General features: G+C 66.5%; 51 protein-coding genes and 1 tRNA gene (2 of these 52 cut by a window edge). 24 read left to right on the forward strand and 28 right to left on the reverse strand.

Translation table 11 applies throughout. The annotated features are described in order from the left end of the window. A protein-coding gene (locus MLE64_RS12885) for an L-serine ammonia-lyase, iron-sulfur-dependent, subunit alpha (protein WP_243318204.1) crosses the window boundary here: on the reverse strand, positions 1–1,121 show its 5' portion. The gene continues 133 nt to the left of window position 1, outside the view; the window shows 1,121 of its 1,254 coding nt (coding positions 1–1,121); its start codon is at positions 1,119–1,121; its stop codon lies beyond the left edge, outside the window. 266 nt (positions 1,122–1,387) lie between these two features. Here MLE64_RS12885 and MLE64_RS12890 point away from each other — a divergent pair, with 266 nt between their 5' ends. Then, positions 1,388–1,858, forward strand: a complete 471-nt coding sequence (locus MLE64_RS12890; protein WP_243318206.1) for a peroxiredoxin — start codon at positions 1,388–1,390, stop codon at positions 1,856–1,858. A 1-nt stretch (position 1,859) separates the two neighbouring features. Next, the gene (locus MLE64_RS12895; RefSeq protein WP_243318209.1) at positions 1,860–2,669 is read left to right on the forward strand and encodes a tetratricopeptide repeat protein; all 810 of its coding nucleotides are present in this window, start codon (positions 1,860–1,862) and stop codon (positions 2,667–2,669) included. A gap of 112 nt (positions 2,670–2,781) precedes the next feature. Here MLE64_RS12895 and MLE64_RS12900 read toward each other — a convergent pair whose 3' ends face one another. Next, positions 2,782–3,561 (reverse strand): enoyl-ACP reductase FabI, encoded by a 780-nt coding sequence (locus MLE64_RS12900; protein WP_243294240.1) that lies wholly within the window; start codon positions 3,559–3,561, stop codon positions 2,782–2,784. Between the two features lie 201 nt (positions 3,562–3,762). Here MLE64_RS12900 and MLE64_RS15975 point away from each other — a divergent pair, with 201 nt between their 5' ends. Both MLE64_RS15975 and rffA read left to right on the forward strand, forming a co-directional pair. Continuing rightward, the gene (locus tag MLE64_RS15975) at positions 3,763–4,833 is read left to right on the forward strand and encodes a tetratricopeptide repeat protein (RefSeq protein WP_243318211.1); all 1,071 of its coding nucleotides are present in this window, start codon (positions 3,763–3,765) and stop codon (positions 4,831–4,833) included. Positions 4,834–4,897: 64 nt separating this feature from the next. Then, positions 4,898–6,034 carry a dTDP-4-amino-4,6-dideoxygalactose transaminase gene (gene rffA, locus MLE64_RS12910; RefSeq protein ID WP_243318215.1) on the forward strand — a complete coding sequence of 379 codons (1,137 nt, stop codon included), beginning with the start codon at positions 4,898–4,900 and terminating at the stop codon, positions 6,032–6,034. Here rffA and MLE64_RS12915 read toward each other — a convergent pair. Next, a complete protein-coding gene (locus tag MLE64_RS12915; RefSeq protein ID WP_243318216.1) occupies positions 6,031–6,744 on the reverse strand; it encodes a class I SAM-dependent methyltransferase in 714 nt (237 codons plus the stop codon). The two genes, rffA and MLE64_RS12915, sit on opposite strands and share 4 nt — an antisense overlap. A 308-nt stretch (positions 6,745–7,052) precedes the next feature. Between MLE64_RS12915 and MLE64_RS12920 the strand changes: the two genes are divergently transcribed. Genes MLE64_RS12920 through MLE64_RS12955 form a run of 8 tightly spaced genes read left to right on the forward strand, consistent with a single transcriptional unit; the run spans position 7,053 to position 14,960 of the window. Then, positions 7,053–8,726 (forward strand): hypothetical protein, encoded by a 1,674-nt coding sequence (locus MLE64_RS12920; protein ID WP_243318218.1) that lies wholly within the window; start codon positions 7,053–7,055, stop codon positions 8,724–8,726. Between the two features lie 15 nt (positions 8,727–8,741). Then, positions 8,742–9,707 (forward strand): glycosyltransferase family 2 protein, encoded by a 966-nt coding sequence (locus MLE64_RS12925; protein ID WP_243318220.1) that lies wholly within the window; start codon positions 8,742–8,744, stop codon positions 9,705–9,707. Between the two features lie 9 nt (positions 9,708–9,716). Then, positions 9,717–11,255, forward strand: a complete 1,539-nt coding sequence (locus MLE64_RS12930) for an amino acid adenylation domain-containing protein (protein ID WP_243318222.1) — start codon at positions 9,717–9,719, stop codon at positions 11,253–11,255. Next, positions 11,252–12,088, forward strand: a complete 837-nt coding sequence (locus MLE64_RS12935) for a GNAT family N-acetyltransferase (RefSeq protein WP_243318223.1) — start codon at positions 11,252–11,254, stop codon at positions 12,086–12,088. Before MLE64_RS12930 ends, MLE64_RS12935 begins: the two co-directional genes overlap by 4 nt. Then, positions 12,085–12,315: an acyl carrier protein gene (locus MLE64_RS12940; protein ID WP_243318225.1), complete on the forward strand. Its 231-nt coding sequence runs from the start codon at positions 12,085–12,087 to the stop codon at positions 12,313–12,315. The genes MLE64_RS12935 and MLE64_RS12940 overlap by 4 nt, the downstream gene beginning before the upstream one ends. Next, positions 12,312–13,379, forward strand: a complete 1,068-nt coding sequence (locus MLE64_RS12945; RefSeq protein ID WP_243318227.1) for a 3-oxoacyl-ACP synthase III family protein — start codon at positions 12,312–12,314, stop codon at positions 13,377–13,379. Before MLE64_RS12940 ends, MLE64_RS12945 begins: the two co-directional genes overlap by 4 nt. Before the next feature lie 41 nt (positions 13,380–13,420). Further along, positions 13,421–14,164: an SDR family NAD(P)-dependent oxidoreductase gene (locus tag MLE64_RS12950; RefSeq protein WP_243318595.1), complete on the forward strand. Its 744-nt coding sequence runs from the start codon at positions 13,421–13,423 to the stop codon at positions 14,162–14,164. Further along, on the forward strand, positions 14,142–14,960 hold the full coding sequence (locus MLE64_RS12955) for an SDR family NAD(P)-dependent oxidoreductase (protein WP_243318229.1): 819 nt from the start codon (positions 14,142–14,144) through the stop codon (positions 14,958–14,960). The genes MLE64_RS12950 and MLE64_RS12955 overlap by 23 nt, the downstream gene beginning before the upstream one ends. Before the next feature lie 15 nt (positions 14,961–14,975). Here the strand turns inward: MLE64_RS12955 and MLE64_RS12960 are convergent, their stop codons facing one another. The 9 genes from MLE64_RS12960 to MLE64_RS13000 are packed head-to-tail and all read right to left on the reverse strand — an operon-like array spanning position 14,976 to position 21,034. Further along, on the reverse strand, positions 14,976–15,314 hold the full coding sequence (locus tag MLE64_RS12960) for an EamA family transporter (RefSeq protein WP_243318231.1): 339 nt from the start codon (positions 15,312–15,314) through the stop codon (positions 14,976–14,978). Then, positions 15,307–15,675, reverse strand: coding sequence for a DMT family transporter (locus MLE64_RS12965; RefSeq protein WP_243318234.1), 369 nt, complete (start codon positions 15,673–15,675; stop codon positions 15,307–15,309). The genes MLE64_RS12960 and MLE64_RS12965 overlap by 8 nt, the downstream gene beginning before the upstream one ends. Continuing rightward, positions 15,672–16,427 carry a GNAT family protein gene (locus MLE64_RS12970; RefSeq protein ID WP_243318236.1) on the reverse strand — a complete coding sequence of 252 codons (756 nt, stop codon included), beginning with the start codon at positions 16,425–16,427 and terminating at the stop codon, positions 15,672–15,674. The genes MLE64_RS12965 and MLE64_RS12970 overlap by 4 nt, the downstream gene beginning before the upstream one ends. A 30-nt stretch (positions 16,428–16,457) precedes the next feature. After that, a complete protein-coding gene (locus tag MLE64_RS12975; RefSeq protein ID WP_243318238.1) occupies positions 16,458–17,132 on the reverse strand; it encodes an SDR family oxidoreductase in 675 nt (224 codons plus the stop codon). 3 nt (positions 17,133–17,135) lie between these two features. Then, positions 17,136–18,215, reverse strand: coding sequence for a 3-oxoacyl-ACP synthase III family protein (locus MLE64_RS12980; RefSeq protein WP_243318240.1), 1,080 nt, complete (start codon positions 18,213–18,215; stop codon positions 17,136–17,138). 14 nt (positions 18,216–18,229) lie between these two features. Then, positions 18,230–18,961 (reverse strand): SDR family NAD(P)-dependent oxidoreductase, encoded by a 732-nt coding sequence (locus MLE64_RS12985; protein ID WP_279343096.1) that lies wholly within the window; start codon positions 18,959–18,961, stop codon positions 18,230–18,232. An 8-nt stretch (positions 18,962–18,969) separates the two neighbouring features. Next, positions 18,970–19,194, reverse strand: coding sequence for an acyl carrier protein (locus tag MLE64_RS12990; RefSeq protein ID WP_243318242.1), 225 nt, complete (start codon positions 19,192–19,194; stop codon positions 18,970–18,972). A gap of 56 nt (positions 19,195–19,250) precedes the next feature. Beyond that, positions 19,251–20,282 (reverse strand): NAD-dependent epimerase/dehydratase family protein, encoded by a 1,032-nt coding sequence (locus tag MLE64_RS12995; RefSeq protein ID WP_243318244.1) that lies wholly within the window; start codon positions 20,280–20,282, stop codon positions 19,251–19,253. Continuing rightward, positions 20,279–21,034, reverse strand: coding sequence for a sugar phosphate nucleotidyltransferase (locus MLE64_RS13000; protein WP_423748259.1), 756 nt, complete (start codon positions 21,032–21,034; stop codon positions 20,279–20,281). The genes MLE64_RS12995 and MLE64_RS13000 overlap by 4 nt, the downstream gene beginning before the upstream one ends. 319 nt (positions 21,035–21,353) lie before the next feature. On the opposite strand from MLE64_RS13000, the gene MLE64_RS15980 reads away from it, so the two are divergent. Then, the gene (locus tag MLE64_RS15980) at positions 21,354–21,869 is read left to right on the forward strand and encodes a prepilin-type N-terminal cleavage/methylation domain-containing protein (protein ID WP_341482285.1); all 516 of its coding nucleotides are present in this window, start codon (positions 21,354–21,356) and stop codon (positions 21,867–21,869) included. Between the two features lie 67 nt (positions 21,870–21,936). After that, on the forward strand, positions 21,937–23,886 hold the full coding sequence (locus MLE64_RS13010) for a hypothetical protein (RefSeq protein WP_243318248.1): 1,950 nt from the start codon (positions 21,937–21,939) through the stop codon (positions 23,884–23,886). Between the two features lie 71 nt (positions 23,887–23,957). On the opposite strand, the gene MLE64_RS13015 is transcribed toward MLE64_RS13010, so the two are convergent. The 5 genes from MLE64_RS13015 to pilB all read right to left on the reverse strand — a co-directional run bounded on the left by MLE64_RS13015 (position 23,958) and on the right by pilB (position 29,301). Beyond that, the gene (locus MLE64_RS13015; protein WP_243318250.1) at positions 23,958–24,407 is read right to left on the reverse strand and encodes a type IV pilin protein; all 450 of its coding nucleotides are present in this window, start codon (positions 24,405–24,407) and stop codon (positions 23,958–23,960) included. Positions 24,408–24,465: 58 nt separating this feature from the next. Continuing rightward, positions 24,466–25,668: a type II secretion system F family protein gene (locus tag MLE64_RS13020; protein WP_243318252.1), complete on the reverse strand. Its 1,203-nt coding sequence runs from the start codon at positions 25,666–25,668 to the stop codon at positions 24,466–24,468. Between the two features lie 92 nt (positions 25,669–25,760). Then, the gene (locus MLE64_RS13025; protein ID WP_279343097.1) at positions 25,761–26,951 is read right to left on the reverse strand and encodes a type IV pilus twitching motility protein PilT; all 1,191 of its coding nucleotides are present in this window, start codon (positions 26,949–26,951) and stop codon (positions 25,761–25,763) included. 56 nt (positions 26,952–27,007) lie between these two features. Next, positions 27,008–27,403: a GxxExxY protein gene (locus tag MLE64_RS13030; protein WP_341482286.1), complete on the reverse strand. Its 396-nt coding sequence runs from the start codon at positions 27,401–27,403 to the stop codon at positions 27,008–27,010. An 86-nt stretch (positions 27,404–27,489) separates the two neighbouring features. Next, positions 27,490–29,301 (reverse strand): type IV-A pilus assembly ATPase PilB, encoded by a 1,812-nt coding sequence (pilB, locus tag MLE64_RS13035; RefSeq protein WP_243318257.1) that lies wholly within the window; start codon positions 29,299–29,301, stop codon positions 27,490–27,492. A 100-nt stretch (positions 29,302–29,401) separates the two neighbouring features. Between pilB and MLE64_RS13040 the strand changes: the two genes are divergently transcribed. Both MLE64_RS13040 and MLE64_RS13045 read left to right on the forward strand, forming a co-directional pair. Beyond that, the gene (locus MLE64_RS13040) at positions 29,402–31,360 is read left to right on the forward strand and encodes a hypothetical protein (protein ID WP_243318259.1); all 1,959 of its coding nucleotides are present in this window, start codon (positions 29,402–29,404) and stop codon (positions 31,358–31,360) included. Positions 31,361–31,400: 40 nt separating this feature from the next. Further along, positions 31,401–32,558, forward strand: a complete 1,158-nt coding sequence (locus MLE64_RS13045) for a GGDEF domain-containing protein (RefSeq protein ID WP_243318261.1) — start codon at positions 31,401–31,403, stop codon at positions 32,556–32,558. A 117-nt stretch (positions 32,559–32,675) separates the two neighbouring features. On the opposite strand, the gene dnaJ is transcribed toward MLE64_RS13045, so the two are convergent. The 4 genes from dnaJ to hrcA all read right to left on the reverse strand — a co-directional run bounded on the left by dnaJ (position 32,676) and on the right by hrcA (position 37,589). After that, entirely contained in the window at positions 32,676–33,836 is a 1,161-nt protein-coding gene (gene dnaJ, locus MLE64_RS13050) for a molecular chaperone DnaJ (RefSeq protein ID WP_243318263.1), read from the reverse strand. A 38-nt stretch (positions 33,837–33,874) separates the two neighbouring features. Continuing rightward, complete coding sequence (dnaK, locus tag MLE64_RS13055; protein ID WP_243318265.1) at positions 33,875–35,737, reverse strand: molecular chaperone DnaK; 1,863 nt, start codon at positions 35,735–35,737, stop codon at positions 33,875–33,877. Between the two features lie 78 nt (positions 35,738–35,815). Further along, positions 35,816–36,505 (reverse strand): nucleotide exchange factor GrpE, encoded by a 690-nt coding sequence (locus tag MLE64_RS13060; protein ID WP_243318267.1) that lies wholly within the window; start codon positions 36,503–36,505, stop codon positions 35,816–35,818. A gap of 34 nt (positions 36,506–36,539) precedes the next feature. Beyond that, positions 36,540–37,589 (reverse strand): heat-inducible transcriptional repressor HrcA, encoded by a 1,050-nt coding sequence (hrcA, locus tag MLE64_RS13065; protein ID WP_243318270.1) that lies wholly within the window; start codon positions 37,587–37,589, stop codon positions 36,540–36,542. A 53-nt stretch (positions 37,590–37,642) separates the two neighbouring features. Between hrcA and MLE64_RS13070 the strand changes: the two genes are divergently transcribed. Next, a complete protein-coding gene (locus MLE64_RS13070) occupies positions 37,643–38,485 on the forward strand; it encodes a hypothetical protein (protein ID WP_243294253.1) in 843 nt (280 codons plus the stop codon). Positions 38,486–38,805: 320 nt separating this feature from the next. On the opposite strand, the gene prfA is transcribed toward MLE64_RS13070, so the two are convergent. The 6 genes from prfA to MLE64_RS13100 form a co-directional block, all read right to left on the reverse strand. Beyond that, positions 38,806–39,879, reverse strand: coding sequence for a peptide chain release factor 1 (prfA, locus tag MLE64_RS13075; RefSeq protein ID WP_243318272.1), 1,074 nt, complete (start codon positions 39,877–39,879; stop codon positions 38,806–38,808). A gap of 69 nt (positions 39,880–39,948) precedes the next feature. Next, the gene (gene rpmE / locus MLE64_RS13080) at positions 39,949–40,197 is read right to left on the reverse strand and encodes a 50S ribosomal protein L31 (RefSeq protein WP_243286513.1); all 249 of its coding nucleotides are present in this window, start codon (positions 40,195–40,197) and stop codon (positions 39,949–39,951) included. Between the two features lie 141 nt (positions 40,198–40,338). Continuing rightward, positions 40,339–41,100 (reverse strand): hypothetical protein, encoded by a 762-nt coding sequence (locus MLE64_RS13085; protein WP_243318275.1) that lies wholly within the window; start codon positions 41,098–41,100, stop codon positions 40,339–40,341. A 13-nt stretch (positions 41,101–41,113) separates the two neighbouring features. Continuing rightward, positions 41,114–41,440, reverse strand: a complete 327-nt coding sequence (locus MLE64_RS13090; protein ID WP_243294257.1) for a PadR family transcriptional regulator — start codon at positions 41,438–41,440, stop codon at positions 41,114–41,116. 379 nt (positions 41,441–41,819) lie between these two features. Beyond that, positions 41,820–41,896: transfer RNA gene (locus tag MLE64_RS13095), tRNA-Arg, on the reverse strand. 107 nt (positions 41,897–42,003) lie between these two features. After that, entirely contained in the window at positions 42,004–42,795 is a 792-nt protein-coding gene (locus MLE64_RS13100) for an N-acetylmuramoyl-L-alanine amidase family protein (protein WP_243318277.1), read from the reverse strand. Between MLE64_RS13100 and hisS the strand changes: the two genes are divergently transcribed. Further along, complete coding sequence (gene hisS, locus MLE64_RS13105) at positions 42,794–44,038, forward strand: histidine--tRNA ligase (protein WP_243318279.1); 1,245 nt, start codon at positions 42,794–42,796, stop codon at positions 44,036–44,038. The genes MLE64_RS13100 and hisS overlap by 2 nt on opposite strands. A gap of 34 nt (positions 44,039–44,072) precedes the next feature. On the opposite strand, the gene MLE64_RS13110 is transcribed toward hisS, so the two are convergent. After that, positions 44,073–45,842, reverse strand: coding sequence for a tetratricopeptide repeat protein (locus MLE64_RS13110; protein ID WP_243318281.1), 1,770 nt, complete (start codon positions 45,840–45,842; stop codon positions 44,073–44,075). Between the two features lie 239 nt (positions 45,843–46,081). Between MLE64_RS13110 and MLE64_RS13115 the strand changes: the two genes are divergently transcribed. The 6 genes from MLE64_RS13115 to MLE64_RS13140 form a co-directional block, all read left to right on the forward strand. Next, a complete protein-coding gene (locus MLE64_RS13115) occupies positions 46,082–50,398 on the forward strand; it encodes a BadF/BadG/BcrA/BcrD ATPase family protein (protein WP_243318283.1) in 4,317 nt (1,438 codons plus the stop codon). Between the two features lie 215 nt (positions 50,399–50,613). Further along, positions 50,614–51,918, forward strand: a complete 1,305-nt coding sequence (locus MLE64_RS13120; protein ID WP_243318284.1) for a DEAD/DEAH box helicase — start codon at positions 50,614–50,616, stop codon at positions 51,916–51,918. Between the two features lie 76 nt (positions 51,919–51,994). Continuing rightward, positions 51,995–52,486, forward strand: a complete 492-nt coding sequence (locus tag MLE64_RS13125) for a MarR family winged helix-turn-helix transcriptional regulator (protein WP_243318286.1) — start codon at positions 51,995–51,997, stop codon at positions 52,484–52,486. Between the two features lie 182 nt (positions 52,487–52,668). Continuing rightward, positions 52,669–53,862 (forward strand): MdtA/MuxA family multidrug efflux RND transporter periplasmic adaptor subunit, encoded by a 1,194-nt coding sequence (locus MLE64_RS13130; protein WP_243318288.1) that lies wholly within the window; start codon positions 52,669–52,671, stop codon positions 53,860–53,862. A gap of 4 nt (positions 53,863–53,866) precedes the next feature. Beyond that, on the forward strand, positions 53,867–56,977 hold the full coding sequence (locus tag MLE64_RS13135) for an MdtB/MuxB family multidrug efflux RND transporter permease subunit (protein ID WP_243318290.1): 3,111 nt from the start codon (positions 53,867–53,869) through the stop codon (positions 56,975–56,977). Next, a protein-coding gene (locus tag MLE64_RS13140; protein WP_243318291.1) for a multidrug efflux RND transporter permease subunit crosses the window boundary here: on the forward strand, positions 56,974–56,980 show its 5' end (the start). 3,095 nt of this gene lie beyond the right edge of the window; only the first 7 of its 3,102 coding nucleotides appear in the window; the start codon lies at positions 56,974–56,976; its stop codon lies off the right edge, out of view. The genes MLE64_RS13135 and MLE64_RS13140 overlap by 4 nt, the downstream gene beginning before the upstream one ends.

Genomic DNA, 56,980 nt, shown 5'->3' on the forward strand with positions numbered 1-56,980 from the left:
CCGAAGCCCGCCAGGGCCAGCTCCGCCGAACGGAACGCCGCCTCCACGCCCGTCATGGCCTTCATGGCGCAGCCGATCTTGGCCCCGTCGCAGATGAGCCCCGCCAGGTTGCCCACCATGTTGTGGATGGCCAGCTCCATCTGCGGAATCCCGCCGCCGCCCAGGTGCACCAGGCCCACGGCGATGCCGATGCCGGCCGCGTTGGAGGCCCCGCACACCGCGGAGAGCGTGCCCAGGCGATGCGTGGTGGCCGTGGTCAGCAGACAGGCCAGGGCCAGGGCTTCCTCGATGCGGGCCTCCTCGTAATTTTTGCGCCGGGCCCACAGCCCCAGCGCCACGGACACGGTGATGCCCTTGTTGCCGGACCCCGCCAGGGACATGACCGTGAGCGGCTCGCCGGACATGCGCCCCAGCACGCCGGAGCTCACCAGCCGCGGGATGCGGAGCCAGGGCTCGCCCTCCGGCCCGGGCACGAAGCCCGCCGGCAGGTGCCCGACGCTATGTTCGGCCATGGCCAGGTTCAGCGCCAGGCCCTCCCGCAGGCGCGCCCGGTCCACCTCGGTGATCGTTCCGGCGAGGGACACCAGCTCCACCAGAGACATGCCGCCGACCTGCTCGCGGACGCGGTCCCCCGCGTCCGAGCCCGCCTGGGCCGCGGCCAGGGGCGCCGCCACGCCATCCGTTTCCAGCCGCGCGAGGCGGGTGTGCTCCTGCTCCAGTACCGCTCGGCCCACGCCCCCTTCGCAGGCCACGGTGCAGTCGATGTAGAGGTCGGGCCGGGAGGCATCCACCTCCACGTGGAGGGCGCCGCGGTCCAGCAGCCGTCCGGCCTGCTCGAGCGCTTCGGGTGTGACGGTCTCAAAAATTTGCAGCGCCGGCGCGGGGTCCGGAAGCACGGCCCCCAGGGCAAGCGCCCAGAGCACCCCGGTGCGCCCACCGCTGTTGGGAATGCCCACGGCGTGGCAGTTCTTGTAGGTGCGCACATCGAGCACCAGCCGGGCCATGCGCGGCTCGCCGCGCCCCTGGCGGGCCGCCAGGCAGGCGGCGTAGGCCACCGCCGCGGGTTCCGTGCAGCCCAGGGCCGGCTTCCATTCGGCGGACAGGTACTCGGTCAGATCCATGGACAACCTCGCGGCCCCCATTCTGGCCGCAAGACCGCATGTCCCCGGTCACAGGCGGAGGAGGAACGGGTTCCGTGAGAAATGCTATTTCGCCACCGATTTCGCCGATTGCAGTGATTGCGCCTCGGATGCCTCCCATGGAACCCCTGCTGCGATGGAACAGGAATCCGCTTTTCATCAACGAAATCGGCGAAATCGGTGGCTAAAAAATTCTTTCAGGCGGCTTCCCCCACGCCGGGGACCCGACTCGTATTAGGCTACGGCCCATGACTTCGCTGATCGGACATCCCCTCCCCGCCTTCTCCCTCCAGGACGACCAGGGTGCCACGGTCACGGCCGCGGACCTCAAAGGCCGCTGGACCGTGCTCTACGCCTATCCCAAGGACAGCACCCCCGGCTGCACCACGGAGGCCTGCGATTTCCGCGACAGCTGGACCCGCGTGCAAGCCCTGGGCGCCCAGGTCTACGGCCTCAGCCGCGACAGCCTCAAGAGCCACCAGAACTTCATCACCAAGCAAAGCCTCCCCTTCCGCCTGCTCTCCGATCCCGAGTGCGCCCTCCTCAAGCCCCTCGGCGCCTTCGGCAAGAAGATGATGTACGGCAAGGAAGTGGAGGGCATCATCCGCAGCACCTTCCTCATCGACTCCAAGGGCGTCGTCCGTCACGCCTGGCCCAAGGTGAGCGTGAAGGGTCACGTGCAGGAGGTGATGGAAACGCTCGAGAAGCTGAAGGGCTGACATGAACTGGTCCTACCTCGGCATCGCGGCCCTCCTGCCGCTCACCCTCGCCCTCGCGGCGACGCTCCTGGCCGGAGCCATCCAAGCCCTTCGACTCCACCGCCAGGGCGGGAGCAGCCGGGTGGCGCTAGGCCGCTTCCTCCGGACGATGGCGCTGGTGTTCCCGCTGGCCTTTGTGGCCGCAACCCTGTGGGATGGCCGGGCCACCTGGCGCGGGCTCCTTGGAGCGGCCCTCGGCCGACCCGTGGACCAACGGGTGATGGGTCTCCTCCGCTCCCATGGCGAGGGGTTCCTTGCCAAGGACCCGGCCAAGGCAGCCACCTGGTTTCGGAAGGCGGCCAACGGCGGCGACGCGCGTGCCCAGTACCTGTTCGCCCGGGCCCTGGCCTCCGGTACGGGAGTTCCGAGGAATCCCGGCGAAGCCCTGACCTGGGCCGAGTCCGCCGCCCGGCAGGGCGATGATGATGCCATGGTGCTGGCGGGGGACCTCCTGCGACCGTCGGATCCCGTTGCTGCCGAGACCTGGTACCAGCAAGCCCTGGCAGCTCTCCGCCCCCGAATCGCCCGGCGTGATCCCGAGGCTTGCCTCGCCCAGGGGCTGATGATGGCCTACGGGAAGGGCACGCCCAAAGACCTTGTGGAGGGTGTGGCCTGGATGAAAGTGGCTGAGCGCCTGGGCCTGCGCGGCCTCAGGGTCATCGCCGTCCACCTGGCCGAAGCCCAGCTCCCACCCACCCAGCGCGCCGAAGCCACCCAGCGCGCCGAGGACCTAATGAAGTCCCTGCCAGCGGAAAAGCGGGGGCAGGATTAACAGGATGAGAAGAAGGATTAACAGGATTCAAATCGCATCGATTCCTTTTTAATCCTGTTAATCCAGCACTTAATCCTGTTAATCCTGTCCAAGCCTTTCGGTGTGCCGCCGCCTACCCCGCCATGATGCTGAAGCCGCCGTCCACGTAGAGCACTTGGCCGGTGATGCCGCGGCCCATGTCGCTGACGAGGAACACGCCGGCATCACCCACTTCCAGCTGGTCCGTGTCGCGCTGCAGCGGGGTGTGGGAACGGTGGGCCTTCAGCTTGGAGCCGATGCCCGGGATGGCCGAGGAGGCCAGGGTCTTGATGGGGCCGGCGGAGATGGCGTTCACGCGGATGCCCTGGGGGCCCAGGTCGGCGGCAAGATATCGCACCGTGGACTCCAGGGCGGCCTTGGCCACGCCCATCACGTTGTAGCCCGGCACCACCCGCTCGCCGCCCAGGTAGCTGAGGGTCACGATGGAGCCACCCTCAGCCATGAGGGGCTGGGCCGCATTGCAGACGGCCGCCAGGGAGTAGGCGCTGATGTCGTGGGCCACGCGGAAGTCCTCGCGGCTGGTCTCCACGAAGCGGCCTTCCAGGGCCTGCCGGGGCGCGTAGGCCACCGCGTGCACCAGGAAGTCGAGCTTGCCCCACTTCTTGCGAATCTCGTCGAAGGCCATGACGATCTGGCTGTCGCTGCCCACGTCCATGGGTAGCAGGAGGGGATTCTTCAGCTCCGCCGCCAGCTCGCGGACGTTCTCGCCCAGGCGCTCGTTCTGGTAGGTCAGGCAGAGCTGGGCGCCGGCCTCGGCCACCTTCTGGGTGATGCCCCAGGCGATGGACCGCTTATTCGCCACGCCGATGATCAGGCCCCGTTTCCCTTCCAACAATCCGCCCTTGGCGCTCATGCGATCTCCTCCAGAGCCATGTGCAAACAATCACTTAGCATAGCCGAACCCGCGCCGCCACGCTATACCCGGGGTCAGGATGGGACCGTTGCCCATGGCTGCCGGATTCTCATGGAAAACCTTCCAGATTCCCACCCCAATCCTGTTCATCCTGCCTTCAATCCTGTTAATCCTGTCTTCGCGTTCGCTTGAAGGATGCCCGTGCCCCTCCCCGTCCCCATCGCCCTTGTGTTCCTGGCCCAGCCCGCGGCGCCATCCTTCCGGGCCGACCTCGACGCCGGGCGCTACCTCAAGGTGCTCGCGGACGCGGAAGCCCGCCTGCGCCAGGACCCGAACGATGCCGCGGCCTGGGCGGCCAAGTCCCAGGCCCTCTCCAGCCTCCAGCGCTTCGCCGAGGCCCACTCGGCCGCAGATCGCGCCTTGGCCGCGAACCCCCGCCTGGCGGACGCCCTCCTGGCCCGGGGCCTGGCCCGGGCGGGCGAGGCCATCCGCCAGCGGGACCTCGGCAGCCTCCGCGGCGCCCTGGGCGCCATGGACGACCTGCGCGCCGCCACCGAAGCCGATCCCACCCTCGCCCCCGCCTGGATGAGCCTCGGTCTGGCCTATGAGATGTTGCCGGGCATCCTGGGCGGCTCCACCCGGAAGGCCCTGCGCTGCGCCGACCAGCTCCGCCGCGTGGCCCCGGCCCGGGGGGACCTTCTCCAGGCCCTGGTCCTGGTGGAAGAAGACAAGTGGTGGGAAGCCCAGCCGTACTTCGGTCGCGCCTTGGCCCAGGCGCCGCAGGATCCCGAAGTGGTGGGCCAGTGGCTCGATGCCCTGGACCGCCGCCCCGCCAAGAAGGCCCTGGGCGAAGCCGGGAAGAACGCCCGCCTGCTCGCCGAGGCCGCTCGTCTGCTGCCCGGCGTGCGCACCCGCGCCCGGGGCGTAGCCGCCACCAGCGACGCCTACCTGCACGGCGGCCGCCCCGACCTCGCCTGGCAAGTGGTCCAGGACCACCTCGCCCAGGTGGACGCCCCCAGCCTCCTCCGCCTGCAGCTCGGCAAAGTGGCCGCCGTCAGCGGTCTCCACCGCCCTGAAGGCCTGGCTGCCCTGGACCAGGTCCTCCGCGAGCCCCTCGAAGGCGGCGCCGCTGGCTACCCCGGCACCTGGTGGCGCAAAGGCCAGATCCTGCGTGACCTCGGAAGGAAAGACGAAGCCCGCAAGGCCGCCCAGGAGGCCCTGCGGCTGGATCCGAAGCATCGGGGGGCGAGGGAGCTGATGGACATACCCTAGCGAACTCGAGATCTTGTCCAGATAAATGTCTAGCGCTGAAAACACCTTGTTTGTGAGCCCTTCCATGAACCTCTCACCAATTCCATTCAATCGCCCACGCGCCATAGGCAGAGAAAGGACCTATCTCCATCAAGCCCTCGAAAGTGAGCGGTGGTGCGGAAATGGAGTCTTTACCCAGCGAGCTCAAGCCCTATTCGAATCCCGATTTGGATTCCGTAAAGTCCTCCTCACACCCTCCTGCACGGACGCTCTCGAGATGGCTGCCCTCCTTTCAGCTGTCGGCCCGGGCGACGAAGTCATCATCCCTTCCTACACCTTTGTCTCTACGGCCAACCCCTTCATTCTCCGTGGAGCAAAGGTGGTGTTCGCAGACAGCCTTCCCCGCCACCCGAACCTGGATCCAGACCAGCTGGAGGCCCTGGCAACCAGCCGTACCCGAGCGATCGTGGTTATGCACTACGGCGGAGTCGCCTGCGACATGGGTAGGATCCTCGGCTGGGCCCAACAGCGAGGCCTTCTCGTGATCGAGGATGCGGCCCATTGCATTGATGCGCGTTTCAGGGACAGCCCTCTCGGGAGCCTCGGGCACCTGGGCACCTTCTCCTTCCACGAGACTAAGAACATCGCTTGCGGAGAGGGGGGTGCCCTCGCGGTGAACGACGAGAAGCTCGCCCCCCGGGCCGAGGTCATCCGCGAGAAGGGCACGAACCGTGCCGCCTTCTTCCGGGGCGAGGTGGACAAGTACGGCTGGGTGGACGTCGGTTCCAGCTTCCTCCCCTCCGAGTTCGCGGCTGCCGTGCTGCTGGCCCAGCTCGAGGAGGTGGACGCCATCCAGGCCAGGCGGGTGGCCATCTGGGAGCGTTACGCGACTGGCCTGTCAGACCTCCCGCGCAGGGGCGATGTGATCCTGCCAGTCCTTCCACCCTACGCCAGCCAGAACGCTCACGTTTTCTACCTGGTCACCGACACCCTCGAGACCCGCTCGCGCCTGATGGCCCACCTCAAGGAACGGGGCATCGGCGCAGTTTTCCACTACCAGAGCCTGCACCAGAGCGCCTTCTACCGGGACCAGCACGATGGCCGCGCCCTTCCGAACTCGGACCGGTTCACGGACTGCCTGCTCCGCCTCCCGCTGTATGAGGGGCTCGCGCACGAGGAGGTCGACCGGGTGGTCGAGGCCGTCACCCAGTTCTTCGGCTAGGTCCGCCGCGCCACGAGGAAGAGTGATCCCCCTGCGGGAAAATCCATGCCAGCCCTGATGAAGGCCCGTTCAACCGTCAGCACCGCTGTCAGGACGCTCTGCTTCCACGGCGAGAGGTCGAACTCCGCGAGGGGATTGAAGGAGTCCTTCTTCCTTTGGATGCGCAGGCGGCTGAAAGCGAGGGCTGGGAGCAGCAGGGACACGAAGGAGCCCGCGCGGAGGGGCTTCAATCCGGCACGCCTCACCTTCTCGAGCAGGTCCTTCCGTCGGTACCGGCGGACGTGGAAGGACTTCTCGTCGATCACAGTCCAAAGCCACGGATGCTGGGGCACCGTGATGAGGACCACCCCCCCGGGCTTGCAGGCCTCCGCCACCGAGTCCAGCACGCGCTGGTCCTCTTCGATGTGTTCCAGCACATCGAAGAGACCGATGGCATCGAATTCCTCCCAGAAGGGAATCTTCCGGGCATCGATTTGGAGGAACGTCGCGCTCGGTAGCCGTCCGGCGGCGTAGGCCAGCCCCTCCACGAACAGCTCGGCTCCGCTCAGCTCGAGGTCCGGATGGACCTCGGCGATTCCCTTCAGAACGAATCCTGTGCCGCACCCGATTTCTAGGAACTTTCCCTCGGGTTCGACATACCGCTTGAATGCCCACTGAAGCAGCCGGTTTCTCGCCCGAAACCAGAAGTGCCCGACCTCCCGGCTGGCCAAGGCCTCGTAGAAAGTGGCGGAGTAGCCCTGCCCCTCCGAGGGGCGCGGACCACCGAGGAGAGGGATCCCGCCGGTCCATTCCGGCTCCCACCCGCAGGCCGGGCAGTGCCACCCATCTTCCTCGAAAAGCCGGGCACAGGACGGGCAACGTTTCACGCCAACCTCTGGAAGACGGTGGCGGAAGCCGAGATCGAGGCCTTCAGGTGGGAGGTATCTGCCATAATTCCGGAATGTTAACCGCAAACGCGCAGGATTCGACGGATCGACCGGCGGAGGAGGGGCCGGGCAGCCTTTTTCGCGAAGGCTCCTTGCTCAGGATACTGGGATGGGTGACCGTGGCTGGGCTGGTGCTCACCTCAATATATCTGGCGGTGAACCGGATCTTCCAGGTGGACGAGGCCCAGCAGGTCTTCCAGTCGGTGATCCTAGCCCGGGGCCAGTCTTCGAGCTTCTACACCTACGCGCCGCTCCACCACCTGGGACCCATGGCCTGGGTGGCGCATCACGCCGGCACGGCCAAAGACATGTTCACATGGGACCGGCTGATCTACCTGGTCGTGTTCTGGATCAACCTCCTGCTCCTCGCACGGATCTGCGCGGGCGGCTGGCGCAACCGGTCCTTCCTGCCATGGCTCCTGTTCGCGGCCACCCTGGAGCCAGTTTGGGACTACGGCTTCGAGATCCGGCACGACAACCTGCTCCTCACCGGGATTCTCCTCCTGTGGCTGCTGGTCCGGGGCGAAGCCCGGCGTTCCTGGGTCACTGCGGGCTTCACCGGCCTGCTTGCCATCGTCCTCCAGTTCATCGCCTTCAAGGCGTTCCTCTACTGGATTCCCTGCACGCTGGCCATCCTACTGTTCCCGCCTCCCGCCGTCCAGCCGTCGGGGCGATTGCGACTGGCGCTCGAATGGCTCGGGGGCGCGCTCCTCGGCCTCGTCCTGGTCCGTCTCGCCTACGCCCTCGGGGGCGGCTGGAGCGTGGCCCTGGAGGGATTCCGGGGAGGCGTATCCGTATCTGCCTCCGTGGAACGCTTCTCCCCCTTCCCCGCCCTGTTCCGGATGGTCAGTCAAACTCCCCTAGTGGTGGCTTTGGGAATGGCAGCCGCCGCGGCCGCCATCCACCGGTGGGTTGCAGAGGGACGGTCCTTCGTAGGCTGGGGGACAGCGTTCCCGGAGCTAGTTCTCCTGACCTGCCTGCTTGCCTCCTTCCTGGCCAACCCGACCCCCTTCCCATACAACCTGCTCTTCCTGGCCCCCTTCCTCCTGATCGCCGGGGCTGGGCTCGTCCGCCGGGTCCTTCCGGAGCGCCGACCGGCCGTCGTAGCCATGGCAGTCGCCACCGCGGCCTTCTGCCACTTCGTGCCCTTCCTGAGCCAGACGTACCGCCATTTCGGCCGAACCAACGACCGGCAGGAAGAGCTCATGACACTCGCAGAGCGGATGACAGACCCCGCCCGGGACAGGGTGTTCGACGGCACCGGTCTCGTTCCCACCCGGGCCACCGTCGGGTACCACTGGCTGGTGCACTCCCTCACCCTCAGGCATTTCCAGGATGGTAGCTGGCCCTCCGTGCGCGAGTTGCTCGAAAAAAATCCGGCCCCGATCGTCATCCCGAACTACCGGACAAACTGGCTTCCCGCAGCTGACCGCAGCTTCCTCACCAGCCACTACGTCGCCCTGGCGGATGACTTTCTCGTGTTGGGCTCCACCATGCCATCCGGGGGCGGAACCTACGTCTGCCTCCAGCCCGGCCGCTACGAGATCATGCTCGCCGGGCCACCGGAGGCCGGGAAGGTGGCTCCGATCGAGGTGGACGGACGCGCCGTGGCGCCTGAATCGGTCCTGAACCTGACCCGGGGCCCCCACGAGGTCAGGACCGAATCCCCTGCCCGGGCCATCATCGTGTGGCTCGGTCCCAGCCTCGACAAGGTTCCCCGGCTGGCTCCGGGCAGCCACCTCAACCTCTTCGTGAACTGGTACTGAATTCCCCAGGATCCCATGGCACCCCACCCTTCCCCGCGCATATCCATCGTGGCCCCGACCTATCGCTGCTCGACTTGCCTAGTGGAACTGCACCGGCGGATCGTCTCGGCCTTCGCAGGGATGCCGGGTTCGGATTTCGAGTTAATCCTGGTGAACGATGGAAGCCCGGAGGACGACTGGCAACGGATCGAGGAACTGGCGACCTCGGATTCCAGGATCAAGGGCATCAACCTCTCCAGGAACTTCGGTCAGCACCATGCCATCAGCGCAGGTGTCGACCATGCGGACGGAGACTGGGTGGTAGTCATGGACGCCGACCTCCAAGATCGGCCCGAGGAGATCCCAAGGTTGTACGAAAAGGCCATGGCCGGGGATTTCGACGTGGTCTTCGCCCAGCGGGTCTTCCGCCAAGATCCGGTAATGAAGGTTCTCCTTTCCCGGGCCTTCAACCTACTGATCAACACCCTCAGCAGCCTTCCCATCGATCCGACCATCGGCAACTTCTCCATCGCCTCGAGGCAGGTCATTACCGCCTACCGGAAACTCCGGGAATCCAGCCGATCCTATGGACTCGGCATCCTCTGGTGCGGGTTCCGGGTGGGATACCTCCCTGTGGAGCATGGCGCCCGGTTCGCCGGACGGTCCTCCTACAGCCTCGGTCGGTCCATCCACCTAGCGCTGGAATCCATCACCTCCCTATCCAACAAGCCCCTCCGGATGGCCATCAATGTGGGGTTTTCCATCTCCTTCACGGCCTTCCTGTACGGCCTGTACCTGATCCTCAGGTACCTGTTCCATGCTGTGCCAGTCCCTGGGTGGACAAGCACCGTCGTCTCCGTGTACTTCCTCTCGGGCATGATCCTCGCATTCATGGGGATCCTAGGGCTCTACCTGGGGAAGGTGTTCGATGAAGTCAAAGGTCGACCGCTCTATATCATTCGGAAAACGCTCAATTTCGACCAGGAACAGGATGGAGTCTGAGGAACTGGCATGCTGACGACCATCCTGGACTACCTGGATTCTGAGCGACCTGGCCGCGTCCAGGTCGGTCCCGCCATCCTAGACGGGGATCGGTCCTTCACGCTCAAGGAAGTGGAACGCGTCGGTCGAATCTTCGGAACCCACCTGCTCCGACTCACGGAGATCCGGCGCCGGCCCATAGCCGTCTTCCTTCCCAAATGCGCAGAGGTCGTATTCGCGGACCTCGGCATCCTCTCCACGGGAAACCTCTTCACGAACCTGGACGTGAAATCCCCCGCCCAGCGCATCCGGAACATCCTGGACAACCTCGATCCGGCGCTCGTCGTCACATCCCGGAACTTGGCTCCATGGCTGACAGAACTCGGCCTCGATAACTCCCGGCTGGTCCTCGTGGAAGACGTGCTCGACGGAACCACCTCCCCAGACGACGCGGTTCTCGACCAGCGACGGCGGGGGATCCTGGATACCGATCCCCTATGCATCATCAACACCTCCGGTTCCACCGGGACTCCCAAAGGCGTCGTCCTGCACCACCGGGGGCTCATCGACTTCATGGAATGGGCCTTCGAGACCCTGCCACTGGACGGAACCGAACGAATCGGGAGTCTTTCTCCCTTCCACTTCGACATCTACCTCTTGGAATTGGTCCTCTGCCTCGCCAGGGGCGCCACCCTTGTGATAATCCCGGAGGAGATAGCGGCCTTTCCGGCCAGCCTCATGCGGTTACTCCGGGAGCGGGAAATCACCTTCCTCTTTTGGGTACCCACCATCATGGTCACCATCGCGAACCAGGGGCTGCTCGAAACCCTGCCCGTGGCGAGCCTCCGAACCATCTTCTTCGCGGGGGAGGTATTCCCCACCCGGCACCTGAACCTATGGAGGAAAGCCCTCCCGGAGGCGGTGTTCGTGAACCTCTACGGTCCCATCGAGATCCATGTGGACTGCACCTACTTCATCGTGGAGAGGAAACTGCAGGACGACGAGCCCCTCCCCATCGGGTTTCCATGCCGGAACACGGACATCCTCATCCTGGACGAAAACGACCGTCCCTGCCCTCCTGGGCGGCAGGGAGAGCTTTGCGTCCGCGGAAGTTCTGTCGCCCACGGGTACTGGAACGACCCGGAGAAGACCGCCCAAGCCTTCGTCCAGAACCCCCTGCAGGATTGCTATCCCGAGCGCATCTACCGGACAGGCGACTTGGTCTACCTGAACGAACGAGGCGAGATCATGTTCGTCGGGAGGATGGACTACCAGATCAAGCACATGGGCTATCGCATCGAGCTCCCGGAGATCGAACACCAGGTGTTGGCCCTTCCCGGCATCCGGAATGCATGCGTGCTGTACCACCGGAGCCGGAAGGAGATCACGCTCTTCTATGAATCGGCCCATGGGACGGTCACTCCGGCCACCCTCCGTCTCGCCCTCGCCGAAGTGTTCCCGAAGTACATGATCCCGACGGTCTTCCACCAGTTGGAGACCCTACCCCGAAACCCCAACGGAAAGATCGACCGCCATGGGCTGCAGGGGCTCTTGGAGGAGCGCCCGTGAGCCTGGGGATCCGCAGCGTCGAGGATTTCCGGCGCGCCCTGCAGGCGATCAAGGCTTCCGGCCCTGGCTTCTCGACCACCTTCTTCGCGGGAATGTCCCAGCTGGAGGTCTGGCTCGCCGCCGGCCGGATCGAGTTCCTCCTCACTCGCGAAGGGCTTCTGATCGCCCGGAGGGATCGCGATTTCCTTCACCTCCACCATCTCGTCCCGGAGCCTGGGGCGCTACCCGGCCTTCTTCAGGCCCTTCCCACAGCATGGAAGGACCGGACGCTCGTGGCTGACCTTGTCGGGCGGCCGGAGGATCTGTCCCGGATCGCGGACGGGTACCTGGGCCACGGATTCCAGGAACACCGGTCCCTGGTGCGTATGGGACGGACGGGCCACCCGGAACCCCGCGCCTTCCGGGATCCTTCGGTGGCGTCCGCCGGGCCGGAGGAGGCCGGGGAGATCGTCGCGTTCCTGGAGCGCCTGCTGGACCGCTTCGCGGAACAGATCCCGGAAGCGGCCGAGGTTGCGGATTGGGCCTCCCAGGGGTGGGTGCTGGCCTCGCGGGCAGACGGACGCCTGGCAGGCGTTCTCATCTTCGAGTACCAAGGCAGGTCCTGTAGGCTCCTCTTCTGGCACGTGGATGAAGCATGCCGCCATGCCGGAATCGGCTCCGGACTCATCCACGAATTTTTCCGCCTGACCCAGGGAGTGACCCGGACGAGCCTCTGGGTGATGTCGGACAACCAGAATTCCCTGGCCATGTATCGGCATTACGGATTCCAGGAGGAGAATGCCGTCGACCGTATCCTGATCCGTCATCCTCTTCCGGAAGGAGCCTCCATATGACCCCTCTCCTCGAGATCCTCCAGGACATCCGCCCCGAGTGTGATTTCTCGGCTTCCGAAGACTTTCTCGCCGACGGCCTGCTCGATTCCATGGACATGGTGACCCTCGTCTCGGACCTCGACCGAACCTTTGGCATCTCCATCGACGGCCTGGACATCATTCCGGAGCATTTCGCCAACCTCCGAACCATCGAGCTCCTCCTGGAGAAGTACGGAGTGAAGGCGTGAACTTCCTCTTCGACGGGTGCGCCCTGACGGGACTGCTCACGGTGCTGCCGTCGCACGAGCGGTCTTTCGTGGACGAGATGGCCAACTTCAACTTCCCGCTGAAGCGGTCCCTAAAGCTCAAGGAGGTCATGGGGTACGACAGGCACCGGATCGTCCAGGGCCCGGTCTGCGCCTCCGACCTCGTCTGCTTCGGCCTGGAGCACCTGTTCAGCCACGGCCTGCTCGAGAAGGACGGGTTCGACGCCCTGGTGCTGGTGACGCAGTCGCCGGACCATTTCATTCCACCCACCAGCAATGTCGTACAAGGCCGCCTGGGCTTGAAGCAGGACCTCCTCTGCATGGACATCAACCAGGGGTGCGCCGGCTTCCTCATCGGCCTGTTCCAGGCCTTCCTGCTTCTCGGCCAGCCTTCCGTGCGGCGCGTGGTCCTCGCCAACGTCGACCTTCTCAGCCGCAAGGTGTCGCCGAGGGACCGCAACAGCTATCCCCTCATCGGCGACGCTGCCTCCATCGCCATCCTCGAGCGCCAGAAAGGGGCCGCTCCCATCCACATGAACCTGAAGATGGACGGCACCCGCCGGGAGGCGCTGATGATTCCCGCCGGCGGCTTTCGCCAACCCTCCTCTCCAGAAACGGCCATCGAATCGGAGGATGCCGAGGGGAACTTCCGGGCCCCTGACAACCTGGTGATGGACGGATCGGCCGTCTTCAACTTCGTCCAGGTCGAGGTCCCCCCGATGATCGAGTCCCTGCTGGAAACCGCGGGCCGCAGCCTGGACGAGGTGGACGCCTTCCTCTTCCACCAGCCGAACCGTTTCATGCTGGAGAAGCTGGCCGACAAGATCGGACTGCCGCGCGCGAAGATGCCGAGCAACATCGTCGAACATTTCGGTAATTCGAGCGGCGTCACCATTCCCCTGGCCCTGGCCTTCAATCTGCGGGAACAGGTACTCCATGAGCGGATCCGCGCCTGCCTCGGAGGCTTCGGAGTGGGCCTCACCTGGGCCTCGATGCTCATGGAGATCGGACCGTTGGGTTTCTGTGATCTGATCGATTTCCAATAGGCAAGGTCACCATGGTCCCAGCATGTGTAAATCCCATGGATATGACAGGGCGGCATGTCCTGGTCACGGGTGCAGGCTCCGGCATCGGCCGATCGGTGGCCACCCTTTTGGATCGCCTCGGGGCCACGCTGAGCCTCGTCGATCTGTCCCCCTCCGGACTGGAGGAGTCCTTGTCCCTACTGGGATCAGGCCGACATCGCACCCTGCTCTCTGATCTCTCCAACCTCCAAGAAGCTGATGACCTCCTCAGGCAGGCGGTGAATGCCGGTGGCCGGCTCTACGGGATGGTCCACTCTGCCGGGATTCAGGAGGTTCTCCCGGCCAAATCCCTGACCGTGGAGAGTTGGAGGAAGGTATTCGCCGTGAATGCCGAAGCTGGCTTGGCTCTCGCCAAGGGGTTCCAGAGCCGGAAGATCTATGGTGGTGAACGGGGGTCCATTGTGTTCATCTCTTCGATCATGGGACTGGTGGGCTCCCCGGGTGCGATCGCCTATTCCATGAGCAAAGCCGCGCTACACGGCATGGCGCGGTCCCTGGCCCTGGAGTACGCGCCGCGAAGCATCCGGGTGAATTGCGTCGCGCCTGGATTTGTGAAGACTGCCCTCCTCGAGAGAACCAGTCGGATATGGGGAGCAGAGCAGGCCAAAGCGGTCGAATCCCTGCACCCTCTGGGCTTTGGCGAACCCGAAGATGTGGCCCATGCTGTAGCCTTCCTGTTGGCCGACACCGGCCGGTGGATCACCGGAAGCGTGCTGGTCGTGGATGGCGGCTACCTCGCCAGATGAGCATCCATCCTTCAAGGAGCATGGTGTGACCTTCCCGCCCGAGAACCCGTTCCCCTCCTGCATTCTGATCACTGGCGCTTCCTCCGGCCTGGGCCGGGAGATCGCCATTCACCTTTCTGCCCACCATCGCCTGCTTCTCAATGGCAGGAACCTTCAGAGGCTTGAAGAGACAAGGGACAGGTGCCGTCCCGCCCCCGGCGGGCACCTGATCTGGCCTTTCGACCTTCTTGAATCGGAGGCGGCCGGCGGCTCCCTCGAGGCCTTCCTGAGGCAGCACGGCGCCCTGGTCGAGGCGTTCGTGCATTCGGCCGCACTGCTTCAGATCCTCCCTCTGCGCAGCCTCACGGTCCAGATGGTGCAAGCGGGCCTGAACGTCTCGGTGGCCTCTCCAGTGGCCATCCTCCAGGCCCTCATGAAGCGGAAAGTGAACCAGAGACAGCTCCGGAATGTGGTCTTCATCTCGAGCATCGCAAGTCAATTCGGGGCCAAGGGCTTCAGTGCCTACGCCGCCTCCAAGGGCGCCATGGACGCCCTGATGAAATCACTCGCTATCGAACTCGCGCCAGAGGTTCGGGTCAATTCGATCCTTCCCGGTGGGATCCAAACCCCCATGACCGAGGGCATCCTAGGGGATCCACAGATGGCTTCGAAATTCGAGCGGGACTACCCCCTGGGGATCGGGGAACCCCAGGATATTTCAGAGATGGTCGAATTCCTGTTGTCCGGGCGCTCGCGGTGGATCACGGGCCAGCCCTTCATCGTGGATGGAGGACGTACGTCCAATATCACGGCTTGAGGCGCGCCCCGTAGGTCAGGCGTTGAACAGGACAATGCCGGCCAGGATCAGGGCCGCCCCAATCCATTGTCTGCGGTGGATGCGCTCATCCAGGAAAAGGACGGAGAACAAGCCCACGAATACATAGTTGAACGGAAGGATGACAACCGCGTACTTCAGCGGGAGCGTCCGGTAGACATAGAGGTTCATGACCGTGACTCCGAGCAGGATGAGGTACCCCACCAGGGTATGGGGATTGAGGTAGACCCTCAGCAAGGGACGCCCCAGGCTCTGCCTGGCTCCGATTTTGAACAGGACATGCCCCACTGCCACCAGCAAGGCTCCGAGGTAGGCGATCAGGAAACACCTAAGCATGGCGGGCCGCCTTCCCGGGATACATCAGACAGCCAATCCCCCCGGCGATCAGAAGGGATCCCGCCAGGTTGAATGACGTCAGGTGCTCGTTGAATACGAACCGGCTGATGAGAGGGATCGCCAGGTAGATGCCGCTCATGAACAGGTAGGCTTTGAAAAGAGGAACGCGGCGAAGAGCCAGCGGCCAGAACAGCGCTTGGAGGGCGAGGCACCCCAACGAGGCCAAGTAGTAATGGTTATGCGACAGCCTATCGACCGTGAAGGGGGTCATGACCATGGCCGCCCGTTTCCCGAACACCGCTGACAAGATCTGAAAGCCGAGCGACAGAAGGATGAAGAAGTAAGACGTTCCTTTGTTCATGGATGGACCTGGTCTGGGCCGATTATTTCATAATGTTTGTGCATGACCAGCCAAGACCGCACGACCTTGAACCCGAGGTGGCCAACCTCCAGGTTCATGATCGGCAGATTAATGGCGGACACTGAGGTGTGAATGTCTCGGATTCCCATATCAAAGTAGGTGGCCAACCCCACGTAATCGTGGATCACCCCAAGTCCGGAAGCCTTGAATTCATTGGAAACCCCCCCGATGAGCAGCCTCGCCTCGTCGGGTCCCGTGCGACGGATGGTGGCGAAACTGACTACCTCCTCCGACTCCAGGCTCCTCATCACAAACACATGCTCCTGGGGGTCGGCAAAGGATTTCCGGACGTAGGCCTGATACCTGCGCCCCGAGAGTTCCGGTCCGAGCATCGGATCAGTCGTGATCCTATCGTGGGCAAAGATGTCAGCCGCGAGTTCCAGCACCGGGTCCAGCCCCGCCTCCTCAGTGACCACCTCGAACCGGTAGGGATAACCCTTCACTTCGGGTCTCAGTTTCATGCGGTGTCGCAGCTGGAGCTGGAATTCCGCAAACCGGAAACCCTGGGATTCGAGGCTCCTGATCGAGGCCACATCCTCCGCAGGTAGCCGCAGCGACGCATACCTCGGCCTCAAGGGCAGGACGGAGGCCTGTTCAAACTGATGGAAGTCCACCGCAGGATCGAAATCCTGGATCTCAACGACGGGACCGCCCAGAACGTACGAATCAATCTGATTGAGTTCAGCGCGCATGCTCACACCCTCGAATCCGCTCAATGCATTTCAACTAATGGAACGCCCGCCATCCATCACGATCGTTTGTCCCGTGATGCCTGTGGATGCTTGTGAAAGCAGGAAGGCGACAGCACCTCCCGGGTCAGATGCAGGAACTTTCTCCCTAGGCCCGCCAAGGCCCAGCAGCAGGCAATTGACCTTGATCCTCGGCGCCCACTCCACGGCCAGGGCGCGCGTCAACGATTCGAGCGCGCCAGATCCAACCGCGCGCTCCGTGTCGCCCCGCCGGGCCGAATGCGCTTCCACGCCAGCCACAAAGACCACGGTGCCAAGGGCCTCCTGATTGAATCGACGGCTGGCCACCAATCGGCAGAGTTCGATGCCGCAGTGGACATCCCGCCGCAAAGCGGATTCAAACTGAAGGCAATCCAGCGGCTCCGGATCGGATCCGGGCTCCGTCACGGCGCAATGGACCAGATTCTGGATGAGGGCGTCCTCGAATTTCAGCTTCGCTCCGAGAGCGGCCTCCAGGCTTTCGACTTCCGAAAGCTCTTGCGCCCAGATGAGGTGAGGCGCGGAAGGGACGCAGGATCGGCGCAGCCGTTCGAGTTCCTCGGCGTCCTGATCCGCCAGCAGCAACCTTCGGGTCCTGGCCAGATGGAGCGCGATGGCGGTGCCTGCCTTCGAAGTGGCACCAGTAATGAGGGTGAGCAGGTGTTCCAAGGTTCAGCTCACGGATGAGGGGTAGTCCACGATTTCGCACATCCGAAGAGGACCCAGGTCCATCACCATTGAGCTCCAGACGAGGCCGACCCCGAACCCGGCGATGCAGGCCCGGATCCGTTTCTCCAGGAGCGAGGACCCCAGGTTGTGGGTAATGTTCGTGGGGATGCTGACCGAGGCGCTGTTGCCGTAGATCCCCACGATGTTGCTCGGCAGCTTCTCCCTGGGGATCCTCAGCTTGTCCGCCATCTGCTGAAGGATGAACTGGTTTGGCTGGTGGAACAGGAACCGGTCGATGCTGTCGATGGTCTCACCTGAAAACACAAGAATCTCCTCGATGAGCGGGGGCACATCCTCGAGGGTGAAATTGAAGACGCCTGCCCCGTTCATGGCAATGTGCTCGAGGCTGCGATGGACCCCCTCCTCGACAGGAACGACTTGGAGGGTTTCCTGGGTGGAAGGCTGGCGGTAGGCCCCGGCCGGCACGATGATCGAATCGAAGCGGGAACCGTCGGTCCGGATGTTCATGAATGTCGGCGCGACTCCCTCGGTCCGGGAGACGACCGTGGCAGAACCGGCGTCACCCACCAGGGGCCAGGAAACCCGGTTGAGGGGAGACAGTTGCTTGCTTGCAGTATCTCCGCACAGCAGCACCACTTTCCGCATGCCCGGAAGATCCAGGAGCATGAACGACTGGATGAGTCCCAGCAGGAAGCCTGAGCATCCCTGGGGCACATCCATGCACAGGACCTCCCGATCAAGGCCCATCCGACCATGGATGACGTTGCTTGAAGGAGGAACGAAATAGTCCGGGGTGAGCGACACGAACACGATGGCCCCGATTTCATCCCGGCCTAGAGCGCCCGAATCCAGGAGCCGCCGGAAGGCCGCCACACAAAGATCAACCGACGTCACATCCGGAGGGGCGATCCGGTGCCGGTCCACGCCCATCATTTTCTTGAACCGCCGCGCCTTCTCTTCCGTGAGCTGGTAGTTCTTGAACTCTTCATCGAACCGCAATTCCTGCTGTGGAACGGTAACCACCATCGACTCGATCGCCTTGTTTCCGAACGTGGTCCTCATGCTGTTCCCCCGAATCAAACCACCGTGCGACCGCCATCCACGCTCATGAGCATACCCGTGATCCACCGGGCTTCTTGGGAGACCAGGAACCGCACGGCCGCCACCACGTCTTCGACCCGGCCGATGCCCAACGGGTACTTCGAAGCAGCCTTCGAAAGAAAATCCGGACCCTCAAGAGTCGTCTTGGACATGGGCGTCGGGACAATGCCAGGCAGCACCCCATTGACTCGCACCTGTGGCGCCAGCTGGACAGCCAGGGCCGCCACAAGACCATCCAGGGCGCCCTTCGTGGCACTGTACAGCGCTGCCCCCGGTTCACCCCTCCGGCTTGCGGCACTCGACACAAGCACCACGGATTCCAAGCTCTGTGGATCAGGCCCCTGGAGGATGGCCTGCAACATCGCCACGGCGGAAAGCACATTCACCCGGAACTGTTCCCTGACCATGGCAGGCCGGGCCTCCCGGACTGCCCCCACCTGCACCATCCCTGCGCAATGAACCAGGCACGACACGCGCTCGCCCCCCCACAGGAGGGCGGAAAGCCCATCCTTGACCCCCCCCAAGTCCCGCAGGTCCGCCACCCATTCGAGGTGGTGCCCAGGACGGGGGCACGCTTCCGCCAACGCACAGGTGCGCGCAGGATCCCGGCCATGAAGGAGGAGAGCCCTCTGCGGGGCAAGCGACATCGCAATCGCATGCCCGATGCCTGAGGTACTTCCTGTGATCAGGGTCCGAGCGCCGGGCATGAAGACAGCTATTTCCTGCTGGTACGGCTTGCCAGGAAATTCGCCAGATCCGAAGCCTTGATAAATTTGGAGATGTCCTCCGGAGTGATGGTGACCCCGTACGCGGAATCAGCCATGGCCAGGATGGAGAGCACGGTCAGGGAATCCCAGTCGGCGAAATCACGAAGGACATCGTCCGGCCTGACTTCTTCGATATCGAGGATCTCGGCCAATCGGGTGTACAACTCGTCCATATCGCAACAACCTCCATAGCTGGCGTTCAGCACGTGGGCAAGATTCAGGCCTGGTTCTAGGGTAGCTGAAGAATTCCGCCGTACCGCTCTACCTCCCGGATGATTCGGTGCCAGGTCTCCAGCTTCCGGTACCACTCCAGGGTGATGGTGGTGCTGTCCTTGGCGAGCCGGCCGGCCTCAAGGCCCTCCCAGATCTCTCGGGCGCCATCGGCCGCGGTCCAGCGGGCCGTCCAACCCAGGGTCCGCTCAACCTTACCGAAGGCCACGCGGTAGGAACGATGGTCCGGATCGCCGTACCACTCGATGGAGACGGGACGGGGCATGACCCTGACCATCTCCTGGGCAAGGGGCCCGAGCTGGTAGTTGTTCCGGTCGGAACCCACGTTGAAGATCTCGCCGTTGATGCGGGAGGGCTCCGCCTCCAACAACAGGCACATCACGTCGGTGGTGTCCTGCACGTGGACCATCGGTCGCCACTGACTCCCGTCCCGCATGAGCGGGATAACGCCGTTCTTCCAAGCCCCGTAGGTCATACCATTGATCGCAAGGTCGAAGCGCATCCGCTGGGAGGCCCCATAGACGGTCGCCTGGCGGATCACCACGACGGTGAAGGTGTCAGAAGCCAGAGGGAGCACAGCCTGCTCCGCCATCTCATTGGCTCTCGCGTAGGTGGTGAGGGGATTCGTCGGAGCGGTTTCATCCACCAGCCGATCCTCGCCCTGGAACCCGTAGATGCTGCAGGAGGATGGAAGCAGGTAGCGCTGCACCCCGAGGTCCCGCGCCAGGCCGGCCGTCGCCGCTCGGGAAGCGTGGTTGATCTGGTACGTGGCCTCCTGGAATAGTTCCCCGCTCGGGTCATTGGAAATGGCCACCAGGTCGATGACGGCGTCGATCCCGGCGAGATGCTCCGGCCCCAGCCGCCGCGAGTCCTCCTGGACGACTTCGAGCCCTTCCTGGGACGGGAGCTTGTCCAGCCCGAAGAAGAACCGGTCCAGGGCCCGCACGCGGTATCCACGGTCGAGGAGCTTCGGGACGAGCACACTTCCGATGTAACCTCCAGCCCCGGTCACCAGCACCGTTCGGATCATGGCCGACCCCCTTTCTCTTCTTGAAGTCCGCCGATCCTGTTCTCGCAGGCGAGCATCATGGCGTTCGCCTCTGCAAGGCTCTCGAAGGTTCCCGCGTCGGTCCAGCCACCTTCCACGATGTCGTAGCTCAGTTGCCCGAGCCGGATGTAGCAGTTGTTCACCGACGTGATTTCGTACTCGCCCCGGGGGGAGATCCCCATTTCCCGGATGAGGTCCCAGACTTGACAGTCGTAGCAGTAGGCGCCCACCACCGCATAGGAACTCTTGGGGCTGGCAGGCTTCTCCTCAATTTCGAGGACTTGTTTCTCATCCAGCGCCGCCACGCCATAGCGGGAGGGATCGTCCACACGCTTCAGGAGCACCCGGGCGCCGCGGTCCTGCTCGAGAAACCGTCGCACAAACCCCCGAATGGAATGAGTAAAGATGTTGTCGCCCAGCAATACGGTCACTGGTTGACCCCCAGCGAAATCCTCCGCAAGGGCGAGGGCATCCGCGATGCCCAGCGCATCTTCCTGCACCCGGTAGGTGAACTGGCAGCCGAAGGCCTTGCCGCTGCCCAGGAGGCGAACCACCTCGCCCATGTGCTCCGTGCTCGTGATGATGAGGATGTCCTGGATGCCGGCCCCCACCAGTTGTCGTACCGGGTGGAAGATCATCGGCTCCCGGCCCACAGGAAGGAGGTGTTTGTTGGTGACCTTGGTGAGGGGGTAGAGGCGGGTGCCCTTTCCTCCGGCCAAGACAATGCCCTTCACGCGTTGGTCGCCTGAGGTGTGCATGAAAACCCCGGATGGTATCCCAGGAGTCTACACTGCGGCATCGTTCCGCCCATTCCCCGATGCCCCACCGCAGGCCTTCTCCGGAACAGGCTGGGCATGCCCCTATAAACCCACACCCGAATGCCCCATCGCGCCATTAATGTGACGCCCCAGGGCACCCACGCCTCCTTCGGGACCAAAGTAAGTCTCGCCTTCTCTCTGTTCACCTTGGTTAGATGGGCCTAGAATCCCTTCATACAGCCCCTGGCACGAGATTTGAAACCTAGTCTCGGCCCCATCACAAAGGAGACGCCTCATGAAGAAGCAGTCCGGCTTCACCCTCATCGAACTGCTGCTGGTCCTCGCGATCATCGGCATCATCAGCGCCATCGCCATCCCGGCCCTGCTCAGCCAGCGCGCCCGGGCCCGCGACAAAGCTTCCATCGACAACATGGTCGGCCGTGTGGGCGATCTGGTGGGCCAGTGGGATAAGTCCCGTGAGGCGGGCACGCCTGCTTCGGGTGCCATCGCCAGCATGCAGGCTTATCTGACGAATACCGGCGGCGCTGACAAGAACCCCTGGAACGGCACGGCCGGCGCTCCGTCTACTGCTTTCAATGCGTCGTTCAACACTCAGACCGGCAACATGACCGCCAGTGCGTTCGCCACCGCCTGTTCGGGCACGGCGACCACGGGTAATTTCGGTCAGGCCCAGTTCAGCTACCAGATTCCCACGGCCTCGGGTGCCCCCGGGTTCTTTGGTGGCGCGGTCTATGTGCAGAACAAGGTGTCTGGTAAGAATGTGGTCATCAAGGTCTCCAGCCTCGAGTAGCCTTCAATCTCGACATATCTTAATTGAACGGGGGGCCGCGGCCCCCCGTTCTCGTGCTGGAGTTCCGATGCTTCTGCTTCGCCGCCTGCGGCTCCTGGCCCCGTTCCTGGCCGGAAGTTTCGTCCTCCTATTGAGCCTCGCCGCCCTCTGGACTTACTACCGGGGACCAGCCGTGGGCCTCTCGGGGTTCGTGGCTGACGGCCTCCATAACCCCACGGCGCGAGCCTTCGCGATCTCGCTGCTCTTGCGAGAAGTACTTCCTCTTTACCTGGGCGCGGGAATCCTCCTCTGGTTGGTATCCCTAGCCTGGGGCACCATTTTTGATCGGAATTGGGGGCAAAACTGGGGCTTCGGAACGGCCTTTGGGCTCACCCTTGCAGCAATAGCTTGGATCCACCTTGCCCTTTGGTGGCGAGTGCCATCCGCCCTCTGGGTGATTCCTGTTGTTCAGCACCTGCCCTTTTTCCTCACCTTTCCTTTGCTCATTCTGCTCATCGTAGGCCCCATGGCCCGATGGGCCAGCCTTCGTTGGGGGCGTCGGGCATGGTACTTGGTACCAGGATGGTTGCTTATCTGGTCCGCCTTGGCTCAGACACCTTTCCTTCTGAGTCGCCGTATCCCAACGGAACCACCCGGGCGAAGACCCGTACAGATTCTTCTGCTGGGCATCGACGCGCTTCGGCCGGATATCGCCGAACCTGAAGGCTTAGGAACCTGGTCCGGCACGCACTACCCGAATGCCTACACCATGGTGCCAGCCACCCGTCTCTTCTACAGCCTGCTCTGGGGGGGCGACCCCGCTCAGTTCAGCATCGGAACCGCCCTGCCCTCCGAGGAGGAAATTAATGGGAAACTGCGCTATGCCCTCCTGGATGCTTACCGCGCCCGGGGTTTGAAGGTTCGCTTCTATATCGACGATGGCGGCACGATCGGTCTGGCGGGCCGAGGGTCCAGTTTCTTCGATGACACCGCCATGCCTGCTGCTGGATGGGAGAACTTCGTCAATTCGAACCTGGCCGTCCATCTTCCCCTCTATGCCAGTTGGCTGGACACACTTCGGGTGTTCCCCTCCACCAATCCCTGGGCCGCTTTAGAAGCGGGGCTGAGGGAGACTCTGGAACGTGGACGAGGCGCGGATGTGGTGATGTTCCACTCCTGCCACCTACACCAACCCATCTTCCTCAGTCGGCCTGAACTACAGGACATTCCTCACTGGTGGACCTTGCGCCCAATGGACCTCCGGCCGGTGCCTGGGCTTCCGGCGGTCCGCCCAGAGGACGTGGCCAACACCGATGTTCGGAAGGATCCACTCGGCACCTATCGCATCCGGGTGCGCCATCTGCTCACCGCCTGGAAGCCCATGTGGCAAGATCTCCAGCGAGACCCCGACTATGCCCAGGCGACCCGCGTGCTCTTCGCGGATCATGGAGAACGGTTCTACCATGCCACAGAGACCCTCCGACTGCAGGGCACCCACGGCTATGACCTAGACCCCTGGGAGTTGCGGGTTCCATTCGTGGTGGCCGGCCCCGCATTCAGGAACGGCTCAGGCCCACAGCAGGCTGTGGACATGCTGGAACTCCGTGATGCCATGGCCTTGAAGCTCCTGGCACAGAAGCCCATCACCCCCGCCAGTTTCGGGTCTCGGCCTTTTGCAGCCGTTCGCTACCATACCCTCTCTACTGACATCTACCGGCCGGATCCGGACGGAGTCCATTACCTTGCCTACGATTCAAAGAATATCGTCCAAGGGGCGGCCATGTTGCCTCACGGAGTCTGGTTGCTCCGCTTCCAAGCAGATCTGGACGAGCGACAGAAGGAAATCAGCGTGGCCCGCGCTGAAGAGGATCGGCTCGACATCTACAAGCCGCTAGCAGGCGGCGGCGCCCACCACATCACGTACCAGGGATTTGCTCTAAAGAGCATGGTTGAGATCGACGAGGTCTCCTTCCAGAAAGCCAAACATGAGATCGAAGCTGAATACCTGAGGCCCCTCTCCCTGCCGTCGACCCGGTAGGTTCATGTCAGAACTCAATGGGCCCCGCCATGGTCATGGCGGGGCCCATTGAGTTCTGGTGTCTCCCTGCTTTACTTAAGGCGCGCCAGTTCCTCGCCAGACTGGTTGGTCTGGTAGGCAGTGGCACCACCAAGGGTGGTGTCGGTAACGGTCAGAGTGTAGGTGAGGCCACTGTCATCGACCGCCACGGTGTAGTTCATGAGGCTGTTGCCTTTGGGCTGGAACGTGGGGAGAAGGGTGGGGCCGGTGCTGGCGCTGCCGTCCGCCTTCCATTCATAGGTGCCCTTGACCGCATAGATGCCCGTCTCGGCCTTGCGGTTCTCCAGTGACATCTGGAGGGACTTGGCGTTGGACATGGCATCGCCGATGACCCGGGCCCTGCGCCGCTGACCCAGGTAGCTGGGGATGGCGATGGCGCTGAGGATGCCGATGAGGGCCAGGACCAGCAGGAGCTCGATGAGGGAGAAACCCCGCGCCCGGCCGGCACGGCGGGGCGACAGGCGGGACAGCAGACCGGACATGAGAGGACCTCCAGGATGTTCAGGGAAGCATGCAAAGCGCGTGCGGAACGGCGCCCGCTCAGTCTTTCCCGAACACGTTGGCCAGGTTGAAGATGGGCAGATACATGGCGATGACGATGAAGCCGATGATGCCGCCCAGCATGGCGATCATGATGGGCTCCATGAGGCTGGTGAGGTTGGCCACGGCGTTGTCCACCTCGTCCTCGTAGAAGTCCGCCACCTTGGAGAGCATGGCGTCCAGGGCGCCTGTGGCCTCGCCCACGCCCACCATCTGTACCACCATGGGCGGGAAGACCTTGGTCTCCGCCAGGGGTGTGGCGATGTTGCGGCCCTGTTCCACGGCGTCCTTGGACTTGAGAATGGCGTTCTGGATCACCATGTTGCCGGAGGTGCGGGCCGTGATATCCATGCCTTCGAGGATGGGCACGCCGGAGCTGATGAGGGTGCCCAGGGTGCGGCAGAACCGGGCGACGGCCGTCTTCCGGAGCACGTCGCCGATGATGGGGATCTTCAGCATGAACGCATCGATCTGGAGGCGGCCTGCCGGCGTCTTGTAGTACTGGCGCAGGCCCACCACGATGAGAGTGATCGCGATGATGATGAGCCAGCTGTAGTTGATGAGGGCGCTGGAGAGGGCCATGCAGACGAGGGTGGGGAAAGGCAGCTTGCTGCCCAGGCCGTCATACATGGCGGAGAAGACGGGGATCACCTTCACCATGATGATGACCACCACGGCGATGGCGATGGTGATGACAGCCACCGGGTAGGTCATGGCGCCCTTCACCTTGGCCGTGAGCTTCACGGCCTTCTCGATGTAGGTGGACAGACGCTGGAGGATGACATCCAGGATGCCTCCGCTCTCGCCCGCGCCCACCATGTTCACGTAGAGGTCGTTGAAGGCCTTGGGGTGCTTGGAAAGCGCTGCCTGCAAAGTAAGACCTTTCTCCACGTCCTCGCGCACGGCCTCGATGATCTTCTGGAAACCCTTGTCCACCTGCTGGGCGCCCAGGATCTCCAGGCACTGCACCAGGGGCAGGCCGGCGTCGATCATCACGCTGAACTGCCGGGTGAAGATGGCCAGGTCCTTGGGTTTCACCTTGCCGAAGGACTTGGTGCCCTTGGCGGCCATGGCGCTGATGCCCGTAACTTCGATGCCGTTGCGCTTCAGGGTGGCGGCGGCGGCATCCCGGGATTCGGACACCAGGACGCCCTCCTGGGCCTCCCCCATTCGATTCTTGCCTTTCCATGCGTATGCGGGCATGCGGACCTCGGCGGACAGCTGGGAACGATGGTGCCTTCAGGATAGGCAGGAATGGATCAGTGGTGAAGAGCTAATGGGTCGCAGAGAAAGGTTTAGGTGTACTTGATGTTGGGATTCCTGCCTCCCAGCGCGGGATTGCTGGTGGCGGCCGGCTGGGCGGCGGTGGCCCCGCGGCCGCCGGCCGCGCCGACGCCCACGCCCCGGTTGATGAGTTCCCTCAGTTCGTCGGCATTCGAGGTGTACTCGAAAGCCTGCTCCTGGCTGATTTCCTTGCGGAGCACCAGGTCCGAGAGGCTCTGGTTGAAGGTCTGCATGCCATATTTCGTCTGGCCGGACTGCATGGTGCCGTAGATCTGGTGGATCTTGTCCTCGCGGATGAGGTTCCGGATCGCGGAGTTGGGGATCATGATCTCCAGGGCAAGGGCCCGGCCCTTGCCGCCCACCTTGGGAATGAGGCTCTGACAGATGACGCCCTCCAGCACCAGGGAGAGCTGGGCCCTCACCTGGGCCTGCTGGTGGCTGGGGAACACGTCGATGATGCGGTTGATGGTCTGCACGGTGCTGTTGGTGTGCAGGGTGGCGAAGGTGAGGTGACCTGTCTCGGCGATGGTGAGCGCCGATTCGATGGTCTCCAGGTCGCGCAGCTCGCCCACCAGCACCACGTCGGGATCCTGGCGGAGGGCCGAGCGCAGGGCCTTCTTGAAGCTGTGGGTGTCCGCGTGGATCTCGCGCTGGTTCACCAGGGCCCGCCGGTGCTTGTGGACGTATTCCACCGGGTCCTCGATGGTGAGGATGTGGACGGGCTCCTCGGCATTGATCTTGTCCACCATGGCGGCCAGGGTCGTGGACTTGCCGGAGCCCGTCACACCGGTGACCAGCACCAGGCCGCGGGGCTTGTCGCAGAGGGCCTGGACCGAGGGCGGCAGGCCCAGCTGGTCGAAGCTGCGGATGTTCTCGGGGATGGTGCGGAAGACGCCCGCCGTGGCGCCGCGCTGGTTGAAGACGTTGGCGCGGAAGCGGGCCACGCCCTGGAGGCCGAAGGAGAAGTCCACCTCCAGGTCCTCCTCCAGGCGGTGCTTCTGCTGATCGGTCATGACGCCGTAGCAGAGCCAGCGCGTCTGGGACGCGTCCATGGGAGGCAGCTTGAGGGGCACCATGCGCCCGTCGATGCGGATCTGCGGTGCCGAGTCCGTGGTGATGTGGAGGTCCGTACCCCCGTACTCCACCATCGTCTTGAGCAGCTGCTGCAGCGGAGCTACGTAGTTGGAACCGATTTCACTCATGCCGAACCTCGGGAAAGACAACTGCCTGGACAGGATTCACAGGATGAAAAGCAGGATTAACAGGATTCAGGCTGGCGCGGGGAGCGGAACTTCTTCTTCACTTGGAGGCTCCGGGCTCCGAAATTCAGGAGCAAGGCCCGTTCCAGGCCGGTGGCAGCCAAGTAATTGACGACTTGCACCTCGTGCTCGGGGAGGACGGCCTGCACGGCCTTCAATTCAAGGATCAGGGATCCGTCCACCAGGAGATCTGCTCGGTACTGCCCGACCAGCTCGCCCCGGTAGCGAACCTCGAGCTTCACCTCTCGCTCGAAGGGAATGCCATCCATCACCATCTCGAGTGCCAGCGCGTTCTGGTAGACGGCCTCAGTGAACCCTGGCCCGAGGACGGAGTGCACCCTCATGGCCGCCCCAATGACGCGCCCCGAAAGCTCATCCAAAACAGCCACGTCCACCCAGCCATCCTGCTTTTGAAGTCCTGTTAATCCAGCTTTTAATCCTGTTAATCCTGTCAAAGAACTTCGCCGGTGTGGGTCGGCGCCTACAACACGGTCTCGCGGATGATCTCTTCGATGGTGGTGACGCCGTCGAGCACCTTGCGGCAGCCGGAGCGGCGGAGGGTGATCATGCCCTCCTTCTGGCCCTGCTCGCGCAGCTCGATGGCGGAGGCCCCCGTGAGGATCATGTCCTTCAGGGTCTCCGACATCTCCAGCACCTCGTAGAGGCCCACGCGGCCCTTGTAGCCGCGCTTGTTGCAAATATCGCACCCGACCGGCTTGTAGAAGGTGATGCCCCGCTGGATCTCCTCCGGGGTGAAGCCCACCTCGCGCAGGGCCTCCTCGGGCTGGTGGTGGGTGTCAACGGCTTTGCAGCTACCGCAGAGGCGGCGCACGAGGCGCTGGGCACAGATGATGTTCACCGAAGTCGCCACCAGGAACGGCTCCACGCCCATGTTCATGAGGCGGTTGATGGTGCTGGGGGCGTCATTGGTGTGCAGGGTGGAGAGCACCAAGTGGCCCGTCAGCGAGGCCTTGATGGCGATCTCGGCGGTCTCGAAGTCGCGGATCTCGCCCACGAGGATGATGTTGGGATCCTGCCGGAGAAAGGAGCGCAGGGCGGCTGCGAAGTTGAGGCCGATCTGCTCCTTCATCTGCACCTGGTTGATGCCGGGAAAGTTGAACTCGACGGGATCCTCGGCCGTCAGGATGTTGGTGTCCACCGTGTTGAGCTTGGCGATGGAGGAATATAGGGTGTTGGTCTTGCCCGATCCCGTGGGTCCCGTCACCAGCACCATGCCGTAGGGCTTGGAGATCTGCCGGTCCCAGCGCTCCAGGCTCTCGGGCTCGAAGCCGAGCTTGGTGAGGTCGAGCATGAGCTTGTCGCTGTCCAGCAGCCGCAGCACGATCTTCTCGCCGAAGAGCGTCGGCAGGATGCTCACGCGGTAGTCGATGACCTTCTGCCGGCCGCCCATGTTCACGCGCAGCTTGATGCGGCCGTCCTGGGGCAGGCGCTTCTCGGCGATATTGAGCTTGGCCAGGATCTTCACGCGGGAGGTGAGGGGATCCCTCAGCTTGAGGTTCGGCCGCATGACCTCCTGGAGGATGCCGTCGATGCGGAATCGGATGCGGTAGTTCTTCTCGTAGGGCTCGATGTGGATGTCCGAGGCCCCGCGCTTGATGGCGTCGATGAGCACCATGTTCACGAGCTTCACCACCGGGGCGTCTTCGCTGCCCTTCTTCAGGGCGCCGACGTTGATGCTCTCCTCGTCATCGTCCGTGGCTTCGTACTCGGCGTCGGCATCCAGTTCCTGTTCAAGCTCCTGGAGGTCGAAGTGCTCGTCCTGCTCGTTGAAGGGATTGGCGGGGCCGGTGTCGGTGGGACCGGCCGCCGCCGCGCCGCTCATGGTGGCCCGCGCGCCCTGGGCATCCGCCAGGCGCAGGCCGCTGGAGCCGCCGTAGTACTTCTCGACCGCCCGCACCAGGCCCATCTCGCTGGAGACGACGGGATCCACGTTGTAGCCGGTGTGGAACCGCACATCGTCCATGGCGAAGATGTCCGTGGGATCAGACATGGCCAGGGTCAGCACGTTGCCGGTGCGCTGCAAGGGCAGCACCTTGTGGCGCTGGGCCAGGTCCTTCGGAATCAGTGCGATGACAGCAGGATCGATGGGCGGCCACTGCTCCAGGTCCGCAGCGGGGACGCCGTACTGCATGCCCAGGAAGCTCACGATGTCCTGATCCGAGCAGTAGCCCTGGCGCACGACGATGCTGCCCAGCTTGCCGCCTTCCCGGCGCTGGATCCGGATCACTTCTTCCAACTGGGCATCCGTGATGAGCTGAGCTTTGACTAGCATTTCCCCTAGCTTGCTGACCACTGGCTGCCTCCGGATGGGGTGATGCGATGGTAACACCTCCCGGAGGTATCCCACGCCCGGCCCATTGTATGCTTTCGCCATGCCTGCCCCAGGGACTCCGCCCCAGCGTCTGATGCTGGCCCGGCAATTGATCCGGGAGAAGGGTCTATCCAGGACGGACCTGGCCCTGCTGGAGGACATCCTCCGGGAAGGGGCCGGGGATCTGGATCCCCTGCTGGAAGCGCCTTCCGGCGAGACCGCCAGTACCGGGGAGTCCCCGGCCCAGGCCAACCTGCGACGCAACCTCGGACTCTTCCTGGCCTTCCTCCACCAGTTCTCGCCCCGCCGCCTCGGCGAGGCTCGGGTCGCCATGGGGCTGGTGCTGCAGCATAGCCTCGGGCGGCTGGCCCACCTGACCGGCACCGCTCACCGGGAGCTGATGGTGGAACACGAGCAGCCGGCCTGGGTGGGCCTGCTCCTCGATCTCCTGGCCTCGCTCCGCACCATGGCCGCCCCGCCGGGTGAGGAAGCCGGAACCCTTCAGGCCCTGTGGGCGGCCTTCCTGGAAGACCACCGCGATTCCTTCCGCCAGATCATGACCGCGCTGCAGACGTGCAAGGACGGGCCGGAAGCTGTCGCGCGACTGAACGCCCAGATGAAGGTGGTCAACCGGGCCATCCAGGGGCAGGGCCGGCTGGAGGAATCCCTGGCCCGGCTGGCGGAGCACCTGGAAGCCTGCATCCCTCCGGAGTTCCATGCCCGCGTGGAGCCCCTGCTGCTGCTGCAGCACGTGGTGTCCAACCTGCGCCTAGGCCTGATGCGGCCCATGGACCGGGGCATCCATTGGCCCGCGGTGGAGCAGGTGCGGGGAAGTCTGCGCTGGCTCTGGGACCACCTGGGCTGGGTGCTGCCCCGCATGGACGCCGAGCTGTTCAGGGACCGCACCCCGGCCGAGCTGCGGCAGCTGCTCCGGGATCTCCGCGCCGGGGATCCAGCCCTCTTCTCCGTGGTGGCCCGGGCCCTGGCCAGCCACATCTCCCTCCTGGGACTCATGGAATCCCTGGAACCTTCGGCCGGGACCGGTTCCCAGGAGATCTACGCGTCCGTGCCCACCTTCCTGGTCATCGAATCCGAGCTGGGCCGGGTGGCGGAGCGCGCCTACGACCCCGGCCGGGCCGCCCTGGTGGACCCCGACCGGCCCGAGGCGCCCCGGCTCCGGGCCTACCTCCGCCAGGCCGTGCTGAGCCTGCGCCAGGACCAGGGGACCCTGCGGAGCCTCCTGCAGCAGGCCCTGGCCGGGGCCGACGCGGAGCAGGTGGCCCACGCCCAGGACAGCCTGCGCGGCCTGCTCATCAACCACCAGAAGCAGCTCATGGGCGAGCTCGTGGGCCTGTTCTCCCCCGACGTGCAACAGCGCCTGTTCCCGGACTCCCCCAGCCTGATGGAAGAGGGGGATCGCCTCCGGCTGCGCATCCAGCGGCTCTGGGAACAGGTCCCGCCCATCCACACCCACCTCCTCCTGAGCCTGGAGCTCCAGGACTGGCCGCGGCTCGCCCTGGGACTGGCCCAGGCCTACCGTCACCTGCTGGCCTTCCGCCGCAGCCCGGAGTTCCCCCTGATGCGGCGGCCCGACCGCGAGGAGGCGGAGCGGCTCATCGAGGACCTGGGTCAGCTGCTGGAATCCCCGGAGGAAGTCCATCAGGCCCTCCGCGATGCCATGGACGTGCTGGGCGAGCTGCTGCGATTCCTGGAGCTGTTCCTGCTCCGGATCAACGCCCGGGTGCCCCTCATCCGGCAGGACCTGGAAGTGGCCCAGGAGGCCCTGCAGCTCATCGCCGGCCTCAGGGGAAGCCCGGCGGGATCCGAGCGTGCCCGCCTTTCCCACAAGCTGATCCAGAGCACCAAGCGCCTCGGCGTGCGCGATGCCCAGGCCGTGGTCCTCCTCAAGCGCTGGATCCGCGCCGAGCGCGGGCAGCGAGAAGGCTCGCTTCCCGTCCTGGAGCCGCTCGCCGCCCACCTCGGCCAACTTGCCATGAGACTCGAAGCCGCGCTGGGCTGACCGCCCGCGAACGACCTGACCCCCACCTCCCCGGAGCCCCATGCACCACATCCACTGGCTGGAACCGCAACCATCCACGGCCGGCCATGCCTTGAGATCGGCCCTGGAGGCCTGGGGTCACGACGTGGTGCCTGGGCCGGGACCCGGTTCGCTGGTGCTGGTGGCGGAACGGCCCGATCCGCGGCTGATCCCCGCGGAAGGATCGGAAATCCTGTGGTGGGTCCAGGAGGCGGAGGCGGAGGAGATCAGCGCCGTGCTGGAACAGCGGCCGGGCTGGGTGATGCGCCAGGACCGCCCCCTCGAGGCGGCCCGGGAGGCGCTCCGGCACCTGCGGCAGCGGGACCTCGGCAGCGAAGGATGGCTGCGCCAGATGCTCCACCTGGCTTCCCTGGACGAGCTGCTGAAGCTCATGCTGAGCCGCGCCATCCGGCAGTCCCGGGCGAAGGGCGGCGCGATCTGGCTCCGGAAGGAGAACCGCTTCTACCAGCGGGCCGGCGACGGGTCCTTCCCGGAAGCCCCCCTGCCCCGCCACGAGGCCCTGGACCTGGTGCGCCGGGGCGAGGCCTTCCTCCTGGCCGCCTCGGAACAGCTGGGCCTCCTGCGCCTGCTGGAGCCCCTCGAGCCGCCCGAGCGCTTCCTCCTGGGCTTCGAGGACGTGGAGCCCCTGCTACTCAACGCTTGGCGCCTGGAAGAGAGCCGGGCCCTGTCCTTCAAGGACGATCTCACCGTGGCCCAGAACCGCCGATGCCTGGAGACGGAGCTGCCCCAGACGGTGCGCGAGGCCGCCGCCAAGGGGGAATCCGTGGCCCTGGTGTTCATCGACGTGGACGACCTCAAGCAGGTGAACAGCCAGTACGGCCACCCCGCGGGAAGCATCGTGCTCGAGGCCGTCGCCCGGACCGCCCAGCGTCTCTGCCGCGCCCATGACCGCCTCTACCGCTACGGAGGGGATGAGTTCTGCCTCATCATGCCCAGCACCCGATCCCCGGGGGCCCAGAAGCTGGCGGAGCGCCTCATCGAGGTCATCCTGGGCCAGCCCGTCGCCATCGGGAATGACCGCCTGACCATCTCCCTCAGCGCCGGCGTGGCCGCCTTCCCGGAGCACGCCGATGGGGCCGGCCACCTCATCGAACAGGCCGACCGCGCCCTCCTGCGCGCCAAGCGGGAAGGCAAGCGGCAGGTGGTAGTGGCGGATTGAGGGGCAGTCCTCAGTCCTCAGTCCTCAGTCCTCAGTCCTCAGGAAGATACGTCCCCAGACGGATCCTCCCAATGGGTCGGCGCGACACTGAAGACTGAGGCCTGAAGCCCGAGTCCCCTACTTCCGCTTCTTCTTCCCGCCCTTCTCGGCTCCGAACACCTTGGCCAGGAAGCCTTCTTCGCCCTCCCCGGCGGGCTCGCCGTCGAGGCTTCGACGGAGCTGCTCCAGCAGCTGGCGCTGCTCGGCCGTGATGGACTTCGGCACGGCCGCCCGCAGGTGCAGGTAGAGGTCGCCGCGGCCGCTGCCCTGGAGCCTGGGGACGCCGGCGTTCACCAGCTTCACCACATGGTCCGCGGGGGTTCCCGCCGCCAGCTTCACCTTGTCCGCGCCGTAGGGCGTTTCGACTTCGAGCGCGCCGCCGGTCACCAGCAGGGGCCAGGACACCTCCAACCGCTGGTGGAGGTCGAACCCGTCCCGCTCGTACTTCGGATCCTGCTCCACGTCGAACACCACGTAGAGATCGCCGGTGCGGCCGCCGAAGCGCCCGGCCTCGCCCTGGTTCTGGAGGCGGAGGCGCGTGCCCCGGTCCACGCCCGCGGGCACCTTGAAGCTGACCTTGGCCTTCCGATGGACCCGCCCCTCCCCGCGGCATTCGCGGCAGGGCTTCGGGATGATGCGGCCCTTGCCTTCGCAGCGGGGGCAGGGCGTGAGCATCTGGAAGAAGCCCTGGCGCATGGCCACCTGGCCCGCGCCCCGGCACTGGGGGCAGGTCTCCGGACGCGTGCCCGGCTCGCAGCCCGAGCCATGGCAGGTGCCGCAGGCCTCCAGGCGCGGGATGCTGAGCTCCACGCTGTCCTTGCCGAAGACCGCATCCTTGAAGCTGAGCTTCAGGTTGTACTGCAGGTCCGAGCCCCGCTCCTCGCCGCTGGCCCGCCGCCGGCCGCCGCCAAAGAGGTCCCCGAATAGCCCGCCGCCGAAGAAGCTGCCGAGAATGTCCTCGAAATCCGCGAACTGGTTCGGGTCGAACTGGAACTGCTGGCCGCCGCCCCCCGCGCCGCCCAGGCCCGCGTGGCCGAACTGGTCGTACACCCGGCGCTTCTCGGGATCCGACAGCACGCTGTAGGCCTCCGCGGCCTCCTTGAATTTCTCCTCCGCCTCCTTGTTGCCCGGATTGCGGTCGGGATGCAGCTCCATGGCCAGCTTGCGGTAGGCCTTCTTCAGTTCATCCGTCCCCGCGTCCTTCGAAACGCCGAGGACTTCGTAGTAGTCACGCTTCATGCACCCATCCTGGATTCCAGGATAGCCGATGGGCCGGCCTAATTCGGTCCCGCCCCTTCATCCTCGCCATCCAGGGAGGCCATCATGGCCTCGCTGGCGGCCAGGACGGCGTCGGTCAGCAGGTTCTGTGCCTCGAGCAGCTGGCCCTCGCAGGCCCGGAGAGCCGCGGAGTCCTGCGAGGCCACGGCCTGCCGGGCGCGGGAGAGCACCTCGCGGATCATGATCTGCTGGTCCTCCGCCAGGTACTTGCCGCATTCCGCGAAGCTCTTGTCGCAGGAGAAGATCAGGCCCTCGGCGGAGGCGATGTACTTCAGCGCGTCGCGCTTCTTCACATCGGTCTCGGCGTTGGCCAGGGCCTCTCGGATCATGCGCTGGATCTCCAGTTCGGACAGGCCGGAACTGGGCCGAATGCTCATGCTCTGCTCCAGGCCGGTCATGAGGTCCCGAGCCGAGACTTTCACGATGCCGTTGGAGTCGATGTCGAAGGCCACCTCGATCTGGGGCACACCCTTGGGGAGGGGCGGCAGGTTGATGAGGTCGAACCGGCCCAGGCTCTTGTTGTGCTCGGCCAGCTCCCGCTCGCCCTGCAGCACGTGGATCTCCACCCGGCTCTGGTTGTCCGTGACCGTGGTGAAGGTGCGCGCGTCGCGGGTGGGGATGGTGGCGTTGCGCTGGATGATCTTCACGAAGCCGCCGCCCTGGGTCTCGATGCCCAAGCTGAGCGGCGTGACGTCCAGCAGCACCAGGTCCTTGATGTCGCCCTTGAGGACCGCACCCTGGATGGAGGCGCCCGTAGCCACCACTTCGTCCGGGTTGATGCTGCGGTTGGGCTCCTTGCCGAAGAAGTCACGCACGAGGCGCTGCACCATGGGCATGCGGGTCTGCCCGCCCACGAGGATCACCTCGTCCACCTGCTTGGCCGTCTTGCCGCCCTGCTCCAGCGCGTCCTTGATGGGGACCAGGGTCTGCTCCACCAGCGCGCGGGCCATCTCCTCGAGCTGGTCGCGGGTCAGGGTGGCCTCGAGGTGCTGGGGGCCGCTCGGGGCCTGGGCGATGAAGGGTAGGCGGATCTCCACCCGCTCCAGAGTGGACAGCTCGCACTTGGCCTTCTCGCTGGCCTCCTTCAGCCGCTGGAGCGCCATGCGGTCGAAGGAGAGGTCGATGCCCGTCTTCTCCCGGAACTGCTGCACGAGCCAGTTCTGGATGGCCAAGTCAATGTCCTCGCCGCCCAGGAAGGTGTCGCCGCTGGTGGCCAGCACCTCGAACACGCCGTCGTTCATCTCCATCAGCGTGAAGTCGAAGGTGCCGCCGCCGAAGTCGTAGATGGCCAGGATCTGCTTGAGGCCCTTCTTGTTGAAGCCGTAGGCCAGGGCCGCCGCCGTGGGCTCGTTGATGATGCGCTGCACGTTGAGGCCGGCGATCTTGCCGGCGTCCTTGGTGGCCTGGCGCTGGGCGTCGTCGAAGTACGCCGGGACCGTGATAACCGCGTCCATCACGTCCTCATGGAGGAACGCTTCGGCCGCCTGCTTCAGGGAGCGCAGGACGATGGCCGTGACCTCAGGCGGCGCATAGTCCCGCTCGCCCACGCGAAGCCAGGCATCCCCGTTGGGCGCGGACACCACGGGGAAGGGCAGCCGGCCGGTGGCCTCTTGGACCTTGGGGGCATTGAACCGCTGTCCGATGAGACGCTTGACAGCGAACAGGGTGCGCTGCGGGTTCGTGACCGCCTGGCGCTTGGCGATGTGACCCACAAGGACATCACCCTTGTCCGTGAAAGCCACCACCGAGGGAGTCGTGCGGCTCCCCTCCCGGTTCGGGATCACCCGTGAATCGCCACTCTCCATCACGCAGACGCAACTGTTCGTCGTGCCGAGGTCAATGCCGATCAGTTTGCCTGCCATGGGTGGAACTCCCGGGGATTTGCAACTTCATGATAAATCGGATTCATGGGTCATCAAAATCGCAGAGGCGGGCGGCAGCTAGGGCTTCCCGGAGTCCTGCAGCCGATTCACCACCACGCGGGCGGGACGGAGGAGCTGTCCCTTGAGGTTGTAGCCGCGTTCGTAGACCGCGGCCACGGCGCCGTCGGGAAGGTTCGGATCGCTGAAGGTGGTGAGCGCCTCGGCGTGGAGGGCATCGTATGCGTCGCCGACCTTCAGCGGAAGCGGCTCGACGTTCATGCGGCGAAGCGCCTCCACGAACTGCTTCTGGATCAGCTCCACACCGCCCCGGAAGGTGTCGACATCCTGGTAGGAGGCGCCAAGGCCGCGCTCGAAGTTGTCAAGGACGGGAAGCACCTCGAGGAGGATCTTCCGCTCGGCCTGCTCCACGGCCAGGGCGATGTCGCGCTGGACGCGATTGCGGAAATTGTTGAAATCCGCCGCCAGGCGCCGGTGCTGATCCATCAGCTCGCCTTCGCGCCGGAGCATTTCCTCCATCTGCCGTTCGGCTTCGGTGAGGGCCGCCTCCAGACCCTCCCGCGAGCCGTCGAGCTCCGTGAGCTCGCCTTCCTCGAGGGACGGGGCGGGGTATCCCGAGGCCACCTCGTCCGCGACGGACTGGAGATCCGCGTCCAGGGCATCGTCCAGGCTGAGATCCACCACATCCTCGGGCTCGCCGGAGGGTGGAGCGGGCAGGTCGTTGGGCTCGCGGGGAGTGCCGGTGGTCATCGCAGCAGTATACGCAGTCCAGCGGGGAACCGTCTCAGGATCCGCCCTGCCGCCGCTGGACCTGCCGGGACCACCACCGCAGGCCGCCCATGACCCGGCCGTAGTCCATGCGGAGCGGCCCCACCAGGGCGAAGGTCACGTAGCCGGCCGGCCCCAGCCCCACCGTGCGGACGGCCGTGGCCAGAGGCCAGCCTTCCAGGTAGGGATTCTCCGACCCCAGCAGCAGCTGGATGTCCTGGGAGGCCCGGTCCGCGAAGGCATTCAGCAGACGGGCCAGGCGGCCCTGCTCTTCGAAGGCGGCCACCAGGCCCCGGAACCGGGCCACGTCCTCGAATTCGGGAAGCTGGCCAAGACGCCCCAGCCCGGACACCAGCACCGGGGGATCGTCCGCCTGGCGCTCCTCGGGCCACTGGGAGGCCAGCCCCTGGAGCCGGGTCCGGAGGGTCTCGCCTTCCCGGGCCCCCGCCTGCAGGGCGTCCAGCAGCCTCGACCGCATCTCGCCCAGGGTGAGGCCCGCGAACTGGGCGGTGGCGAAATTCGCCAGCTCGGTAAGCACCGTATCGCTGTAATTCCATGGGTTGTCCATGAGGCGGTGGTCCACCTCGCCCAGGCTCCCCACCCAGATGGCCACCAGGCGGCCCGGTCCCACCGGCACGAACTCCAGGCGCACGAGGCGGCTCTGGGTCAGCGGCAGGGGCAGGGCCAGGCAGACCCCTCCCATCACCTCGGCCAGCGTCCGGCTGGCGTGCCGGGCCCAGGACTCGGGATCCAGGTCGAGGCCGTCCAACGCCGTGGCAAGGCGCCCTTCCAGCTCGGAGTCCGGGGGTTGCGCCTTCAGCCAGCGGTCCACGTAGTAGCGGTACGCCCGCTCCGTGGGGACCCGCCCGGCGGAGGTGTGCGGCTGGGCCACCAGGGATTCGTCCTCCAGGTCCGAGAGCACGTTCCGGATGGTGGCGCTGGAGAGGGGCTCCGGGAACCGCTTGGACAGCAGGCGCGAGCCCACGGGCTCACCGGCCTCCAGGTAGGCCTCGATGAGGGTGCGGAGCACGGATTCGCCGCGGGGGTTGAGGTTGGGAGTGGCCATGGTGGGTAAACTTTGCGGGCTGTCATACTATATACACCCGCAACGGAGGTCCCATGCGCACAGCCCTGATCCGAATGTCCCTCGCCGCGGCGCTTGTCCTGGCCGTGGGATGCAACCGCAAGAGCGAAGCCGCCATCCAGGCGGATGAAGCGGCCAAGGCGGCTGAGGCCAAAGTTGCCCAGCTCGAGCAGCAGCTCGCCGAAGCCAAGTCCGGCAAGGTCACCGGAGAGGACGCCGAGACCGTCAAGCAGGTGACCAAGTCCCAGGTGAAGGCCCTGGAGCGCCAGGTGGCCGACGCGAAGAAGCGCGCCGAGGCCAAGAAGCAGGAAGCCGCCATGCTGGCTACCGCCCCCGTCGCCAAGGAGGCGCCCAAGCCCGTGGTGGTCGACGTGCCCACCGGCACCAAGCTCGAGATCACCCTGGCCCGCGAGCTGGCCACGGACAAGGACCAGGCCGGGGATGCCTGGGAGGGCTCGCTGGCCTCTGACGTCGTGGTGGACGGCAAGCTGGTCTGGAGCGCCGGCAGCCCGGCCCGGGGCGTCGTGACCCAGAGCGCCGCGGCGGGCCGTCTCAGCAACGGCAAGGGTGCCCTCGGCATCCGTCTCACCGAGATCGCCGGCGTCGGCATCGATACGGACACGCACGTGGTGGTGGCCACCGCCCGCGGCGAGCGCAACGCCAAGTACATCGGCGGCGGCGCAGCCCTCGGCGCCCTGGTGGGCCTCCTCTCCGACAAGAAGAACCAGGGTGACCACGCCCTCGGCGGCGCGGCCATCGGCGCCGCCGCCGGTACCGCCGTGGCCGCCGGCACCGCCGACACCGTGATCAAGATTCCAGCGAGCAAGCCCGTCGCCTTCAGCCTGACCTCGCCGGAGAAGGTGACGCTGAAGAAGTAGTCATCAGCTATCAATTGTCAGCTATCGGCCAAAAAAGGAAGCGGGAGGCGTGCCTCCCGCTTCTGCATTTACTGAGAGCTGACAGCTGATAACTGACAGCCTGCTCAAGCCTCCAGTGCCTGCAACCGCTCCGCCTCGAACGCGGCGCGCAGGGGCTCGATGATGGGTTCGATCTGGCCGGACATGGGGGGCCCCGCTCCGGGAGCCCGGACCCCTGGGGCCGGGCGAACGGGAGGGCGGTCTGGGGGACCGCCCGATCGCGGGCTGCCAGGAGCCGCGTGCGCAGAGCCGCGCAGCGGCGAGCGCTCAGCGGCGGAGCTTCAGGCCTCCAGCGCCTGCAGTCGCTCCGCCTCGAACGCGGCACGCAGGGGCTCGATGATGGGTTCGAGCTGGCCGGACATGAAGCTGTCGATCTGGTGGATGGTGACGCCGATGCGGTGGTCGGTGACACGACCCTGGGGGAAATTGTAGGTGCGGATCTTCTCGCTGCGGTCGCCGCTGCCCACCTGGGACTTGCGGAGGGCGGAGTGGGCCGCATCGGCCTCGTCCTGGGCCTTCTGGAGCAGCCGGCTGCGCAGCACGGTCATGGCCTTGGCCATGTTCTTGATCTGGCTGCGCTCGTCCTGGCAGCTCACGACGGTGTTCGTGGGCAGATGGGTGAGGCGCACGGCGGAGTAGGTGGTGTTCACGCTCTGGCCGCCCTTGCCGCCGGAGCAGAAGGTGTCGATGCGCAGGTCCTTCTGGTGGATCTCGATGTCCACCTCCTCGGCCTCGGGCATGACCGCCACGGTGGCGGCGGATGTGTGGATGCGGCCCTGGGTCTCGGTCTTCGGCACCCGCTGCACGCGGTGGACGCCGCTCTCGAAGCGGAAGAGGCTGTAGGCGCCGTCGCCCTGGATCTCCGCCGTGGCCTCCTTGAGTCCGCCCGCATCGGCGTCGCTCTCATCCAGAACCGACACCTTGAAGCCCCGGCGCTCGGCGAAGCGGATGTACATGCGGAAGAGTTCCGCCGCGAAGAGCGCCGCCTCCTCGCCACCTGTGCCGGCGCGGACCTCGAGGATCACGTTCTTGGCGTCAGCGGGGTCCTTGGGAATGAGCAGGCGCTTGATCTCGGCTTCGCCTTCGGCGATGGCCTTCTTCAGGTCGGGGATCTCCATCTCGGCCATCTCGCGGAGATCCGCGTCCATGGTCTTGTCGCCCAGGATGAACTCGGCCTCCGCCAGCTGTTTGAGGCGCGTGCGCTGGGCCTGGAAGGCCTGGACCACCGGCTCCAGCTCCGCGCGGAGCTTGGTCAGCTCCCGCAGCCGCTTGGGGTCGGACACCACGGCGGGATCCTGCAGCTGCGCCTCCACTTCCTGGAAGCGGGCATCCACGGCTTCTAGCTGGTCAAGCATGGGACCTCCAGAGCACCGGTACGAAAAAGGGAGGGGCCGAAGATCGGCCCCTCCCTCGGAATGGTGCAGCTAGGCTTCGGTCGTCTCGACGGCGGCTTCGGGAGCGGCGGCCGGGGCTTCCTTCTTGGCGTACTTCTTGTTGAACTTCTCCACGCGGCCCTCGGTGTCCATCAGGCGCTGCTTGCCGGTGAAGTAGGGGTGGCAGGCCGAGCAGATTTCCACGCGCAGCTCCTTCTTGGTGGAGCGCGTCATGAACTCGTTGCCGCAGGCGCAGTGCACCTTCACATCGTGCAGTTCGGGGTGGATCTTTTCCTTCATCTCTTCCTCCTGGGACCGACCGGATGCCCCCATGGGCGGGGTGAACGCACGCGGCTTGTCCACGCAAGATGGATAGCTTATCGCCAAACCGCCCGTCCCTCAAGGAGGATTCCCGAAACAGGGCCCGGAGACAGGCCTGGATCAGCCCTCCTGCTCCTGGGGCGTCAGCACCCAGCGCTCGGCCAGGACGCGGCGCAGCTTCAGCGCCAGCATCACGCTGACCAGCAAGGTGGCATTGAAGCTGAGCTCCAGGGGCACCTGCCACCACCGGAAGCGGATCCGGCCCAGGAACCCCGTCTCGAGGGCGAACATGAAGGCCGTGAAGAGGACCGGTTCCAGAAGGGTCTGCCAGAGCGGGCGCTCCTGGCTGTGGCGCTCCAGGAGGAATCCCGTGTAGGCGCCATAGAACAGCCGCGTGGGCTTGAACCCGTGGGCCGTGGTGAACCCGAGGGGGATCGAGAGCAGGGAGGTGAGCAGCACGGCCACGGCCGTTCTCGCCCAGGGATCGAGCCGGAGCCAGTGGCGCCGGGCCCAGAAGTAGCCAGCCCCCACGGCCAGGCCCTGGGCCGCGGCGAAGGCCACGCAGATGTACCAGCGCCAGCCTTCGAACCACATGTGGCTGCCCGTGGCGATCCCGATGATCATGCCCGCGGCCAGGGCGGTGCTCCCACGGTGGTTGGCGTCCTGGCCCTCGCCAGCGGCGAGTTCCCCGGCCAGCAGGCCGGGGCGCTCCTTCTCGGCGAGCAGGGCCGCCATGGCCGATTCGCCCTCGATGCCCCGGGCCTCAGCCTCGTCCAGCAGGTGGGTCTCCAGTTCCCGCAGCAGCCTGAGGCGCCGCCAGCGGGACACCCCCCTCAGGCCAGCAGCCACTTGGGCGAGGTAGCCGTCGAGCGCGCGGGACACGGTGATGGATCCTTCAGGCCCTCGGCCCGACGAAGGCCTGGACCATGTCCACGAACTGGTTCCACTCCTTCTTCTTGGCGGTCAGGAAGGCCTGCCCCGCGGGCTGGATGGCGTAATAGCGCCGTTCCCGCCCGTTCTCCTGGGTTTCCCAGTACGACGTGATGAACTCGGTCGCCTCGAGCTTGTGGAGGGCCGGATAAAGGGCCCCTTCCTTGAGGGTGTAGGTTCCCCCCGTTCTCTGGCGGACCGTCTCGATGATCTGGTAGCCGTACATGGGCCCCTCGCAGAGCAGCGACAGCAGCAGCAAGGGAGTGCTGCCTTTCAGGAGTTCACGATCCACTGGGACCTCCGGTTTAGGCACGATCATTGTGCCTCGCAAAATGAGGTCAGTCAAGGTGCCCCGCAAATGTTTTCACGGGAAGGAACTTCCCAGTGGCCAGGGGGGCATGCGGTCCGGTCGGGGTTCGAACCGTGCGGCTGCGCCGCCCCGGCCCGCTTCGACGCGCCATCTAGGCGCGCTTTGGGCAGTCTACTCGCTGGTTCAAGCCCAGAGACCATCAACAAAGTCAGGGGGGGCCATGCGGCACGATCAGGATTCGAACCGCGTCGCCGGCCCACGTCGGCGCCACATCTAGTGGCGCCTTGGGCGGTCCACTCGCTGGTTCGAATCCAGAGACCATCAACAAAGCCAGGGGGGCCGTTGGCCCCCCTGGCTTTGTTGGTGCACCCGACTGGATTCGAACCAGCGACCTTTGGCTTCGGAGGCCAACGCTCTATCCAACTGAGCTACGGGTACTGCGGCCTTCCATCATGGCGGCGATCGGCGTTCCGTTCAAGGTTGAGGCTCGGGAAGCGGGGTTCCCGCGACCATTGGCTTCGGAGGCCAAGGGCATTCAGGGGCGTTCAGCCCGGTCCGGCCACGGTCTTCCGGCGCACGCTGCCGTTGGCCTGGGCGAAGTAGCGGCGAACGCCACGGGTGATGGCATCGGCCACCTTGGCGCGGAAGGCGGCCTCCTTGAGCTTCCCTTCCTCCTTGGGATTGGAGATGAAGGCCACCTCCACCAGCACGGCGGGCATGGCCGCGCCCCGAAGGACGATGAAGGGGGCCTGCTTGACGCCCCGCTCTTTGATGCCCGCCAGCCGGTTCAGCTGGCCCTGGATGGCCACAGCCAGCCGCTCGGAATCCTGGAGGAATGCCTTCTGAGCCAGGTCGTCGAGGATGCTCGCCACCACGGTGTCCGCGCTGGCCGGGGCGTCGCCGGCGCCGGCGTTCTCGGCCGCCACCACCTCCTCGTCATCGCCCTTCCCCAGGCTCAGGAAGTAGACCTCGGAGCCCCGGGCGGCCCGGGCGCGGGCGGCGTTCAGGTGGAGGCTGATGAAGAGATCGGCCCCCTGGGCGTTGGCGGCCTTGGCCCGGTCCCAGAGGGGGATGAAGGTATCGTCCCCGCGCGTGAGGACGGCTTCGAAGCCCGCGGCCTCGAGCTTGGCCGCCACGGCCTTGCCGATCTCCAGGGCCGCCGCCTTTTCCTTCAGGCCCTTGGGGCCCCGGGCCCCCCCGTCATCGCCGCCATGCCCCGGGTCGACCATGACCTTCAGGCGCGGGGGATGGGGGGCCGGACCGGCGAGTTTGGGACTCTGGGCCCAAGACAGTAGGCTGAAGGTGACGAGCGACAGAAAGCTCAGGAGTCGGATCATGGCCCAATCGGTGAAAGGTATGCGGGATCTGTTCGGAGGGGAGCTGCGTTGGTTCCAGCATATCGAGGAAACCGCCCGCCGCGTGTTCGGCCGCCACGGCTACGGGGAGATCCGCACGCCCATCCTCGAAGAACTCGACGTGTTCAAACGCAGCGTGGGGGAAAGTTCCGACATCGTGAACAAGGAGATGTACGAGTTCACGGACAAGGGCGGCCGGCAGGTGGTCATGCGCCCCGAGAACACCGCCGGCGTGGTGCGGGCGGCCATCCAGCACAAGCTGCTGGCCTCCAGCGATCCCGCCCTGTTCTATTACATCGGCCCCCAGTTCCGCTACGAGCGCATGCAGACGGGCCGCTACCGCCAGTTCTGGCAGATCGGCGCCGAGAGCTTCGGCGTGGCCACGCCCGAGAGCGAGGCCGAGAGCCTGCTCATGCTCCACAGCTTCCTGAAGGAGCTGGGACTCAAGCAGATGGTCTTCTCCATCAACAGCGTGGGCACGCCCGAGTCGCGCCCCGCCTTCTATGAGGCCTTCCGGGCCTTCTTCGCGGCGCGGGAAGCGCAGTTCTGCGAGGACTGCCACCGGCGCATCGAGTCCAATCCGCTGCGCGTATTGGACTGCAAAAATGAAAAGTGCCAGGCGGCGCTGGAAGGTCATCCGGTCATCACGGATTTCCTCGACGAGGCCTCGGCCAAACACCACGCCCGCCTCAAGGCCCTGCTCACGGAGCTGGACATCCCCTTCGAGGAGAACCCGCGGCTGGTGCGCGGCCTGGACTACTACACCCGCACGGCCTTCGAGCTGCTCAGCTCCGACCTCGGCGCCCAGAGCGCCCTGCTGGGCGGCGGGCGCTACGACCTGCTGGTGAAGCACCTGGGCGGCCCCGACGTGCCCGCCTTCGGCTGGGCCATCGGCCTGGACCGCCTGGCCATGGTGCTGCAGCAGGTGCGTGGGGAGGCCCCCCAGGCCGCTCCCGCCCTGCTCATCCCACTTGGCGAGCGGGCCGCCGTCGAAGCCTTCAAGCTGGCGCGGCAGCTCTGGGACGCAGGCATCGCCCTCCAGCTGGAGACCCGCGGCGGGGCCCTCAAGAAGGCCATGGCCACCGCCAACCGCACCGGCGTGCAGACCGTCCTCATCCTCGGCGACGGGGAGCTGGATGGGGGCACCATCACCGTCAAGCACATGGCCAGCGGCGAGCAGGAGAGCTGGCCCCTGGACGAGTTGGCGGGGCGCCTGGGCCGGTGACCGTCCCCTATCACCAGAACGGTTCTGACCAGCCCTACCGCCGGACGGTCTTGAGCAGGCCCTTGAACCGGGGGTCCCGGCGGATGGGGTCCGCCATGGGCTCGCGGTCCAGGTAGATCAGGTACTCGCAGCGCTCCTCCAGGGCCCTTTGCAGGCTGCGGAACTCGCCTTCCCGATCCCCCAGGCCGCCCTGGAGCCCGGCCAGATAGAGGGCCGGCACGTACACCGGCTTCCCATGGAAGTCCGGGGGGTGGTTGAGGAGATTCAGCATCTCCTGGGCCTTGCCGCGGTTCCCCTTGGCCGCGTAGGCCAGCCCCAGGAAGAGCGTCATGCCCGGAGCCCGGCCGGAGCGCTCCCAGCCTTCGGTCAGGGACGTGATGGCCTCGTCGTGGCGTCCCAGCATCACCAGGGCCCGGCCCAGGTTCAGGTAGCCCAGGATGAACCCCGGGTCCAGCTCCAGGGCCTTCTGCGAGGCCGCGACGGCCTCGCCGTAGCGCCGGTTGAAGTAGTGGGCCTCGGCCACGGCGGATTTCACCGCAGGCGACAGCGGATCCAGCTCCTCGGCCTTCCGCAGCTCGGCCAGGGCATCGTCGCTCCGGCCCACGGCGCTGAGGTAGAGGGCGTGCCACTGATGGGCGGTGGCGTAGCCCGGGTTCAGATCGAGGGCCCGGTTGAAGGAGGCCTCGGCCCCATCCCAGTCCCACTCGTAGATCAGCCGGATGTGGCCGAGAGAGGCGTGGGCCTCGGCCGACGCGGGGTCCAGCTCCAGCGCGGTCATCACCTCCCGCTTGGCCAGGGGCATGGCCTCCCCGGGCCTCATGGCGCCCATTTCGGCGGATCCCAGGAGGGCGTAGCAGTCCGCGATGCCCACGTGGGTGGGGGCGAAGGTGGGATCCAGCCGCGCGGCCTCCTGGAAGCGTTCCAGCGCGAGGTAGAGGTCCTGTGGGGTGCGCTTGTTCCAGAGGAACCGGCCCCGCAGGTAGGCCTCGTAGGCCTCCGGCTTGACGGGCCTGGGGTGGGCTCGTCCGGGTTCCAGCTTGAGGCTGATCCCGCTGGCGATGGCGTCCGCGACCTCTCGCTGGAGCACCAGAACGTCCCGCACGTCCCGGTCGAAGCTGCTGTCCCAGATGTGCGTCTCGTCGGCGCCGCGCAGCAGGTGCACCGCCACCCGCACCCGGTCGCCCGAGCGCCGCACCGACCCCTGCAGCAGGTAGTCCACGCCCAGCTCGCGGGCCACCTGGCGGGGCCGCTTCTCCGTGTTCCGGTAGCCCAGGGCTGAACGCAGGGCCACCACGCGGCCACCCTCGCCCTGGTGACGGCCAAGCTGGGTGATGAGTTCCTCGGTGAAGCCGTCGCTGAAGAACTCCTGGCCGCGCTCACCGCCCAGATCGACGAAGGGGAGCACCGCCAGGGCCGGACCCGGCCGGGAGGGCCTGAAGCCCAGGCGCCAGACGAGGGCGAGGCCGCCCGCCAGCACCAGCGCCGCGGTGAGGGACCAGAGCACCCAGGGCACCACACCCCGCGGTTCCGGCCGGATCACCTCGACCGGCGCGGGCTCCGCCGCGGCGACGGCCTCGGGCGCCGCGGCCGGTCCCTCCGCGTCGGGGGCCAGGATCCGCCCGGCCCGCCAGGCGTCCACCTCCGAGCGGTGGGCGAAGACGCTGCCCTGCTTGTCGTGGAGGTGCCGGTGCACGGGGAGGCCCTCCCCCTTCTCCCAGCGCTGGACCGTCCGGACATCGCGGTCCAGGTAGGCCGCGATCTCCTTCCAGGATTCCAGCCGCTCCTCCAGGACCTCGTCTGCCATCGTCACTCCCGGGGAGAACCTTCCCTCCACCTCCTGACGCCGGATGATCCCATTAAAATTGCAACGGAATTCTACCGAAACCCCCTTGACCGTCAAACCAAAACCTCGGATTCATGGATGGATTACCCCATCCCGGAAGGGCACGACAAAGGACGACACCCGCGCCTTGCCGCTGGCCGCTGGCCTCTGGTCGTACCCATCCTGCCCGGGAACCCATCGGGTGATCGAAGGGAGACGCCATGGCACGCTTCATCGGCCTCGATCTCGGCGCGGAGACCCTGAAGGCGGTGGAGCTGGTGGGCGAGGCCGGGGCCTGGACCTGGACCCGCCGGGCCCGGGTGCCCCATGGGAAGGAACCCGGCAAAGTGCTCATGGACCTGCTCGGCGCATGGGGCTGGGACCACGTGGACGGCGCGGCGGTGACCGGCCGCATGGGGCGCCCCGTGGCGCTGGCGCGGGTGCCAGGGCGCCAGGCCCTGGCCGCGGGGTTCCGCCTCCGCCACGGCGCGACGCCCGCCACCGTGGTGTCCATCGGCAGCCGGGGGTTCTCCGTGCTGGAACTCCGGGGGGAGGGCCGGGAGATCTTCCGGGAGAACGGCCGCTGCGCCCAAGGCACGGGGAACTTCCTGCAACAGCTGGTGGGGCGGTTCGGCCTCACGGTGGAGGAGGCGTCCGCCCTGGCGGAGGGCGTGGCCGACCCGGCGCCGCTGTCGGGGCGCTGCCCCGTGATCCTCAAGACGGACATGACCCACCTGGCCAACAAGGGGGAATCCCGGGAGCGCATCCTGGCGGGCCTGCTCGACGCCATCGCCGAGAACGTGCAGGCCCTCATGAAGCCGAAAGTCTGCCCAGAGCGCCTCCTCCTGGCCGGCGGCGTGGCCCGCTCGGCGCGCGTCCAGGCCCACTTCCGGCGCCATGCGGCGGCCCACGGCATGACCTTCCTGGAGACGGAGGAGGAGGATCGCCTCTTCCTCGAGGCCCTGGGCTGCGCGGTGCTGGCTGCGGAGACTCCGGCGGCCGTGCCCAGACTGGACGCCCTGCTGCGCCCGCCCAACCGGGCCTCCCTGGAGGTGACCGAACCCCTGGCCTTCCACCTGAACCGGGTCCGCCGCCTGGCGGAGCCGTCGGATCTGGCGGCTGGCCCTGTGGAGACAGAGTTCCGGGACGTGATCCTGGGCTTCGACATCGGCTCGACCGGCTCGAAGGCCGTGGCCCTGGATGCCCGCCTGGGCGCGGTGCTCTGGGAGGGCTACCTGCCCACGGACGGCGCGCCGGTGGCCGCTGCCCAGGCCCTCATGCGCGAGTTCCTCGCCAGCCCCGCCGCCACCCACCACATCCAGGGCTTCGGCGTCACGGGGTCGGGCCGCGAGATCGTGGGCTCCCTCCTCTCCGTGTGCTACGGCCGGGATGCGGTCTGGGTGATCAACGAGATCGCCGCGCACGCCACCGGCGCCCTCCAGTGCGATCCACGGGTGGACACCATCTTCGAGATCGGCGGACAGGACGCGAAGTACATCCGCCTCGCGGACGGCAAGGTGGTGGACGCCGCCATGAATGAGGCCTGCTCCGCCGGCACGGGCTCCTTCATCGAGGAGCAGGGGCGGCGGTTCACCGGCATCGAGTCCGTGGCTCAGCTGGGCCAGGTGGCCCTGTCGGCGGACAGCTGCATCTCCCTGGGCCAGCACTGCTCCATCTTCATGGCCGAGGTCATCGACGAGGCCGTGGCCGCTGGCGCGCCCCAGGCCAGCATCATCTCGGGCATCTACGACTCCGTGGTGGCGAACTACCTGAACCGGGTGAAGGGCAGCCGCTCCGTGGGCCAGGTGGTCTTCTGCCAGGGTATGCCCTTCGCGTCGGACGCCCTGGCCGCGGCGGTGGCCCGCCAGACCGGAGCCGAGGTCATCGTGCCACCGCGGCCCGGCCTCATGGGCGCCGTGGGCATCGCGCTCCTGGCGGCGCGGGAGCTGGCGTGGGAAGAGGCCGAGCCCCTCGACGGCGCTCGTTTCCTGCAAGCGGAGGTGGCCGCCAAGGACCAGTTCGTCTGCACGGCCACCCAGGGGTGCGGCGGCGCGGGGAACAAGTGCCGCATCGACCGGCTCACCACCCGGGTGGATGGCCGGGTCACGAAGTTCACCTGGGGCGGCGGCTGCTCGCTGTGGGACAAGGGGACGCGCCGCGCCAAGCTGCCCGACCTGGCCCCGGACCCCTTCCGGGAGCGCCGCGAGTGGGTGACCCGGCTCTCCGAGCGCCTCTCCGAGCGGCGCGGCCGCCCCCTCATCGGGATCAGCGGCGAGTTCCAGCTGCAGGGCACCTTCCCCTTCTTCGCCACCTTCCTCCACGAGCTGGGCTTCGACCTGCAGGTGGCGCCCACCCCGGGCCGCGAGGCCCTGAAGCGGGGCATCGAGGAAGCCGGGGTACCCTTCTGCGCCCCCATGCAGCAGTACCACGGCCTCGTGGCCGGCATGGCTGACATCGCGGGCGCCCGCCCGGACTACCTGTTCCTGCCCATGATGCGCGAGCTCCCGCGGGTGGGCGGAGAGACCCATTCCGTCGTCTGCCCCATCTCCCAGGGCGCGCCGGACGTGCTCCGGCTCCTGCTGGGCGAGGGCGGGCCCAAGGTGCTCTCGCCCGTGGTGGACCATGGCGCCGGCGCCTTCGACTCCCGGACCTTCCTCGCCGTCTGCCGCGCCCTCGCCACGGACCTGGGCCGGCCCCTGAGCTGGCGCCCCGCCTGGCGGATCGCCCGCGCCGCGCAGCTCGCCTTCGAGGCCGACCTGCGCGAGATGGGCCGCCGGGCCCTGGCCTTCTGCCGGGAGCGCGGGATCGTGCCGGTGGTCCTGCTGGGGCGGGGCTACACCCTCCACAACGACGTGCTGAACTCCAACGTGCCCGCCATCCTCCGGGAACAGGGAGCCATCGGCATCCCCCTGGACTGCCTGCCCGTGGCGGAGGACGCGCCCATCTTCGACGAGATCTTCTGGGGCCACAGCCAGCGCATCCTGCGCGCCGCCTGGCAGGTCCGGAGGACGCCGGATCTCTACAGCATCTTCTGCTCCAACTACGCCTGCGGGCCGGACAGCTTCACGGTGCCGATGTTCGCCTGGCTCATGGAGGGCCGGCCCTACGCCGTGATCGAGACCGACGGCCACTCCGGGGACGCGGGCACCAAGACGCGCGTGGAGGCCTTCCTCCACTGCGTCCGCGAGGACCGGCAGCGGACCACCCGGAGCGCTCCGCGGGACGCGTCGGACCTGTCCGTGGGCACCCGTACGTTCCGGGAGATCCAGAGCCTGGGCGAGCGCCTGCTGATCCCGCCCATGGGCCCGGAATCCGAAGCCGCCGCGGCCACCTTGCGGGGCGTGGGCGTGAACGCGGAAGCCCTGCCCCCCTCGGACCACACCGCCCTGCTCCTGGGCCGTCGGCAGACCTCCGGGAAGGAGTGCCTGCCCATGACCCTCGTGCTGGGGAACCTCCTGGCGCACCTGGAGCGCCATCCCGGCGAGCGCGTCATCCTGCTGCTCCCCGCCGCCTCGGGCCCCTGCCGCATGGGCGCCTACCGCACCCTGCACCAGCTGGTGCTGAAGCGGCTGGGCGAAGCGGGGCGCGTGCGGATCTGGTCGCCCCCCTACGGCGACTATTTCGGCGGCCTGCCCGCCGGCTTCAAGGCCATTCTCTTCGCGGGCATGGCGGCCTTCGGCACGCTGGAGCGCGCCCTTGGCCTGGTCCGGGCCGCGGAACGTCTGCCGGGCCAGGCGCAGGCCATCCGGGACCGCTGGGCCGGCCGCTTCGCCGCCCACCTGGAAGCGGCCGCCAAGGGCGACCTCAGCGCGACCCGCGTGATCACCGAGGTCGCCACGGGGCGGATCTACGGCCTGACCGCGCTGCTGCGCCAGGCCCTCGGCGAGCTCCGGCAGGCGGACAGCGGCGCCGACCTGCCCCGCGTCCTGCTGACCGGCGAGATCTACGTGCGCCTGGATCCCTTCGCCAACGGGGAGGCCGCCCGTGCCCTCGCGTCCCGGGGGCTCCGGGTGGACATGGAGGCCACCACGGAGTTCATCCAGTATTCCGAGTACACGTCGCGGGCCCAGGGCGCCAAGAAAGGCCCCGCCACCCAGGTGGAGCGCTGGATCCGCGAGCGGATCCTGGCCGTGGCCGAGGGCCTCCTGGAGGCGGAGCTGGGCTGGCCGCGCCGCGGGTCCCTGCCCCGGGTCCTGGAGGCTTCCGCCCCCTATCTGCGCGAGGCCCTGGAGGGGGAGGCCGTGCTCACCCTCGGCGCGCCCATCCTGGGCTGGCGCCGGGGCGAGATCGACGCCGCTGTCCTGGTGGGCCCCCTGGAGTGCATGCCCTCCAAGCTGGCGGACGCCCAGTTCGTCCACGTGGCCGAACGGGAGGGGCTGCTCACGCTCTCCCTGTCGCTCAACGGCGAGCCCCCGGATTCCGAGGCCCTGGACGCCTTCGCCTTCGAGGTCCACCGCCGGCACCAGCACCGCCGCCATCGCCGTGCCCGGCGCCCGGCGCCCGCGGATGCCCTGCTGCGCACGGCGTCTTCCATCTGAGGCCTCATCGTCCCTGGTTCTCCGGCCGGCCGGGAATGCCTGCCAGGAGCGGTGTCTGGAACGGTGGCTGGCGAAATCCTGACCATTCAGATAAACTAATGGCTTCGTGATCGCAGGCGACCCCCGGTCTCCGCCTCTTTTCAGTCCGAATACCCCCTTCTCGCCCTGACCGGGCCCCCGGAACCATCCGCGGGCGGGCCCTTCCAGGAGCGACCATGTCCTTCGATACCCTCGGGCTGATGCCCGAGCTGCTGCGCGCCGTACGCGAGCAGGGCTACGAAACCCCCACCCCCATCCAGGCCCAGGCCATTCCCCTGGTGCTGGAGGGCCGCGATCTGCTGGCCCGCGCCCAGACCGGCACCGGCAAGACCGCCGGCTTCACCCTGCCGATGCTGCAGCTGCTGGCCCCCCATGCCAGCACCTCGGCCTCGCCCGCGCGCCACCCCATCCGCGCCCTCATCCTCACGCCCACCCGCGAGCTGGCCATGCAGGTGGAGGAGAGCGTCCGCGCCTACGGCAAGCACATCCCACTGCGCTCCACCACCATCTTCGGCGGCGTGAACATCAACCCCCAGACCAAGGCCCTGCGGGCCGGCGTCGAGATCCTCGTCGCGACCCCCGGCCGCCTGCTGGACCATCAGGGCCAGGGCAACCTGAACTTCAGCCAGCTCGAGATCCTGGTCCTCGACGAAGCCGACCGCATGCTCGACATGGGCTTCATCCGCGACATCCAGAAGATCCTCGCCCTGCTGCCCACCAGCCGTCAGACCCTGCTCTTCTCCGCCACCTTCACGGACGAGATCAAGCAACTGGCCTCCAAGTTCCTCAAGAACCCCGCGTCCGTGCAGATCACCCCACAGAACACGGCCGCCGAGCTGGTGCGCCAGGTCGTGCATCCCGTGGACCGGGAGCGCAAGCGCGCCCTGCTGGCCCACCTCATCCAGAGCCGCAACCTCGAGCAGGTGCTGGTCTTCACGCGCACCAAGCACGGCGCCAACCGGCTTTCCGAACAGCTGGACAAGGACGGCATCTCGTCCATGGCCATCCACGGCAACAAGAGCCAGCCCCAGCGCATCAAGGCCCTGGAGGACTTTAAGAAGGGCGCGGTCCGCGTCCTCGTGGCCACGGACATCGCCGCCCGCGGCCTGGACATTGATCAGCTTCCCAACGTCGTGAACTACGAGCTGCCCCAGGTGCCGGAGGACTACATCCACCGCATTGGCCGCACGGGCCGTGCGGGCGCGGAAGGGGAGGCCCTGTCCCTGGTCTGCGTGGACGAGCACAAACTGCTGCGCGACATCGAGAAGCTGCTCCGCAAGGAGCTGCCGAAACAGGTGGTGACGGGCTACGCCCCGGATCCCAGCATCCCGGCCGAGCCCATCCAGACCGGGCGCCAGGGCGGTGGCCGGGGCCGCGGTCCCGCGCGCAGCTCCCGCCCGGGCGCCCGCTCCGACCAGGGCCAGCCCCCCCGGGGCGAGCGCGGCCGCCATCCGGCCCGACCCAGCACCCGAGGCAAGTAATCAGGCGACTTGCCGGGTCGACAAAGGCGCTTATACCCCTTGACACGAGGGTAGATGGGGCGCAGCCTTGTTGCTTATGCAAGATCGGGTTTCCATCTCCCTCTCCGACGCCAACCCCGGCACCCTGGCCTCCGCCGTCCGGCGGGTCCTCAAGCAGGTGGTCTGGGCGAGGCTGGCCCCCTACGGCCTCAGCCCCCAGCAGTTCTGGGTGATGCTGGTGCTCCTCGAACAGGGCCCGTCCTCCCTCCACCCGCTGGCCCAGCAGGTCTGGATGGACGATCCCACCGCCAGCCGGGTGGTGAAGGCCATGGTGAAGCAGGGCTGGCTCACCGCCAAACCCGACCCCCGGCACGGGCGCCGCATCCTCATCGAGCTCGCCCCGGGCGCCCTGGCCCTGGCCCACGAGCTCCGGGATCTGGCCACGGAGATCCGGGAGTCCATGACGGCCGGCCTGTCTCAAGAAGACCAACGGGTCCTGACCCACAGCCTGCGGACCATGGTCGGCAACCTGGAGGCCATGTATGCCGCCACGGTCGCCCAGGGCGCGGATCAGGCTCCGGTGCCATGACCGGGCCCCGGCCTGCTTCATCTGCCCCATTCGATCGGGGTCATGTTCGGCCCGTCGGGAGCATGATTTCTTCTTTCACGGCCAACCGGATGCCCGGTTGGATGGTCCAACCACTGGACCCATCGCTGGTCCGGAGCTGAGCCCGCCCTCCGCCCCCTCCTTGAAAAGGCTTCGATTCCCGCATGGACGCCACCGATCCCATCCCCTCGTATGAATCCAGCACCGCCCGCCCTGCCCTCCTGAGCGGCTGGCGTCTCTGGGCTGTCCTGGGAGCAGCCGCGATCCTCGTCTGGGCGATCTTCTTCCGCGGCGGGGCGAAGAAGGACGCCGGCAAGAACGCCGCGGCGGGGCGCCCCGTGCCCGTGGTGGCGGTTCCTGCCCGGAAGGGCGACATGCCCGTGAGCCTCACGGGCCTGGGGACGGTCACCGCCCTGAACACCGTCACCGTGAAGAGCCGCGTGGACGGCCAGCTGGTGCGCGTGGCCTTCACCGAGGGCCAGATGGTGCGCCAGGGCGACCTGCTGGCGGAGATCGACCCCCGGCCGTTCCAGGTCCAGCTCATGCAGGCCGAGGGCCAGCTGGCCAAGGACCGGGCCGCGTACCAGAACGCGCTCGCGGACCTGAACCGGCTCCAGGGACTGGTCCAGCAGGGCATCATCTCCCGGCAGCAGCTGGACACCCAGAGTTCCTCCGTCGCCCAGTACGAGGCCACCCTCAAGGCCGACCAGGCCCAGGTGGAGAGCGCCAAGCTGAACCTCACCTACAGCCGCATCACCGCGCCGATCTCGGGCCGGGTGGGCCTGCGCCAGGTGGACGCCGGCAACATGGTACGGGCCAGCGACGCCAACGGCCTGGCGGTCATCGCGCCGATCCAGCCCATCAACGTCCTGTTCGCGGTGCCCGCGGACAACATCCAGAACGTGCTGCGGCAGACCGCCAAGGGCGCGAAGCTGCCCGTCGAAGCCTGGGACCGCGACCTCAAGGCCCGCCTCGCCACCGGCTCCCTCTCGGCCATCGACAACCAGGTGGACTCCGCCACGGGCACCGTGCGCCTCAAGGCCCTCTTCACCAACGATGACCGCACCCTCTTCCCCAACCAGTTCGTGAACGCCCGGCTGCTGGTCGACACCCTGCGCGGCGTGGTGATCGTGCCCACAGCCGCGGTGCAGCGCAGCCCCCAGGGAGCCTTCGTGTACGTGGTGAAGGCGGACGGCACCGCAGACATGCGCCCGGTCGAGGTGCTCGCCACCGATGGCGACGACACCGCCCTCAAGCAGGGAGTGGAAGGCGGCGAGACCGTCATCACCGATGGCCTCGACAAGCTCCGTCCGGGCAGCAAGGTCGCCCTTCCGAAACCCCCGGCCGCGAAGGGCTGACCCGATGAATCCATCCCGGCCCTTCATCCTCCGGCCGATCGCGACCTCGCTGCTGATGGCCGGGCTGCTCCTGGTGGGCCTGCTGGCCTTCCGCCAGCTTCCGGTCTCGGCCCTGCCCCAGGTGGACTACCCCACCATCCAGGTGGTCACCTTCTATCCCGGCGCCAGCCCGGACGTGATGGCCTCCGCCATCACCGCCCCCCTGGAGCGCCAGTTCGGCCAGCTCCCGGGCCTGAACCGCATGTCCTCCTCCAGCTCCGGCGGCAGCTCGATCATCACCCTCCAGTTCGTGCTGGACCTGAACATCGACGTGGCCGAGCAGCAGGTGCAGGCGGCCGTGAACGCCGCGGGCACCTACCTCCCCCGCGACCTCCCCAATCCGCCCATCTACAGCAAGATCAACCCGGCCGACGCGCCCATCCTGACCCTGGCCCTCACGTCGAAGACCCTGCCCCTGTCGAAGGTCGAGGACTTCGCGGACACCCGCCTGGCCCAGAAGATCTCCCAGCTCCCCGGCGTGGGCCTCGTGAGCATCAGCGGCGGCCAGAAGCCCGCGGTCCGCATCCAGGCCAACCCCACGGACCTGGCGATCAAGGGCCTCACCCTGGGCGACGTGCGCACCGCCGTGGCCCAGAGCAACGTGAACCAGGCCAAGGGCAGCTTCGATGGCCTGCGGCAGGCCTACGCCATCGGCGCCAACGACCAGCTACTCTCCAGCGAAGACTATCGGCCCCTCATCGTGGCCTACAAGAACGGCGCGCCGGTGACCCTGTCGGAGGTGGCCACCGTCGCCGACGACGTGGAGAACGCGCGGCTCGCGGCCTGGATGAACCGCACGCCCGCCGTCATCCTCAACATCCAGCGCCAGCCCGGGGCCAACATCATCGCCGTGGTGGACCGGGTGAAGGACCTGATGCCCCAGCTCCGGGCCTCCCTGCCCGCCGCCGTGGAGCTCAACATCCTCACGGACCGCACGGTCACCATCCGCGCCTCGGTGGCGGACGTGGAGTTCGAGCTGATGCTCACCATCGCCCTCGTGGTCATGGTGATCTTCCTGTTCCTGCGCACCCTGGCCGCGACGGTCATCCCCAGCGTGGCCGTGCCGCTCTCGCTGGTGGGCACCTTCGGGGTGATGTACCTGCTGGGCTATAGCCTGAACAACCTCACGCTCATGGCCCTGACGATCTCCACGGGCTTCGTGGTGGACGACGCCATCGTGATGATCGAGAACATCATGCGCTACATCGAGGAGGGCGAGCCGCCCCTCCAGGCGGCGCTGAAGGGCTCGGGCCAGATCGGCTTCACCATCCTGTCCCTCACGGTCTCGCTCATCGCGGTGCTCATCCCCCTGCTCTTCATGGGCGACATCGTAGGCCGCCTCTTCCGCGAATTCGCCGTCACGCTGAGCGTCACCATCCTGGTGTCCGCGGTGGTGTCGCTCACCCTCACGCCCATGATGTGCGCCAAGCTGCTGAAGCACACGCCCCCTTCGGAACAGGGCCGCTTCTACCAGTCCTCGGAGCGGGTCTTCCAGCGGATCATCGCCTTCTACGGCCGCACCCTCTCCTGGGTGCTCAAGCACCAGACCGGCACCCTGGTGGTGGCCGTGGCCACCCTGGCGTCCACGGTGCTGCTCTACATCGCCATCCCCAAGGGCTTCTTCCCGGTGCAGGACACGGGCGTGCTCCTGGGCATCTCCGAGGCCTCCCAGACCGTGTCGTTCTCCGCCATGGCCGAGCGACAGCAGGCCCTCGCCGCGGAGATCCTCAAGGATCCGGCCGTGGAGAGCCTGTCCTCCTTCATCGGCATCGACGGCACGAACACCACCCTCAACAGCGGGCGCATCCAGATCAACCTCAAGCCCCTCGAGGAGCGCGGCCTCAGCGCCATGGAAGTCATCCACCGCCTCCAGCCCGAGCTGGCGAAGATCCAGGGCATCCGCCTCTACCTCCAGCCCATCCAGGACCTCACGGTGGAGGACCGGGTCAGCCGTACCCAGTACCAGTACACCCTCGAGGACGCGGATCCGAAGGAGCTGGGCACCTGGGTCCCCCGCTTTGTGGAGCGCATCTCGTCGCTTCCAGAGCTCAGGGATGTGGCCAGCGACCAGCAGAACGCCGGCCTCCAGGTGCGCATCGTCCTGGACCGCGCCACCGCCTCGCGTCTGGGCATCACGCCCCAGATGCTGGACGACGCGCTCTATGACGCTTTCGGCCAGCGGCAGGTCTCCACCATGTTCACTCAGCTGAACCAGTACCGCGTGGTGCTGGAGGCGCCCCCTGGCCAGTACCAGCGGCCCGAGGATCTGCAGAACATCTACGTCCGCTCGGCCTCCGGCGGATCCGTGCCCCTCAGCGCCTTCACCCGCATCGAGACCGTCACGGCGCCCCTGGCCGTAAACCACCAGGGCCAGTTCCCGACCACCACCGTCTCCTTCAACCTGGCCCCCGGCGCCTCTCTGGGCGACGCAGTGAAGGCCATCCAGCGCGCCCGGAACGAGCTCGACATGCCCGCCAGCATCAAGGCGGGCTTCCAGGGCACGGCCCAGGCCTTCGGCGCTTCCCTCACGAACACGCCCTTCCTCATCCTCGCCGCGGTCCTGACGGTCTACATCCTGCTGGGCGTGCTGTACGAAAGCTACATCCACCCCGTCACGATCCTCTCGACCCTGCCTTCGGCCGGCGTGGGCGCCCTGCTCTCGCTCATGATCTGCCGGACCGACTTCAGCGTCATCGCGCTGATCGGCATCATCCTGCTCATCGGCATCGTGGAGAAGAACGCCATCATGATGATCGACTTCGCGCTGGAGGCCGAGCGCAAGGACGGCCTGCCGCCCGAGGAGGCCATCTACCAGGCCTCCCTGCTGCGCTTCCGGCCCATCATCATGACCACCATGGCGGCCCTGCTCGGGGGCGTGCCCCTGGCCCTGGGCACCGGCGTCGGCGCCGAGCTGCGCCGCCCGCTGGGCATCGCCATCGTGGGCGGCCTCATCTTCAGCCAGATCCTCACGCTCTATACGACGCCCGTGATCTATCTGGCCTTTGACCGTCTGGCGCGGAGGCTGCGCCGCTGGCGCGGCGCAGAACAGGCTTCGCCTGAACTGATCGGGTCATGAGCA

Source organism: Geothrix paludis (assembly GCF_022808815.1).
In the GTDB taxonomy this organism is placed as follows: domain Bacteria; phylum Acidobacteriota; class Holophagae; order Holophagales; family Holophagaceae; genus Geothrix; species Geothrix paludis.

Bases quoted from the DNA above. Each gene is read 5' to 3' on its own strand.
- MLE64_RS13125 (WP_243318286.1), top strand. From the start codon at position 51,995: ATGCAAGATCGGGTTTCCATCTCCCTCTCCGACGCCAACCCCGGCACC.
- MLE64_RS13060 (WP_243318267.1), bottom strand. From the start codon at position 36,505: ATGACCACCGGCACTCCCCGCGAGCCCAACGACCTGCCCGCTCCACCC.
- MLE64_RS13040 (WP_243318259.1), top strand. From the start codon at position 29,402: ATGCCTGCCCCAGGGACTCCGCCCCAGCGTCTGATGCTGGCCCGGCAA.
- MLE64_RS12930 (WP_243318222.1), top strand. From the start codon at position 9,717: ATGCTGACGACCATCCTGGACTACCTGGATTCTGAGCGACCTGGCCGC.
- MLE64_RS13110 (WP_243318281.1), bottom strand. From the start codon at position 45,842: ATGGCAGACGAGGTCCTGGAGGAGCGGCTGGAATCCTGGAAGGAGATC.
- MLE64_RS12965 (WP_243318234.1), bottom strand. From the start codon at position 15,675: ATGAACAAAGGAACGTCTTACTTCTTCATCCTTCTGTCGCTCGGCTTT.
- rpmE (WP_243286513.1), bottom strand. From the start codon at position 40,197: ATGAAGGAAAAGATCCACCCCGAACTGCACGATGTGAAGGTGCACTGC.
- MLE64_RS12890 (WP_243318206.1), top strand. From the start codon at position 1,388: ATGACTTCGCTGATCGGACATCCCCTCCCCGCCTTCTCCCTCCAGGAC.
- rffA (WP_243318215.1), top strand. From the start codon at position 4,898: ATGAACCTCTCACCAATTCCATTCAATCGCCCACGCGCCATAGGCAGA.
- MLE64_RS12925 (WP_243318220.1), top strand. From the start codon at position 8,742: ATGGCACCCCACCCTTCCCCGCGCATATCCATCGTGGCCCCGACCTAT.
- MLE64_RS13020 (WP_243318252.1), bottom strand. From the start codon at position 25,668: ATGCCCGCATACGCATGGAAAGGCAAGAATCGAATGGGGGAGGCCCAG.
- MLE64_RS13070 (WP_243294253.1), top strand. From the start codon at position 37,643: ATGCGCACAGCCCTGATCCGAATGTCCCTCGCCGCGGCGCTTGTCCTG.
- MLE64_RS12990 (WP_243318242.1), bottom strand. From the start codon at position 19,194: ATGGACGAGTTGTACACCCGATTGGCCGAGATCCTCGATATCGAAGAA.
- MLE64_RS12980 (WP_243318240.1), bottom strand. From the start codon at position 18,215: ATGAGGACCACGTTCGGAAACAAGGCGATCGAGTCGATGGTGGTTACC.
- MLE64_RS13045 (WP_243318261.1), top strand. From the start codon at position 31,401: ATGCACCACATCCACTGGCTGGAACCGCAACCATCCACGGCCGGCCAT.
- MLE64_RS13130 (WP_243318288.1), top strand. From the start codon at position 52,669: ATGGACGCCACCGATCCCATCCCCTCGTATGAATCCAGCACCGCCCGC.
- MLE64_RS13025 (WP_279343097.1), bottom strand. From the start codon at position 26,951: ATGAGTGAAATCGGTTCCAACTACGTAGCTCCGCTGCAGCAGCTGCTC.
- MLE64_RS13100 (WP_243318277.1), bottom strand. From the start codon at position 42,795: ATGATCCGACTCCTGAGCTTTCTGTCGCTCGTCACCTTCAGCCTACTG.
- MLE64_RS13135 (WP_243318290.1), top strand. From the start codon at position 53,867: ATGAATCCATCCCGGCCCTTCATCCTCCGGCCGATCGCGACCTCGCTG.
- dnaJ (WP_243318263.1), bottom strand. From the start codon at position 33,836: ATGAAGCGTGACTACTACGAAGTCCTCGGCGTTTCGAAGGACGCGGGG.
- MLE64_RS12955 (WP_243318229.1), top strand. From the start codon at position 14,142: ATGGCGGCTACCTCGCCAGATGAGCATCCATCCTTCAAGGAGCATGGT.
- MLE64_RS12970 (WP_243318236.1), bottom strand. From the start codon at position 16,427: ATGCGCGCTGAACTCAATCAGATTGATTCGTACGTTCTGGGCGGTCCC.
- hisS (WP_243318279.1), top strand. From the start codon at position 42,794: ATGGCCCAATCGGTGAAAGGTATGCGGGATCTGTTCGGAGGGGAGCTG.
- MLE64_RS13015 (WP_243318250.1), bottom strand. From the start codon at position 24,407: ATGTCCGGTCTGCTGTCCCGCCTGTCGCCCCGCCGTGCCGGCCGGGCG.
- MLE64_RS13120 (WP_243318284.1), top strand. From the start codon at position 50,614: ATGTCCTTCGATACCCTCGGGCTGATGCCCGAGCTGCTGCGCGCCGTA.
- dnaK (WP_243318265.1), bottom strand. From the start codon at position 35,737: ATGGCAGGCAAACTGATCGGCATTGACCTCGGCACGACGAACAGTTGC.
- MLE64_RS12895 (WP_243318209.1), top strand. From the start codon at position 1,860: ATGAACTGGTCCTACCTCGGCATCGCGGCCCTCCTGCCGCTCACCCTC.
- MLE64_RS12940 (WP_243318225.1), top strand. From the start codon at position 12,085: ATGACCCCTCTCCTCGAGATCCTCCAGGACATCCGCCCCGAGTGTGAT.
- MLE64_RS12950 (WP_243318595.1), top strand. From the start codon at position 13,421: ATGACAGGGCGGCATGTCCTGGTCACGGGTGCAGGCTCCGGCATCGGC.
- MLE64_RS13010 (WP_243318248.1), top strand. From the start codon at position 21,937: ATGCTTCTGCTTCGCCGCCTGCGGCTCCTGGCCCCGTTCCTGGCCGGA.
- hrcA (WP_243318270.1), bottom strand. From the start codon at position 37,589: ATGGCCACTCCCAACCTCAACCCCCGCGGCGAATCCGTGCTCCGCACC.
- MLE64_RS12900 (WP_243294240.1), bottom strand. From the start codon at position 3,561: ATGAGCGCCAAGGGCGGATTGTTGGAAGGGAAACGGGGCCTGATCATC.
- MLE64_RS13115 (WP_243318283.1), top strand. From the start codon at position 46,082: ATGGCACGCTTCATCGGCCTCGATCTCGGCGCGGAGACCCTGAAGGCG.
- prfA (WP_243318272.1), bottom strand. From the start codon at position 39,879: ATGCTTGACCAGCTAGAAGCCGTGGATGCCCGCTTCCAGGAAGTGGAG.
- MLE64_RS12960 (WP_243318231.1), bottom strand. From the start codon at position 15,314: ATGCTTAGGTGTTTCCTGATCGCCTACCTCGGAGCCTTGCTGGTGGCA.
- MLE64_RS15980 (WP_341482285.1), top strand. From the start codon at position 21,354: ATGAAGAAGCAGTCCGGCTTCACCCTCATCGAACTGCTGCTGGTCCTC.
- MLE64_RS12995 (WP_243318244.1), bottom strand. From the start codon at position 20,282: ATGATCCGAACGGTGCTGGTGACCGGGGCTGGAGGTTACATCGGAAGT.
- pilB (WP_243318257.1), bottom strand. From the start codon at position 29,301: ATGCTAGTCAAAGCTCAGCTCATCACGGATGCCCAGTTGGAAGAAGTG.
- MLE64_RS12985 (WP_279343096.1), bottom strand. From the start codon at position 18,961: ATGCCCGGCGCTCGGACCCTGATCACAGGAAGTACCTCAGGCATCGGG.